Genomic DNA, 56,689 nt, shown 5'->3' with positions numbered 1-56,689 from the left:
AGCAAGGCGTATTTGACCGGCTCATCCTGCCCCAGGACGACACAGCTGAATATGGTTTTAATATCGCTGAGCGCCGCCGCTTGCAACAAATAGTGGTAGAGCGTGGCCTGTCAGATCAAGTGCGCATTTTCCCCGGGGCGGATGAGGTGGTCTATACCCTTTTAGCGCACCAATTGCAACGACTGGGGTGGCTAGAGCCTATTCGCGTAGCGTTGGTGCTGCATCATCCTGAAGCCTTAGGACGCATGGTGGCACGCTATGAAGACCGCCCGGTTTTGGAGTCCATCCATTGCCAGGTGCAAGCTGCCGGTACCGAGTTGGTAGTGGATCCTCAAAGTGCAGACGTTCTCATCGCTGTAAACTGCCGAGGCCCCGTCCAGGGTGACTGGGCTATGCAGTACCCATTGGAAGAAGACCTGGGTATCGATCCGCAGTGGTTGGAAAAAATCCAGATGATTTTGTTGCGGGCTGAAAAGCCACTGGCACTGCTTGATTTAGCCTACGCCAATGGAGGTGATCCCGAGTTGCTCGTTGAATTGGAGAGCGCCGCCGGTTTGCAAAACTTGTGCGCCTATAGCGGCTGGAATACGGCCAGCAATAGCATTGGCAGCCTTGTGGCACAGCTGTGTGCTGTGGCCGGATACTCCGTCGCCGATGCCAAGGGCCGGCACAATCGGCACCTGCTGGCTACTCGTTTACTGGACGACTATCTGTACCAGGCGCGGTTTCGCCAAACACTTCGGGCGCAACAGAGTGAGACGCAGACGAGTGACGGCGACCCGGCTGCACTGGAAACACTCTATCTGCCAATGGCTCAACAATGGTTGCGCGCACACCGGTTTGCGGATGTTTCCCTCGAAAGTGTTTATTTTCCCTGGTCGCGCAGTTTTGAAGTTGGCCTGCACACCGCCCTGAAGCCGTCGGCGGCAGGGAGGCGCGAAAGGTGAAGCAAACTTCTGTCCAAGTCGCAGTGATTGGTGCAAGCCTGGGCGGTGTGATGGCTGCTTGGCAACTGTGTCGGGCCGGCATTCGGACATTGCTGACAAGTGAATTTTCCTGGATAGGGGGGCAGTTGACCAGTCAAGCGGTCCCGCCGGACGAGCATCCGCATATAGAATTTTTTGGTGCTTCCGAGAGTTACCGTGCTTTTCGCGCAGCGGTTCGCCGACACTACTTGACCCAACCGGAATTTGTCGACAACACATCGATGACCGAGGGTTGCAACCCCGGTGATGGTTGGGTGAGTCGTCTATGCTTCGAACCGGCGGTCGCAGAGGAGTATCTGCGCTCCTTATTGCGGCCTTTTATAGACAGTGGTCTTCTTACTTTAATCGAGGCCGCGCGACCGGTGACTGCTGTGCGCAACGGGCGCAGCCTAGAGTCGGTAACAGTGGCACAAGGTCGGCGCAAAGTGCGTCTGTGCGCCGTCTATTTTATCGATGGTACTGACACCGGAGCTCTGTTAAAGCTGGCGGATCTTCCCTACCGGCTGGGCAAAGAGTCCCGAGAAGAGTTTGATGAACCCCAGGCGCCGGAGCATGCAGATAGGATGGATCAGCAGCCGGTGACGTTTGTCTGTGCACTAGGCCGCGCTGACCACCCGTCCGCACCTATTGCCCGCCCAGCAGAGTACGATTTTTGGCACAAATACAAGTTGCCGCATTACGATCACCGAATTTTTTCTAACCAGCTGCCGGGGCATGAAGGATTCGGCTCTATTCAGTTACCGTTTTTTTCTACCGCCGCATTCATGGGTGATTACTCGGACAGGACTCTGGATCTGTGGCGTTATCGGCGCATCGTTGCAGCCCACAATTGGCAGGGGCAGGAGCGCCAAGATATAAGCCTGATCAATTGGGCCCAGAATGACTATGCGTTAAAGCCATTGTTGGACGGCTGTGATTCGGGTGAAGATGAAGTCAGTGCAGCAGCTAAAGCTCTCACGCGCTGCTTTGTGTATTGGTTGCAAACGGAAGCACCCCGGAGCAGCCTGGGCGAAGTTGGCCGCGGATTTCCCGAGTTGGTACTTGCGGAAAAATTTCTGGGGACTGCTGATGGCTTCGCGCAGCAGATATATGTACGCGAATCCCGTCGTATAGTGGGGCTACAGACCCTGTCCCAGCGGGATATCCTGTTGCCATCGGGCGAGAGCGGCTGGCGACCTCTGCGTCAGGGTAATAGTGTTGGCATTGGCCTGTATAACATGGATATTCACCCTACCTGTATGTCCGGTATGGGGTCCAATGCCGCGGTGCGTCCATTTGAGTTGCCACTCGGGGTGTTTATTCCAGTCGATGTGGACAATTTACTGCCGGCGAGCAAAAACATTGGAGTTACTCATTTGGTCAACGCAGCCACTCGAGTACATCCCATCGAGTGGCTGGTGGGCGAAGTGGCTGGACTTTTGGCTTCGCTCTGCCTGGCTAAACAAGTGCTGCCTGCCGATATTTATGGCATCAAGTCACACACTACCGACTTTCAGCAATTGTTGCAGAACAAGGGCGTTCCCTTGCACTGGCCGGAGCATATCTCCAGCCGGTCGGCTCAAGATTAACGAAGTTACCTGAGGGGTTGCCGATGGCAGACTTACAACTCGTATCGGTCAAAAAGCGTTTTGGCACTGCCCAAACTATCCACGGGGTCGATCTTCAGATCCAGCCGGGAGAATTTGTAGTTTTTGTTGGCCCCTCAGGTTGTGGTAAATCCACTTTGCTCCGTATGATCGCCGGACTGGAATCCGTCACTGAGGGAGAGGTGCACATTGGCAGCCGCAACGTCACCGTGCTGCCACCAAGCCAGCGCAAGGTGGCGATGGTGTTTCAGTCCTATGCTCTCTATCCGCATATGACCGCCGAGCAAAACTTAAGTTTTGGTATGCGGATGCGCAGAGTGCCAAAGCGCGAGATAGCGCAAAAGGTGGCGCGCGCCAGTGAGGTGTTGCAACTGGGTCCATACCTCAAGCAAAAACCGGGTCAACTTTCCGGCGGTCAGTGTCAACGCGTTGCCATCGGTCGCGCACTGGTACAGGATCCGGATGTATTTTTGTTCGATGAGCCTTTGTCAAACCTCGATGCAGAGCTACGGGTAAAAATGCGCGCGGAGATTGCCGATTTACACCGGCGTCTGAGTGCGACCATGATTTACGTCACCCACGACCAGACGGAAGCCATGACCCTGGCGGATCGTATTGTCGTTCTGCGGCAGGGGAGGATAGAGCAGGTGGGAACTCCGATGGCGCTCTACACTAATCCGGTTAATCAGTTTGTGGCCGGGTTTATCGGCTCGCCAAAGATGAATTTTATCACAGTGAAGCCCGGCGTTTCGAGAGAGGGAAAGCTTGCGCTACAACTGGGTGACCTAAGTCTGGCGGCGCCGGTGGGCGAAAGACAGCTGAAAAATAGCGAGTCCATTACGCTCGGGTTACGTCCCGAACATCTGCAATTGACCACTGAAGGCCCTCTGATAGGGCGCGTACAGTCTGTAGAGCAATTGGGATCTATCAGTTTTCTCTATTGCGAGGTGGCGGGGCAACGCCTTTGTGTACAGACTCAGGATTTACAGCTGCCCCGTAGTGGAGACACAGTTCGGCTCGGTTTTGATATTTGCGATGCTTATTTGTTTGATAGGGATGGTACAGTAATATCCCGGCAAAAGGCTCAGCGGGGTTTAATAGCCTCTTGAAAACTGCTGTTTAGGACTGAAAAGTAGCCTTGGGGAGGGCAACACAGATGTGTAGGCTGCAACAATAGAGTGAGTCCACTTGGTAGCATAGTGTAGAGGAATGGATGGCAGGAAACTAGGCAGTTGCAGAATATGGATAGGGGCAGTGTATGGATAGGGACAGTTTGCGATGAAAGTCGTTTGTTTTGGCGAGGCTCTGGTCGATATGCTCTCTAACCGGGTATCTGGTGAGGCCGCATTTGACAAACCTGAACAATTCTCAAAATTCGCTGGTGGCGCACCGGCTAATGCTGCGGTGGCTGTGGCCAAACTTGGAGGTGAGGCCTATTTTGCCGGCATGTTGGGTGACGACCTGTTTGGCCACTTCCTGTATGAAGAATTGCAGAGTCAAGGAGTCCATACCGACTACCTGCGTTTTACCAAAAAGGCCAGGACTGCACTGGCGTTTGTGTCACTGGATGCTGGGGGTGAGCGCAGTTTTGAGTTTTATCGCCCGCCAGCGGCAGACCTCCTTTTCTGTCCCGAGGATTTTGCTCCGGGTACTTTCGTCGGGCAAGGTATTTTACATGTCTGTTCCAATAGCCTCACGGAGGAAGCCATCGCTGCTACAACTGTCGCGGCTGTATCCTGTGCGCGGCGAGCGGGATGGCTGGTGAGTTTCGATGCAAACCTGCGTCACAACCTTTGGAGTGGGGGAGAAGCGGATCGCGACCGGGTCAATGCATTGCTCGCACTAGCAGATCTTGTAAAACTCAGCCGGGAGGAGCTGGAGTACCTCGCGTGTGACCAGTCCAACTATCTTTCCCAGCAATTGCAGCACCATCAACCGCAGCTGATACTTGTGAGCGATGGTGCTAAGCCAGTGCAGTGGACGACGAAAATGGGGACCGGGCAGGTGGAGGCACCGGCGGTCGTTGCGGTAGATACAACGGCCGGGGGCGACGCATTTATCGGAGGCTTTATTCATCAACTGGCCTTGCAGGGGGTGACATCCGATAGCCTTCCCAAGTGGTTGGCTCTGGGGAAGCACAGGGATGCGCTGGTCTTCGCCTGTGCTTGTGGTGCTCACACCGTTTCCAGGCAGGGTGCATTTGCCGCATTACCCACGCTGGAGAACTTAAATATTTTTTTAGAGCAAAGATAGCTGGCAATAGTCAGTTCTTACAAAAAATAAAAGGAGACCCTCAGCCGATGCCGGATTTTCGCAGTGAAAAATTTTTGCGTGAGCACATAGACAGCATTCTCGCATTTTATCATCCCCAAGTACTCGATAAGAAACTGGGTGGGTTTCATCAGAATTTTCGCGACGACGGCAGTGTCTTTGCCCCAGGACACAAGCACCTGGTCAGCTCTACCAGGATGATTTTCAACTACTGCAGAGCATTCGACAATTGCATAGTGACTGGCCGGAAAGCCGACTATAAGGCGCTGGCGGAAGTGGGATTGCAATATTTGCGCGAATGCCACTGGGACAATACTCGGCGAGGGTACCACTGGGTACTTGATAACAATCAGCCCGCGGATCAGACCAACCACTGTTACGGGTTGGCGTTTGTCATACTGGCGCTGGCTAGCTGCGTCAAAAGTGGTATAGGAGATGTTCGCGATGAGCTGTATTTTACTTGGAATCTGCTAAACGAAAAATTTTGGCAGTCGCAGCAGGGTCTTTATGCTGATGAGGCCACAGCTGATTGGCGTTCGCTGTCTGACTACCGAGGACAGAATGCCAATATGCATTGCTGCGAAGCCCTGCTCGTCGCCCATTGCGCCACCGGTGATAGTGTATTTCTTAATCGTGCCTACAATTTAACCAAGACTATCGCCGTCAATCTGGCGAATAAGAGCAATGGTCTGATTTGGGAGCATTTCACCGAAGATCTGCAAATCGATTGGGGCTACAACCGTGATGATCCGAAGAATCTATACCGCCCCTGGGGGTTTCAGCCGGGGCATCAAACCGAATGGGCCAAATTATTACTCTTACTGTACCGGGTTCGACCCGAAAGCTGGATGGTGCAACGTGCTATAGAGTTGTTCGACCATGCGTTGAAGCGCTGCTGGGATAGGAATTGGGGCGGTATCCTGTACGGCCATGCACCCGATGGCAGTATTTGTGACGACGACAAATATTTTTGGGTCCAGGCAGAGTCTTTTGCGGCCGCTGCGCTATTGGCTAAGGTCACCGGCGATGAGCAATACTGGCAGTGGTACGACAAAATTTGGCAATACAGTTGGGAACATTTTGTGGACCATAACAATGGTGCCTGGTATCGCCTGCTGAATTGCAGAAATCAAAGATACTCGGAAGAAAAAAGTATTGCCGGGGCAAAGTGTGATTACCATACTCTTGGGGCCTGTTGGGCAGTGCTGGATGTGATTTCTACAGAATGATATATCTTACACGCGTAGTTTGGCCGGACAGTTGCCAGAGTTAAAATTTCCCGGGCAGGCTGTCCCCCCTTGCTTTCCAAGCTTTTGCGCAAGGTACTTAAAAAAACCTGTCAATTAAACTGGATCGGAATTTCTCGAGCACATTTTACTGGCAGGTGCTAAGATGGTCCTATTTTGTTGGTCGAATTAATTTGACATTCAGCGACTTTCCTCCATTTCCGGAAGGGGTTAGCTTTGTGCAGTGCAGCTGACAAGACGGCGACTGTCGAAAGTGGGTTTGTGCACGCAGAAACACTGCAAGCAAATTTCTAACTTCCAGAATTCATACCGGAGTTAAAATGTTGACGCTTTTTCCGATGTGGCGATTGTGGCCGGGATCAAACCCTTGAGCATCATGGTAACTGTGCGTTCCAGCAGCGGTGAATCGATGTCGACGGAACCGCTCAGAATCTGATACTCCAAATGGAGGATGGTACCGTGCACTATCTGCGCAGCGGCTTCCGGGTCCGCGAGCCCCAGCAAATTGAAGAATTCCTGGATCAAAGCTTGTGTGGCCTGGTTGGCCATGCGCATGGCGCGGGTCAATTGGCCGTTGCGCAGTGCTTCATTGCGAAACGCCAGTTCGATCAGGCGAAACTCCCGATGACTGGCCTGGCCCCGCACGTGCGTCAATACAAACCTGGTGAGTTGTTGGGTTAGCAGTTTACGGCCCAGGCCGGAGCCCCGATCCTCATCGGACAGGTTGCGCACAGCATTGAAACTGTCTTCCCGCAGTTGACGGGTATGTTCAAGCCCCTGCTCCACAAAATAGGTGAAGGCGTCACTGATAAGGTCGTTGAGGTCTTTGAAATAATAGGTTGTAGCGGCAAGGGGTACTGAGGCCTCGCGGGCGACGGCGCGATGACGTATGCCGCGGATGCCTTCCTTTACGACCAGCCGCAGGGTCGCTTCGAGAATGGCGCGGCGGCGCTGGCGGCTGTCTGCCCGTTGGGCCCGGCGTCCGCGGTAAATCAGCTGAGACTTTCCTTCATCCACAGTCATGGCTCAATCCTTGTTTTTATTGTTGATCGGTATTTTCAGTGGGCCAGCGGCAGCTCGGTTTACCGTTGGCCTTGTGGTCAGGTGTAGTGTCGGCATGCTTGCACGCAGTTCACCGATTATTGTATGCCCACTGGGTAGGCTTTCGGCATTGCAGAGAGGCGTGCTTCAATTGCCGCGAGCCGGAGTTATTCTAGCGAAACCGATTTAAATGGCTACCGACCGACAAGCTAATAAGCGCCAAATCGATTACAAACTATTACACGTCAACGGCGGTCCTATGTATGGTGGATTTTTGGCTCTGAATCGTCTTACTCAGGTTGTATGAATAACCGGGTTATTCAATAGGGGATCCCTGGTCCATTAAAATTTCGCAGAATCGTTGGGATTTACTGGCCTGTGCAATTCATACTGGCTTTCTACTGCACCGGGTCAAAACCCTATTTTGCCAGGGGTTTTATGGTGGCCAGGTACTTTTCACTTCAAAATGCGCCGCAAAGTCGCCAGATGACAAACGATGCTGTGCCGGTTGGGTGCACGTGGAAAATGAAAATACAGTTGCGAAATGGAGGGTGAAGTGGACTAACTAATTTTACCGGTGGTGCGTACCCGCTTGGCCCCCGGCACTACGTCGATCTGCTGACTCCTATGTCGCTGAGCCCGGTTGTCAATCGCATTTTTTGCCGCTATCAACAGGCCCGCCACCAGAAAGGCGCCCGGAGGCAAGACCGCCACCAGAAAGCCGGGATAGTCGAGGCCGAGTACGGAGATCTGCCAGTTCTCCGCCATGGGACCAAGCAACAGGTTCATATTGGCGAACAGGGTGCCCTGACCCAGAAGTTCGCGGATGGCACCGATAGTGATCAGCACCGCGGTAAAACCGAGCCCCATCATAAAACCGTCCAGCAGCGACGGCAGGGCTGAATTCTTGCTGGCAAAAGCGTCCGCGCGGCCGAGAATTGCACAGTTGGTTACGATTAACGGGATGAAGATGCCCAGGACCAGATAGAGTTCATAGGTGAAAGCTTTCATCAGCAGCTCGACGCAGGTAACGAAAGTGGCGATGATCATCACCGAGGCGGGCAGGCGCACAGTGTCGGGCATTTGCTTGCGCAACAGTGAGACGGCGAGGTTGGAGCAGGTGAGAACACCGATGGTGGCGAGGCCCAGGCCGATGGCGTTGACGACGGAACCGGTTACCGCCAGTAGTGGGCATAACCCCAGTAGCTGCACCAGAGCGGGATTGTTTTTCCAGAGTCCGTTGCGGGTAATTTCGCTATAGGCTGGTGTCGCCATTACTGATTCTCCGGTTGCGCTTCTTGCGTCGCTGGCTGTTCCACTTCCACCGCGCGCTTGGATACGGGTGCGCTGAAGATTTGCTGGTGATGCGCCGCAACAAATTCCAACACCGAGCGCACCTGGTTGACCACTGCGCGGGGGGTGATGGTGGCACCGGTAAACTGGTCAAAACGGCCGCCGTCTTTTTGTACCCGCCACTGATCCCGGGGCGGGTCGCCGAGGGAGAGGCCGTTGAACTGCAGTATCCAGTTGCTCTTGCGCAGCTCGATCTTGTCTCCCAGTCCTGGGGTTTCGCTATGACTGGTGACCCTTACTCCGGCGATGGTACCGTCCCGATTTACCCCTACCAGCATTTTGATGGGTCCGGAGTAGCCGTCTTGCGCCACGGCGGGGATAATCACCGCGGTGATCTGGCCGTTGGTCTCGCGCGCAAGATTGATCTCGCCACCATCATTGAGGCCGAGGGGGCCCCAGTAATCGCGCGGAATGGGATAGGTATCCAGCAACAGGTCATTGCTGTGGCGCTCCAGGGGAATGATTTCCAGCAGGGCCCTCGCGGACGCGGCGCGAATGGCCCGCTCAATGGGTTCGCGAGTGGTGACTTCTGTCACTGCCAGAATACCGGCGGTTGTCAGCGCGAACAGTGCCAGCGCTGCCGCATTACCTGCGATGGAACGCCGCAACATCACAGCTCATCCTCATCCGTCGCGCGGCGCGCAGCTTTGTGGCCATAGGTGCGCGGCAGCGTGTAGTTGTCGATGGTGGGAGCGGCAAAGTTCATCAGCAGCACGGCGAAGGCCACGGCATCCGGATAATTTCCCCAGGCGCGAATCACATAGGTGAGCAGACCGACTCCGGCGCCAAAAATAAGCCGGCCCCTATTGCTGGTGGCGCCGCTCACCGGGTCGGTGATAATAAAAAAGGCTCCGAACATGGTGGCTCCGGAGAATAGGTGCAGGGTTGGTGAGCCCTCACTGAGGGAGCTGCCGCTATCGTAGAAAAGCAGTGACAGCAGCACTATGGTGGCCAGCATGGCCAGGGGTGCATGCCAGGTGATAATGCCGCGGTAGAGCAGGAACAGGCCGCCCAGCAGAAAGCCAAAACTGGCGGTCTCCCAGCCCAGGCCTGCAATGGTGCCGCGGTTAAAGACCGGCTCCATCTCATAGAGTTGCGACAAGAGCACCGACTCGTTCAGCCGCACTATCTCCAGTGGCGTTGCGCGGGTGAATCCGTCCACACTGAAATTGCCGAACACCATTGCCAGGGCTTCGCCGACCCCCGGTGTGCCCTGGATCAGCTCTGCCGGTCCCACCCAGCGCGTCATATCCACCGGAAAGCTGATCAGCAGCACCACATAACCCACCATGGCCGGGTTGAAGGGGTTGTAACCCATACCCCCATACAGATGTTTGGCGAGGACGATGGCGGCGGCGCTGCCGACCATGGGAATCCACCAGGCGCAGTAGGGTGGCAGGGCGATACCCAGCAGCAACGCGGTGACGAAGGCGCTGTAATCGCGCAGATAAAAGCCCACCGGGCGGTTGCGCAGTTTCATTATCGCCGCCTCGCAGGCCAGGGCGGTGATGGTGCAGAGGGCAATATTGATCAGTACCCCGATGCCAAAGTAGATCACCAGTGCGATCACGCCCGGCAGGGTTGCGGCGGCGACCTGCAACATGACCTCACCGGTATTGTCACCAGCGCGGGTGTGTGGTGACGACATTCGCATCAGTGACATGAGTTTTCCCCGTCCGCCAGCCTCTGTTGCGCGCGCACTTTTTCCTCCAGCTTGTCCCGCAGCTTTTGCCTGGCGACTTCAAAAACCTCCAGATCCGGATGGCCCTCGACGCTGGCTTTTTGCAGTCGCCGCTCGGATTTTTCCAGGCGCGCCTGCAGCGCGGCGATTTCGGCGGCGAGTTTGTCCCTGTCGCTCACCTGCGCGGGTGTCGCTGCGGTGGCAGCGGTGATATCGGGCCCGGGCGCCGCGGAGCCTTCACCGGAGTTATCGCCCGGCAGGGCCCTCGCCTGCACCTGGGCGAGCTTCTGCCGGGCCTCGTGCAATTTGATCTGTGCCTCTTTCAGCTGCGCCGCAACCTGGTCGCGCTTGTCTGCTGGCGCCTGGCTCAGTTTCGTCTGCATGCGCTCTACCCGGTGTTCGGCACTGGTCAGTGTGCGCTGGGCGCGGGCGAGTTGCTGTTCGGGCGATGCCTGCCTGGCGGTGACCCGCGCCAGCGCGGCCGCAACCACGTCGGCTTCCCCCTGCGATACTCCAGTACCGGCGCTAGCTGTGCTTTTTTTCTCCTGTTGCCGGCGCGCCAATTCGGCTGCATCCCGCCGGGCCTTGCGTTTTGCCTCGCGCTCTTTTTCCGCTTTTTCCAGGCGCAGTTTGCGAAATTCGAACCGCTCGCGTGCCCGGTCGGACTTTTGTTTTTCCTCTTCCGCGATTCGGATGTCACCCTTGGCGGCCCGATAGTATTGCACCAGGGGAATCTGGCTGGGACAGACGTAGGAGCAGGCACCGCATTCGATGCAATCAAACAGATTGTAGGCCTGCAGTTTTTCGCGGTCGTCGACGCGCGCATACCAGTAGAGTTGCTGGGGCAGCAGAGATGCGGGGCAGGCTTCGGCACAAAAACCGCAGCGGATACAGGCCTGTGCCGGCGGCGGTGGCGGCAGCTCTGCGTCTGTGGGAACCAGCAGGCAGTTGGTTGTTTTGACGATGGGTGCTGTGTCGTCATCGATGGTATGCCCCATCATCGGGCCGCCAACGATAATACGCCGCACCAGTCCTCTGTGCAGACCCTGGTGCTTGAGCAGGTGCCGGATGGGGGTGCCTATGGGGACCTCCACATTGCACTGCCGCTCCAGCGCCCGGCCCACCACAGTGGTAATCCGGTTGATCAGCGGCTCGCCAAAACGCACGGCGCGGTAGACGGCGCGGGCAGTGGCGACGTTTTGACAGATGACGCCGATATTGGCTGGCAGTCCACGATTTGGGACCTCGCGGCCGGTCAGGATCTGGATCAGCTGTTTTTCGCCGCCAGAGGGATATTTACAGGGGTATACCACCACGTCAAAGCGAGTGCCTGCGGCGGCCTGGCGCATGGCTTCGATGGCTTCCGGCTTGTTGTCCTCGATGCCGATCAGAACCCGTTCCGGTTGGTCGAGAATATAGGCCATGATCTCGATTCCGGCGATGATATCGCTGGCGCGTTCCCGCATCAGCATGTCGTCTGCAGTGATATAGGGTTCGCACTCGGTACCGTTGATGATCAGTGTGTCGATGTCGGTACCGCCGTGGGGATCCAGCTTCACCGCGGTCGGGAAGCCGGCGCCGCCCATTCCCGCAACGCCGCAGTCGCGGATTTTTTCCAGCAGGTCCACCGGCTCCATACGGCGGAAATCCTCACAGGGCTGCAGGTTGCACCAGCGCTCCTCGCCGTCGGTCTGGAGGACTATGGCATCCGCTGGCAGGCCCGAGGGGTGCGTCATAGGGTAGGGCTCTATGGCCACCACCTTGCCGGAGCTGGGTGCGTGGACATTGCAGCTGACCAGGCCGTCGGCTTCGGCAAGCTTCTGGCCTTTGAGTACCCGGTCGCCGAGTTTGACCAGTGGAATCGCCTGGGCGCCCACATGCTGGCTGAGAGGCAAAATCAGCTGTGCCGCCAGGGGGACTGTGCCGATGGGCTTGCCGGTGGACTGCAGCTTGTTTTGCGGCGGGTGTATGCCGCCGGGAAAATCATTTGGCTGCAGGGCGCGCTGCTTTTCGCTGGCCGCCAGTTGTGCCGCGCGCTCGGCACGACGCTCCCCGACAAGCTGTCGTTGCCGGTTCCTGCTACCCTTGGTCTCCTGCTCCGGGCTCAAGCGGCATCCCTCTTGTCAGTGGCCGGGTCGCGGGGCCCGGGGCGATCAGTGGCGATCAGTACAACGCCGTCGGCGGGCTTTTCCGGGCGCCAGTTCTGCAGTGGAATCTCCAGCGGCACCATATCGATACAGTCCACCGGGCAGGGCTCTACACACAGGTCGCAGCCGGTACATTCATCCACGATCACCGTGTGCATCTGTTTGGCGGCGCCGACGATGGCATCCACCGGGCAGGCCTGGATGCATTTGGTACAGCCGATACACTCGGCTTCGCGGATAAATGCGACCTTCTTTACTTCTTCCGTGCCGTGTTCCGCGTCCAGTGACATCGGCTCCATATCCAGTAGGTTGGCCAGTTCGTTGATGGTCGCCTGGCCCCCCGGTGGGCACTTGTTGATCCGGTCGCCGTTTACAATGGCTTCGGCGTAGGGGCGACAGCCGGGGTAGCCGCACTGGCCGCACTGGGTCTGTGGCAGCAGGGCGTCCACCTGCTCGACCAATGGGTCGCCCTCGACGCGAAAACGCACCGCGGCAAAACCCAGCAGCGCGCCGAACGCCAGTGCCATGCCGCCGAGGACCAGCAGGGGAGTGGAAATTTCAGTCAGCCACTGCATTGTGCCCCCTCACACCAATCCGCTGAAGCCCATAAACGCCAGCGACATCAGCCCTGCGGTAACCATGCCGATGGCAGCACCGCGAAAGGGTGTGGGCACGTCGGCGGCGAACAGGCGTTCGCGCATGGCGGAAAACAAAATCAACACCAGGGAGAAGCCCACTGCGGCACCGAAGCCAAACAGGGTGGACTGCACAAAGCTGTGGGCTTTCATGGTGTTCTGCAGTGCCACGCCGAGCACGGCGCAATTGGTGGTGATCAGGGGCAGGAACACACCCAGGACCCGGTACATCAGCGGGCTGGTTTTCTCGATAAACATACGCGCAAACTGCACCACGACAGCGATGACGAGAATAAAGGCAATGGTGCGCAGGTATTCGAGCTGCAACGGTTGCAACAGATAGGTATTGACCAGGTAGGAGCAAATCGATGCCAGGGTCAGGACGAATGTGGTGGCACCGGCCATGCCGACGGCGGTCTCCAGCTTGTTGGACACCCCCATAAACGGACAGAGGCCGAGAAACTGCACCAACACATAGTTGTTCACCAGGATGGTGCCGAGCAGAATTACGGCAAATTCGGTCATAGATGTCCCGGTCATGTTCTCGCGGCGTTCTGAGGGGCCGTGCCCCCCGTAAACATCGCCCACTCCCAGCCTAGGGCCTGTTTGAGTCAGTGTGAACAGGCCCTAGCATCGGGGCACCGCATACCGTGGAATGGCGCGCAGCGCGGTATTATGGGTGAGTCCATGGAGGCGTTCAACCGAGCAGAGTCTAATGCTGTTCAGTCGTCGCCGGCGCGACGAGATATACTGCCGGTTCCCCAGCGGCTGTTTGCCCATCCGATGTTCACGAGGAGTTCACTATGTCTGGTATTACTTACACTCCCCCGAAAGTTTGGCAATGGAATATGGAGAGTGGTGGCACCTTTGCCAGTATAAACCGCCCGATTGCCGGTTCGACCCACGACAAGGACTTGCCGGTGGGCCAGCACCCGCTGCAGCTCTACTCTCTGGCCACGCCCAACGGCGTTAAAGTAACCATTATGCTGGAGGAGCTGCTCGCGCTGGGGTTTGACGGGGCGGAATACGATGCCTACCTGATCCAGATCGGCGAGGGCGATCAGTTCGGCAGTGGTTTCGTCGATATTAACCCCAACTCCAAGATCCCCGCACTGGTGGATCACAGTACCACTCCGCCAATCCGGGTGTTTGAATCCGGCTCCATCCTGCTGTATCTGGCGGAGAAATTCAGTGTGTTTCTGCCCCATACGCCGGCCCAGCGCACCGAAACACTGAACTGGCTGTTCTGGCAGATGGGCAGTGCCCCCTATCTGGGCGGCGGCTTTGGCCACTTCTACGCCTATGCGCCGGAAAAATACCAGTATCCCATCGATCGCTACACCATGGAGATCAAGCGCCAGCTGGATGTGCTCGACCGACAGTTGGCAGAACACCAGTATATTTCCGGTCGCGAATATACCATTGCCGATATGGCCATATGGCCCTGGTATGGCGCCCTGGTCAAAAACCGGGTCTACGACGCCGCTGAGTTCCTGGAGGCGCACAGTTACCAACACCTGAACCGCTGGGCGGAGGAAATCGACCGGCGCCCGGCAGTGCAACGGGGCAGAATGGTGAACCGCACCTGGGGAGAGCCGGAGGGGCAGCTGCACGAGCGGCACCACGCCAGTGATTTCGATACCAAAACTGCAGACAAGACCGGGGATAGCGGCGATGGTTGAATTGAATTCTGCACAGTCGATTGCAGGGTGAATCCGGCAGGGCGCCGCGGCCCCTGAAGCGAGCAGATGCCGGGGTCTGGATGGCGCCTTACCCTGCGCGCCAAATCAGGTACAGCCGATAGGCGTGGTGAATATTGGGTGGTGGGAGGCATCGCTGGGCGGTGAATCCAAGTGCAAAGGCGACACCTATGGCGAGCGGCAGCGGTATCCGGCTAGCGCGCCGGTAAATATCGGCTTTTTGTCGGCGCAGCAAGTAGGTGATCTTCCGGCGCTGGCAGTCCATATCCCAGGAGTACTGTTGAATCTGGCTATTCATTTGACGTAAAGACATGGCTTAACGCCTCTGAAGCCCGGCGGATCTGCTGCCGGGTCTGGCCGAAGCCCAGCAGGGCGCGCAGTTTTTGCTGATACAGGACAATGGCCAGGATCACCAGTGCCTGGGTGGTGATAAAGGCGATAAAGCCGATATAAATGGATTGAAAAAAATAGTAGCCCGCCAGCCCGACCCCGCCGCACAGGCTCACAAAAAACACAAACGCCAGTGGGATCAGGGCTACCTGCAGTAGGAGTATGCGCGTCCCCGCCGCCAGGGAGCGACTGAATTCCACTCTGGCGAGGGATTGGAGTTTGGTGAGCCAGTCGGTCATCAGCCTGAGAATGGCCTCAGCGCGGGCCAGGGCCTGCTCCAGATCCGGCTCGGCGCCGCTTTCCGGTGGTGGGGTCCCCCCATCGTTATCTGGTGGTGGGCCCGGCTGGTCATCGGTTGGGGGTGAATTTCCGGAGTTTGTCATGGAGTCACCATTTCCACACAGAGGGGTCAACCGATGTCATTTCCAAATCTAAAATCCGCGCTGTGACTCATTTCATCAGCCGTGCAACTATCCAGCCCACGGCGAAAGCGCAGCCGACACTCAGGAGCGGATGGCTCTGGATAGAGGCTTCCACTTTCTGCTCCAGATCGGTGGCACGCTGTTTGTTGATCTCCACCGAGGATCTGGCCTTCTGCCTCAGGCTTTCCGCCGTTTCCGCCGCTGCTTCACCGGCGAGGTTGTAGGCGCGGTGCAGTTTTTCCCGGCTCGAGGAATTGGAACTCGGTTTTGCAGTTGCCATAGCAAGCCTCCTTTATAAAAAAGCCGACTGTGCCTTTATCCTAGGGTCGTCGAGCGCAAATACCACCTGGGGAACGCCGGGAGAAGTGTATCGGGCTGTTGCAGCGGAGGACCGGAAGGTCAGGCTCTGGCAGGTCGTTGAAAAAGCCCCCTTTGGCTTTCTTGAACCCGGGTTTGCGGCGTATATCCGCAAACCCTCCGCGACAAATCAGGCAGCTACATGCTTGACTTGCGATCCGAGAGTCCCTGTTCGGGGCAATAGATTTGTTGAAAGCTACTTTTTTAACAGGCGCTGGGGGAGGGGCCCTGAGACTGCCACTGGCGGATATTTGTGACCACGCCGTCCAGGAGTCTCTGGCGGCTCTCGCGGCTGATCCAGGCGCAGTGGGGGGTAATAATCAGGTTGGGAATATCGCCTTCCAGCAGGGGATGACCGGCGGGTGGCGGTTCGCTGCTCAATACATCCAGAGCCGCACCACCGATAGTGCCATTGCGCAGCGCCGCGGCCAGCGCCGTCTCATCCACCAGGCCGCCGCGGGCGGTATTGATCAGCAGTGCCCCCGGCTTCATGGCCTCGAGGAAGTCGCGGTCCACTAACTGTCGGGTCCGCTCGGTGAGGGGGCAGTGGAGGCTGACGACGTCAGCCTTTGGCAACAGCTCCGGCAGGGGCAGGCGGTCGCTGCTGCTGTGTCCCTGAAAGGACTCTGCCAACAGGAGATTCATCCCCATTGCGCGGCCGAGTTCGGCAGTCTTACGGCCCAGATCACCGTAGCCGATGATGCCCAGGTTCTTGCCGGCCAGTTCCATCACCGGGTAATCCAGACGACAGAATACCGGCGACTCACTCCAGCGCCCGCACATGACGTCCCGGTGGTACTGGTGCCAGCGTGTAGCCAGGGCGAGCATCAGCGCCAGTGCGTGCTGGGGGACTGACGCGCCTGCGTAGCCCTGCACATTGCGCACCGCTATACCGCGCGCGGCGGCGGCGTCCAGGTCGATGTTGTCGGTACCTGTGGCGCAGACGCAGATCAGTTTCAGTCGCCGCGCGCCCTCGATCAGTTCGCGAGTGAGGGCCACCTTGTTGGTAAGCACCAGGTCTGCATCGCGGATTCTTGCCGCCGTCAGCTGTGGTGTGGTGGTGTTAAAAAAATCCCACCGATCCAGAGTGCTTTCGAGCGCGGACCTATCCAGCTCTTCCAGCTTCATGGTGAGAGCGTCCAGGAAGACTCCGCGCATCAGTTTTATCCCCTCTTATTTTCCCTGCCAGTTCGCCCGGGCCTGCGTAAGAACGGGCGCTTGGCCGTCCCAGTTATACACGCGGGGCTCAAGTCACCCGCATACCCGGTTGGGCACCGGCGTGGGGTTCCAGTATCCACAGATCCTTGCCGCCGGGCCCCGCCGCCAGCACCATCCCTTCGCTGACACCAAAACGCATCTTGCGCGGGGCCAGGTTGGCCACCATTACCGTGTGTTTGCCGACCAGGTCCTGCGGGGCATAGGCGCTCTTGATCCCGGCGAATACCTGTCGCGTTTCACCGCCGAGATCGAGGGTCAGCTTCAGCAGCTTGCCGGCACCTTCAACCTGTTCAGCATTGGCGATCAGGGCGATACGCAGGTCTACCTTGGCGAACTCGTCGAACTGGATTTCACTGGCAATGGGTTCCTCGGCGAGCGGGCCTGTGGGAGTGCTGGTCTCCGCCTGCAACTGGGCCAGGGATTCCTGTGCCGCTTCCAGCACCGCGTCTACCTGCCGCTGCTCCACCCGCAGCATCAGCGGCTTGAATTTGTTGATGGTGTGTCCCGCCAGCGGGGTGGTGGCGGTGTGCCAGTCGAGTCGGGCGCCGAGAAACTCTGCGGCCCTGTCCGCGGTTTGGGGCAGTACTGGCGCCAGCCAGGTGATCAGGGCGCGAAACATATTCACCCCCTGCGAACAGATGGCGACCACTTCCGCTTCGCGGCCCGCCTCCCGGCTCAGCGACCAGGGCGCCTTGTCACTGATCCATGCGTTGGCCGCGTCCGCCAGCTGCATTATCTCGCGCATTGCGCGGGCGTATTCCCGGTTTTCGTAGAAGTCGGCGATTCGCGGCGCGGCCTCTTCAAACCGCGACCAAAGCGTGGGGTCTGCCAGTTCCTCCGCCAGCACGCCGCCGGACTTGCTGACAAACTTGGCGGTGCGCGAAGCGATGTTCACGACCTTGCCCACCAGGTCCGAGTTTATCCGGGCGATGAAATCCTCCAGGTTCAGGTCCAGATCGTCGATCCCCGCGGTGAGTTTCGCCGCAAAGTAGTAGCGCAGATATTCCGGGTTGAGGTGATCCAAATAGTTGCGTGCATTAATAAAGGTGCCGCGGGATTTGGACATCTTCTTGCCGTTCACGGTGAGGAAACCGTGTACACATACTTTTGTCGGCGTGCGGAAACCGGCTGAGTCCAGCATAGCGGGCCAGAAGAGCGCGTGAAAATTGACGATGTCCTTGCCGATAAAATGGTAGACCTGGGCATCGCTGTCTTTGCGCCAGTACTCTCGCCAGTCCAGGGCATTGCGGTCGCAGTAGTTTTTCAGGCTGGCCATGTAGCCGATGGGCGCGTCCAGCCAGACGTAAAAGTACTTGCCCGGCGCGTCGGGAATTTCAAAGCCGAAATAGGGCGCGTCGCGGGAGATGTCCCACTCCTGCAGCCCCTCCTCCAGCCACTCGGACAGTTTGTTGGCCACTTCGTTTTGCAGGGTTCCGGAGCGGGTCCAGGCGGTGAGGAAACCGGTAAACTCCGGCAGTTTAAAAAAGAAGTGTTCGGATTCCTTTTCTATCGGCGTGGCGCCGGAGATGACCGACACCGGATCGATCAGTTCGGTGGGGCTGTAGGTGGCGCCACAGGCTTCACAGTTGTCGCCGTATTGGTCCGGTGTACTGCAGCGCGGACAGGTGCCCTTGATGTAGCGATCGGCCAGGAACAGCTGTTTGTCCGGGTCGAAGGCCTGGGTGATGGTGCGGGAGGCAATATGGCCGTTGGTGCGCAGGCGCCGGTAGATCTCCGCCGAAAGCTCGCGGTTTTCCTCAGAGTGAGTGGAGTGGTAGTTGTCCACCCCAATCAGGAAGTCGGCAAAATCGCGCTGGTGTTCGGCCTGCATATTGGCGATATGCTGTTCCGGGGTGAGACCCAACCGCTCAGCCTTGAGCATCACGGCGGTTCCGTGGGCGTCGTCGGCGCACATGTACAGGCAGCGGTGGCCCAGCGCGCGCTGGAAGCGCGACCAGATATCGGTCTGGATGTATTCCAGAATATGGCCCAGGTGCAGAGAGCCATTGGCGTAGGGCAGTGCGCTGGTAATAAGGATATTGCGCGTTTCGGGCATTGGTCTATCCATCGGCTGAACGGGTTTGCGCGGGCGGCTGGGACCCGCGCTCAAAAGACCGGCGAATATAGCAGATATGCGACTGGCCCTGTAGCTGCCAAGGCCCCCGCTGCGCCCGGCTGAGTGATTCTCTGGCGCCGGCCCCGGCCATGGGACAAAATGTATCTCTTTTGGCGGTAACTGACGGAACAGGGGGGTAGGGTGAGCGCAAACCACCACAATCAAGAGGGCGATCTGCCGGCAGAGGTGCAGACTGAGCTGGAGCGGCTGGCGGAATCAATCGGGCAGCTGCACGACCCGGCCACGGGGCGAATACTGGACCAGCTGGAAGCGGATATCGAGGTGGGCTTTGATGACGACACGGTATTCGCGGGCATTACCCTGGGATATCCCTGTGCCGGCCGGGAAGGCGAATGGCGCTCGCGGGTGCGCGAGGCCTGCCTGCCGACGCTGAAGGGTGGCCCTCTGGGCACCAGTGAACTGCAGTTTGAACTGTCTGCGGAAATTCCTGCCACCCCCTGGCCGGATGCGCCGGAGACGCTGACCGGAGTTAAAAACATTATTGCGGTGGCCTCCGGCAAGGGCGGTGTCGGTAAATCCACCACAGCGGTCAATCTGGCCCTGGCACTCGCTGCAGAGGGGGCGTCGGTGGGTCTGCTGGACGCGGATATCTACGGCCCCAGCCTGCCCACCATGCTGGGTACCGAAGGCCAGCGGCCCCAGGTAAAGGAGCAGAAGTTCTTTGTGCCGGTAGAGGCATTGGGGTTGCAAACCATGTCCCTGGGCTACCTGTTGACGGAAGACACACCGGCGGTGTGGCGCGGCCCCATGGCCAGTGGCGCACTCAACCAGATACTGACCCAGACCCTGTGGAGCGAGGCCAGCGGAGGGCTGGATTACCTGATCGTCGATATGCCTCCGGGCACCGGTGACATCCAGCTGACCTTGGCGCAGAAGGCGACTCTGGCCGGTGCGGTGATCGTGACCACGCCGCAGGATCTGGCCCTGGTGGACGCAACCAAAGGCGTGGAGATGTTCCGCAAGGTCTCTGTGCCGGTACTGGGCATCGTCGAAAATATGTCCCTGCACACCTGCTCCAACTGCGGCCACACTGAGGCGATCTTTGGCTCCGGCGGTGGCGCGCGCATCGCGGCAGACTACCAGACCCGACTGCTGGGGCAGCTGCCACTGGCAATGGCAATCCGCACTGCTGCCGATGGCGGTCTGCCCAGCGTGGCGGCGGATCCGGAGAGCCAGGTGGCGGCCTGTTACCGCGATATTGCGCAGGCCGCTGCGGCGCAGATCTGGCTGGCGGGAGAGGAGGCGTCGGGGCCTGAGATAGAGATTGACTGACCCTGGTTTGATAGACCGCAAAAGCGGGTGATATCACCCGCCAGAGCCTGCCCTTGACTGTTCCCGCTGCTGCCTGCGAAGCGCGAATTTACGGCGGCGGCGTTCGACGGTGGTCTCGCGGGCGTCCTGGCCTATGTGCTCCTCACCGCGCAGTTTTGCCAGCTGGATTTGTTTTTCGCGCTCGCGAAAACGGGCGCGGTCGGCTTCGGAGATGCTGTCGAAGCAGTGGGGGCAGCTGACGCCCTGCTCGAATTGTGGCGACTGCATCTCTTCTCCCGTAACCGGCCTGCGGCAGGCGTTGCACTGCTGATAGCTGCCGCGTTCCAGCTGGTGATCGACGGTCACGCGATCATCAAATACAAAACACTCGCCGCGCCACAGGGTCTGCTCCTCCGGTACTTCCTCCAGGTATTTGAGGATGCCGCCGCGCAGGTGGTAGACCTCTTCGAAACCCTGCTCTTTGAGGTAGGCGGTGGACTTTTCGCAGCGAATGCCGCCGGTGCAGAACATAGCCACCTTCTTGTGCCGGTCCGGGTCCAGGTGTTCCTGCACATACTGTGGAAATTCGCGGAAGCTGTCCGTCTTTGGATTGACGGCATTCGCAAAGCTGCCGACCTGAAACTCGTAGTCATTGCGGGTATCGATCAGCAGTACTTCCGGGTCGCTGATCAGTGCGTTCCAGTCCTGTGGTTGCACATAGGTGCCTACGGCGCGGCGCGGGTCGATACCCTCTACACCCATGGTGACGATTTCGCGCTTCAACTTTACTTTGCTGCGGCGAAAGGGGGCGCTGTCGGTGAAGGATTCCTTGTGCTCCAGGTCCGCCAGGCGCGGATCGCTTTGCAGGTACGCCAGCAGGGCGTCGATGCCCCCAGGGCTGCCGGCCACTGTCCCGTTGATGCCCTCGCGGGCGAGCAACAGTGTTCCGCGCACGCGGTTGTCCAGCATGACATTGAGCAGGGGTTGGCGCAGGGATTCGAAGTCGTCCAGACAGACGAACTTGTACAGCGCACAGACTGTATACGAACTCATGGTGATTCCTTGTTGCGGGTCGGAGCGTAAATCCGAGGCAATAAGTCAGATCCCGGCCGCTAGAATCGGGCGGCGGCGGGGGTGAAACAGTTGCTTATCTTATCCCAACAGGGGTGAATTGTCGCCTTTTTGTCGGGTGATTGACCGGCGGGACACAAGCTGCCAAAGTGCCACCCAATATCCGGGCCACAGAGTGATTATTGCTATGGAAGAAGAGTTTGTCCCCAAAGAGTCGGCACTCTGTCAGTCGTACACAGAGAACGGAATCACTGTTCAGATCGATATTTACGAAGATGGTGAGGGTGCTTGGCTGCTGGAAATTGTCGATGAAAACAATAACACCACTGTCTGGGAGGATACGTTCACTTCCGAGCAGGGTGCGCTGGACGAGGCGCTGGAAGCGCTGAGCGAAGAGGGTATCGCCAGTTTCGTGGGGTCCGTTTCCACTGAGGGCGACGGTTAGGTTCCTGTGCATTCCACCGGCTGGGTGGGGAATCCGGCAGGGCGCGTTTTTGGGGGTTTGACACCACCGGCTGAAGATTTCCCTGCTAGGGTTTAGAAAGAAGGGAATCGCGACAGTGTGACAGCACACAGCCCTATCAGGGCACTGCCGCGGGATCTCAGGGAGCAGCGGTCCGCGGCAGTGCCATTTGGTATCAATCGCCGATGTTGTGACCGTGAAAACTCTGTTTTTGCTATTCCTGTTATTGCCCGGTGCCGCCACCGGGGCAAGTGTTTCGCTCTCCGCACAGCGCATCCTGCAAACGGGCCTGGTGGAGGCGAGACTGGTGGTCGAGCTGGCCGGCTATGCCATAGTCGCAGGGCGCAGCTGCGCAGACTGTGACGAGAACATCTCCATCTATCTCTACCCCATTCTGCGTCTGGACGCGCGCGACAAGCCCGATATCGACCGCTATACCTATCCGGGACATTACAGCGACTATTTGAGTCGGCTGCCGGTGGAACATACGCGCATGTTTTACGGGCGCTGTTATGAAAACGAACCCGCGCTCTTGTGGCTGAGTGAATACCGCCGGGCGGACGGCTGGGTCAAATCCGAGTATCTGATAGTCTTTGGCGAGGAGGGCCTGCAACACCGCTACAACGAGGGCCGCCAGCCGAGTACCCCTTACCTCGATAATCCCCAATGTGTCGAGTTGCCGGGAATTGCCGCGGAAACGGAACCCTGAAGGGGAGCAGGGTGAAGGTCTTCACCCTGCGGTGGTAGATCTTTGCAAGGCATTGATCCGGTAACTGATTGAGTTGCCGGGTTAACAGCGGCAAAAAAAAGCCCCGCTGGGCGGGGCTTTGGTCCACGGGCGGTCCGCGGTTACTGTTGCGATTCGCTGGTGGGCTTACCTTCGTACCGGCTCGAAGACAATTTTCAGTTTCTTTTTGCCCCAGCGGCGGGCTTTTTTGATGTCCTTCTCCATCCACACGTCAATGCGGTTGGTGAACCGCTTGTTCATGCGGTCACGTACGGTGTAGGTGCCGGACAGGCCCTGAATACGCACCTTGGCGCCATTGGTGAGGCCGTGTTTCTCCAGGTCTCTGGATACCGCGATGATCTTGTCACCGGGTCGAAGGCGGTTGTTCCAGGCCGCAACCCAGGGATCATCGTCTGTTTGTCCCGGCACAGAATTGTATGCGGTAGCGTCGACGACCATGGTCTTTTCCACTTTGACGGCAGCCGCGGCAGTTGTACTGACGATCGCTACCAGCATAGCGATAAAGAAATATACCGCGCTGTGCAAAGTCTGTTTGATCATATCCCGTTACCTCCAGGAATTTTGTCGGCCACAGTCCTCAAAAACTTGCGGCATCTCCTAAGACGTTTTAGCAATAACTGGTTAAAAATTAAGCAGCGAGGGTTATGTTACGGGGAGCAGGCGTGAATTCAATTTTTGGCCGGTGGAAAATAAACAGGCATGGAGCGTATTGTTGTTTGCCTTTTTTCTAGGTTGTGGTCGCCCGGTGGGAAGCGATATTGGTCTCAGGTTTCACGGGGTCGAGAATCCGGGGAAATCCGATCAGACAGCGTTGTCAGCTTTGAGCAAATGATTGCGTTGTCATTGTGATTGATGACAGCGATGTCTTTTCTGATTATTTGGCCAATGCGACCAAAATTTGGTCGATTCCCGAAGTGAAAGGCACAGTGTTCTCAAGCGATTATTTGCGACTGGTTGGTCAAAAAATGAAAATTTCCCCGTTTTTACCCCTGAATACCGAGTCGGAAACCGGTTGTCCGGGGCCTATCGGGCGAAGGGCCGGTATAGGGTGGGAGGCTATCCTCCGGGCCGCTCGGCAGTTATGCGGCTGTGGCGCAAGGGGATTCAGAGCGCGGAGGTGGCGGTTTTGGTGTCCGGATAGGCCTTTTGCCGGAGGGCCAACAGGTAGTCGATATCCTCCTCTAGGTCCGCAAAGCCATGGTCTCGGTCCAGTTCCACCGCCTTTTCCACCCAGGTGATGGCCTCCTCCAGGTTGCCCTGCCATTCGCAAACCTGCCCCAGGTTGAAGAAGGTGATCGCCAGGTTGTGCCACTGCCGTTGCCGGGTTAGGCCGCCGATTGCCCCGCGATAGAGGCGGTAGGCATTGCGCAACAGGTGGCTGCGCCGGGCCGCTTGGTCCTCACTGGCGGCCTGCTGATGATAGCTGTAGGCCAGCGCGGAACTGACCTGGGCGGCCGAGTACCGCAGCGGCGCGCCTGAGTCCAAATAGTCCAGTACCGCCTGGAATTGCGCGCGGGCCAGGGGGTGGAGGTCCGGCCGGTGCCGTTTCGCCAGCGCGGTCAGCACCATACCGTAGCGGTAGCGCAATTCCTGCTGTCGGCGGGAATCGGCGGCCAGGGCGGAGATGGCACTCTCGTACCGAGGCAGGGCGGCCTCGTAGTCCCCCTGCCGGGCGGACGCTTCCGCAGAATCAATCAGCGCCCGGACGCCGGCCGGTGCAGTCTCACACCGGGCTGTTGGCGCCAATAGAAAGGCGCAGAAAAAGAGACTGGTGACCGCTTTTAACATGACCTCTGGCTGCCTGCCGGTTGGGCGTGTCGTGCTATCTCCTTACAGTAAACCGCTATTTATGCAGCTGTGCCAGCAGGCCCTGCAAAGGGTGGCGCAACTTAATACCCGCAAAGCGATGGGCCTGGCAGCGGCAGGAAAAACCACTGGCCAGTAACTGGTCCGTCTCGCCGTTGAGGCGCGGTGCCCAGGACTGCTGGAAAATCGCCCGGGAGGTCTCTTTGTGCGCGGTTTCATGGCCGTAGGTGCCGGCCATGCCGCAACAGCCCAGGCGCTCTGTTGTCAGCTCCAGACCGAGCGCGGCAAAGACACTGTGCCAGTCCCCCAGCGAATCCCTGGCATTGGTCTGCTCACTGCAGTGGGGCAGCAGCTGGAAACGGGTCTGCCTCACCCGGTGGCGCTGCTGTACCAGATGCTGGCTGTGGCCCGCCAGCCACTCCTGCAGCAGCTGTACCTTTGGCGCTTGGTCACCCATCACCTTGCGGTATTCGGAGCGGTAGACAATTGTCATGGAGGGGTCGACACCCACTAGTGGTATCCCCGATTCCGCCAGTTTTTTCAGCATGGCACTGTTGGCCAGGGCCACCCGTTCGAACTGGCGTAAAAAGCCGTGCACATGCAGGGGTTTGCCATTGGCGTGAAAAGGCGCGACCAATGGGAAAAAATCCAGTCTCTTCAGCAGGTGCAGCAGATCCGCCACCATTTCGGCATCGAAATAACTGGTGAAAGCGTCCTGCACTATGATGACAGCCCTCTCCCGTTGGGCAGGGCCCAGAGAGTCCAGACAGGCGTGACTGGCCAGGGGTACACCCAGCTCGGACATGGATTTTGTCAGGCGCTTGCGGGCCAGCATCGGGCTGTCCACCAGGCCCAGCCCCCGCTCCAGCAAGCGGCGTACCGGCGCCAGTTTCATTGGCCAGTTGTAGAGCTGCGGCAGCCTGGCCAGTTGTGGCATGGTGAACTCCAGGGCACCGACAAAATAATCCCGCAGCGGCCGCAGGTAGCGGCTGTAGTACAGCTCCAGAAACTTAGCGCGAAATTCGGGTACATCCACTTTGATAGGGCACTGACCGGTACAGGACTTGCAGCCCAGGCAGCCCTGCATGGCCGCGTTTACTTCGTGATTGAAATCGTACTCGCCTCTGGCCCGGGCCAGCGAATGCTTGATACGCCCCGGCAGACCGACAAAGAAGGACTGCTCGCGGAATTTGCGACTCGCCTCGGCCGCATCCACACCCCGGTTACTGAGAAGGCGCAGCCACTCCCGCATTAGAGACGCGCGCCCCTTGGGGGAGTGGATACGCTCTCGGGTGGCTTTGTAGGAGGGACACATTGCTGAGTCCGGGTCCCAATTGAAACAGGCACCGTTGCCGTTGCAGTGCACGCCCTCGCTATAGCCATCCCATACCTGGGCGGGGATCTGGCGGTCCCGTTCACCGCGGGTGGGTACCGCATCGATTTTCAGCAGTCCCGAGGCGATGCTGGGGGTGGCGACCTTGCCTGGATTCAGCTGGTTGCGGGGATCGAAGGCGGCCTTGATTCTCTGCAATTCTGGGTAGAGTTCGCCAAAAAATTCCGGCGCGTATTCCGCGCGCACACCCTTGCCGTGTTCGCCCCACAGCAGACCACCGTATTTTTGTACGAGCGCCACGACTTTGTCGGTGATCGGGCGGATCAGTGCTGCCTGTGCCGGGTCCTTCATGTCGATGGCCGGCCGCACGTGCAGCACCCCGGCGTCCACATGACCGAACATGCCGTAATCGAGTCCCATCTCATCCAGCACAGCGCGAAATTCACCGATAAAGTCCGCCAGATGCTCGGGCGGCACACAGGTATCTTCGACAAACGGGATGGGGCGTTTCTCACCGTGCACATTGCCCAGCAGGCCAACGGCGCGCTTGCGCATGGCCCAGATTTTGTCCACTTCCGCGTGGCCCCTGGCAATGGAGTAGCCGATACTCTTGCCGGCCTGGCCCAGCAGAGCGTCCACGCCGCTGGTGAACTGCTTCAGGGTCAGATCCAGCTCCTCCTCGGAGGCGGCGGTGTACTCCACCAGGTTGATGCCTTTGACCCGGCCTTTATCGCCCGCGAAATACTCGCTTACGCTGGTCCAGACAATGTCCTCCATCGCCAGCTGCAATACTTTGCTGTCCACAGTTTCAATGGAAGTGGGCCCGGCCCGCATCAGCGATTCCGTATCCCGCAGCGCGTCCCGGAAATGGTCGTATTTCAGGTTGACCAGAGCGACGCATTTGGGAATTCGAAGAACCCTGAGCTTGGCCTCGGCGACAAAGCCCAGGCTGCCCTCGGAGCCGCACAGCACACTGTTCAGGTCGAAGTGTTCACCGTCGCGCCCGGTGCCCAGGTGGGCGAGATCGTAGCCGGTGAGGCAGCGGTTCAGTTGAGGGAATTTCCGCGCGATCAGATCGGCTTTGTCCCGGGCGATGGCCGCGCATACCCGGTGCGCCTCCCCCACCCGGTCGCCGCGGGCGCTCGCCCGCTGCAATGTCTCGCCGTCAATGGGTTGCGAGCGCCAGAGTTCACCTCCCAGCAGTACCGTGGCCAGTTCCAGCACATGGTCGCGGGTCTTGCCATAGACACAGGAGCCCTGACCGGAGGCGTCGGTGTTGATCATGCCGCCGATAGTGGCGCGGTCGCTGGTGGACAGCTCCGGCGCGAAGAAGAGCCCGTGGGGCTGTAGGGCCGCGTTGAGCTGGTCTTTCACCACTCCCGCCTGCACTTTTACCCAGCGTTGTTCGGCGTCGATCTCCAGGATGCGGTTCATGTGCCGGGACAGATCCACCACCAGACCATCGGTCAGCGACTGGCCGTTGGTGCCGGTGCCGCCGCCCCGGGGGGACAGGACGACCGTGTGGAATTCCTCGCGGTCCGCCAACTCCGCCAGCAACTGCAGATCGCCGGTGTCCCGCGGGTAGATCACGGCCTGCGGCAGCACCTGGTAAATGGAGTTGTCGGTGGCCAGCACAGTGCGGCTGGCGTAACTGGGACTGGTGTCGCCGCGAAAGCCGGCTTCCGTCAGGGCCCGCAGAAAGGCCAAATAGAGCGCTTGCACCTCGTCTACTTCGCGCAGTGCTGGAATCATGGGTTTGCTCGTGATACTCGGCAGGGTCTGGCATTGTAGCCGCGGCAATTGGGCATGCAAGATGCGGCGGCCGGTAACTGGCGGCTGACCCGGCGGCCATCGTCATTGTTATACAAAAAGAGGCGCTTGTATAAGTGCTGTACTCGCACTATACATGCTGCACAGGGCTTGCAAACTGTCCAATTGATATGAAGATCGAACTTTTGGTGCGCAGGATTCCCGTCGGTATCAGCCAGTGCGCCATGGGGGATCCGGTACGTTACAACGCCGGACACAAACACAGCAAAGTGTGCACTGAACTGCTCAGCCGCTGTTTTGAGTTTGTGCCCCTGTGTCCCGAGGTGGCGATTGGTCTGGGGGTGCCCCGGGATCCGATACGGCTGGTCAAGGACGACTCCTCCCCCGATGCGGCGGTGCGGGCGCTGGGTGTGGTGGACGAATCCCTGGACGTGACCCGACCGCTGCGCGCTTACGCGGACCAGGTGGCGCCCCGGTTGCAGTCGGTGCGCGGTTATATCCTGATGCAGAATTCCCCCAGCTGCGGTCTCGCGGGGGTGCGCCGCTACCTGCCCAATGGACACGGTATCGACAGTGGCGGTACCGGCGTGTTCGCGCAGCGCCTGAGGGAGCTTTTCCCTCACCTGCCCATGGAGGAGGTGGGTCGGCTCAACAACAGCGAAATACGCGAGAATTTCCTCACCCGGGTTTTCGCCTATGACGCCTGGTTTCGCTATGTGGGGGAGCCGGTGGGTCCCGCCCGAGTGATCGAGTTCTTCACCGCCTACAAATACCTGTTGCTGGCCCACCACCAGCACAAGACCCGCGAGCTGGGTCAGCTGCTCGCCAATGTGGGAGCCCTGGAGCCGAACCAGCTGGGCCTATCAGTGCTGGGTCACATTATGGATATCCTGTCCCACCCGGCCAGCCGCAAGGACCGCACCAACGCTCTGATGCATGTGCAGGGCCACCTGAAGCACTACCTGAACCGCAGCGAGAGGGCCGAGCTGACCCGACTGATCGACGACTACCGGCAGGGCCTGAAGCCGGTGTCCGCGGTGTTGACCCTGTTGCGCCACTATCTGCCGCGCAGCCCCCACCAGTTTATTCACAGCCAGTTGTTACTGGCCGCTGAACCGGCGGAGTTGGGGTTGTGCGACTTTCACTGAGGGAGGACGTCGTGAAAACAGCGCTTTTGTTCCGGGCCTCAACCACCGCGTGGGCATTGGGCAATGCCCTGGGCCGATAGCGCCGCTGATGCGGCCGCGAGGCTGCCGATCCGGCAGGTGGCAAGGCGCACCGGGGTCAACCCGGTCACTTTGCGCGCCTGGGAGCGTCGTTACGGTTTGCTGGCACCGCAGAGAACGGCTAAAGGACACCGGCTCTACAGCGAAGCGGAGGTAGCCCGGATTGGTGAAATCCTCTCCTGGTTGGCGCGTGGCGTGGCCATCAGCAGGGTGCGCCCGTTATTGGAGCGGGCGGATGTCAGCGGCCAGCTGGAGACGGCTGAGGACCACTGGGAAAGGCTGGTGGGGCTGGCCGCTGCATCGGTGGCGCAGCTGAATGCCGGCCAATTGCGTGCCTGCCTGGAGCATATCCTGGCCAGATACCCCCCCTCCCTGGTACACGATCACTGGTTGGTACCCCTGCAGCGCCGGTTATCCGGCCAGATGCATTTCGGCGCTGCCCTGGCCAGGGCCTATTTCTGGCAACTGCTTACCCAGCGGCTGGCGGTGATGCCGGATGAGAGCCGGGAGGCGCGGCACCGGAACGGCGGCAAGGGGCCCAGGTTGCTGCTGGTGAGTTTCCCCGGTATGGAACAGCAGGCATTCGCAGCTCTATTCTCCCGGGCCTTGACCTGCGGCGCTTTTGACGTCGTGAATCTTCCCGCTGAAGCCGACCTGGGCGAACTGGCATTTGCGGAGAAACAGCTCGGCGTGCAGGGGATAATCTGTTACAGCCACAATGCGCTGCCGACGGCCATCCTCGGCAACGGCATGGCGCGCACGGCGCGAAGCCTGCAGGTACCACTCTGGTTTGCCGGTGGCCTGGTAAGCCTGCAGCGCCGCGACCTGCAGCCCTTCATTAGCGCCGGCCTCTGCCGGCTGCTGCCGGAGGACTGCGCCGGCGCTGTGCGCAGACTGCGGGAGCCGTGGTAATGACCCCTGCAAGCCGGCTGGAACGGGGCCTGGTCTGGTTTCGCACGGATCTGAGGCTGGATGACAACACAGCACTCTACCGGGCGGTAAAGCAGTGCGCGGCGGTAGCCGGTATTTTTCTCGCCTGCCCGGGGTCCTGGCGCCGCCATAATGAGGGCGACCCGCTGATCGCTTTTCGCCTCGCCTGCCTGCGCGAACTTCAATCCAGTCTGGCGGAGCGCAATATTCCCCTTTATTTCCTGGAACTGCACGATTTCTCCCGGGTGCCGCGGGCACTGCAACAGGTGGTGAAAAAACTGCGTATCGACACACTGTTTGCCAACGCCGAATATCCACTGAACGAACAGCGGCGCGATGCGGCGGTGCGCGAAGCCCTCGAGGGTGTGGGGGTGGGGGTCGAGTACTGCAGTGACCGCACCCTGGCGCCGCCGGGGAGCTTGAAAACCGGAGGTGGGGAAGCCTACAAGGTATTTACGCCGTTCAAACGCGCCTTTATCTCCCAGTGGGACGGCGACGCTTTCAAGCCGCTCCCCGCGCCGGGCAAAACCGGTGTCGCACCCTGGCCGCGGTGGCTGGAGGTGGCGGGGCCGGGCAACCTTGTGCAAACCTTGCCGGATACCGTGTCCGGCTATCCAGCAGTTCCCGTGCACAGGGGCCGGCTGTATGGCTGGCTACCCGGCGAGAAAGCGGCCCGACAGCGTTTGCAGGCGTTTCGCCAAGTGATGGACAGCTATGCGGCACAGCGGGACTTCCCCGCTATCGATGCCACCTCGCGCCTGTCCCCCTATCTCAACTGCGGCGCCATCTCGGTGCGTCGTTGCGCGTATACGGCGCTGACCTGCAACCAGGGGCGCTGGACCGGTGGCAGCGAGGGTGCCAGTTGCTGGCTCAGCGAGCTGTTGTGGCGGGAGTTTTACACCCACCTGATTGTTGCCTATCCGCGCCTGTGCATGGGCAGGCCGTTCAAGCTGGAGACGGATGCGGTGCCCTGGTCTGCAAACAGGGCGCAATTCGCCCGGTGGTGCCGGGGGGCGACAGGTGTGCCCATCGTGGACGCGGCCATGCGGCAGCTGCAGCAAACCGGCTGGATGCACAATCGGCTGCGTATGATAGTGGCGTCGTTTCTCAGCAAGAATTTATTGCTGGACTGGCGCTGGGGTGAACGCTTTTTTATGCAGCACCTGATTGATGGAGATTTCGCCGCCAACAATGGTGGCTGGCAGTGGGCGGCCTCCACCGGCACCGATGCGGCGCCCTATTTTCGTGTTTTCAACCCCTACAGCCAGTCGCAGAAATTTGATCCGAACGGGGAATTTATCCGCCGCTTTGTGCCGGAACTGGCCGGCCTCGGCGATGCGGAAATTCACTGTCCGCCCCGCTTATCCACCTATCCGCAGCCAATTTGTGATGTCCGGGAGACACGCAAAAGGGCGATTCAGGTTTTCGCACAGCTGAAATAACGCATCCATTGCTCCCTTAGATCGCGGCTGCCGGCAGCAGCGCCGAGCGGGTGTCTATACTTGCCCAATCGCAGCCCAGTCAACGGAGTGCAGCATGGCGATATTTCCCCGATCTCTTATTTTTGTTCTGGCACTTGCCATTGTTTCCGTCAGCCACGCAGACGATATCACCTCGGACCTGTATCGCGGTTTCGTCGTGTTTGGAGACAGTCTGTCCGACAGTGGCAATGCGGGTGTGTTTACCAGTGCCGACCCCGACGGGGTGATTCCCCGGCAGCCGGCGATCAGCTTTACCGCGCAAAGGTTTGGCCTGCCGATGCTGATACCCTCCTGTTTCGGTCTCGGCCCCGCCTTCGGTGGCGCTATTCCCTGTGCACCGGCGCCGGGCACACCGGAGCAGCAGGTGGCGCAGATAGTCAACTCGGTGTTGACCAATGGCAGCAACTGGGCGGTGGGCGGAAACCGGTCGGCGGACGTGTTGTTGGCGCTGGTGGGGCCGCAACGCTTCCGGGAGCTGTTCCCCAACACTACAGTGGCGGACCACAATGAGCTCAGTATTATCCTGCCGGACTCCAGCCGCTGTGGCCCGGACGGCATCTGCGACCCCGCCGCAGGTGAGAGCCCCTATCTCAGCCCCGCCGAGACGGCGCAGGTGGTTGCAGCTTTCGGCAACCCGGCGGCGTTACAGGCGCTGGTGGACGACCCCAACAACAATATCACCCTCACCGGTGTCCCCTTCGCCACCGGCCAGGGTTTCCTGCCGCAAAATGCAATAGCGGGCGACCAGCTTTATTATCTGAACGGCGGGGGCAACGATATTATCTCCGGTGTTCTGGCCGGTACCATTTCGCCGGCCAGCATGGAGCGTGCGGCCGGTTTTCTGGCCGGTGCGGCGGCCGAACTCAGGGCCGCTGGTGCCCGCTTTGTGGTGGTATCCAACGTGCCCGGGGTCGGCAGTACACCGCTGATGAACGACCTGGGACCAGCGGCGGTCAGCGCCGCCAGTATCGGCACCCAGCTCTACAATGCCTCCCTGCGGCGCCAGATCAATCTGGTTGGCAATGTGCTCATCCTCGACAGCGAAGGCATAGCTGCCCTGGCGCTGGAGCGGCCGGGCCTGTTCGGTTTTGCCGATATCAATCAGGCCGCCACCTGCTATGCGGCGGGGGCCTGCGCCAATCCGGACCCGGTATACAGTGAGGGTGGCAGCGCGCCCAATGCGAACCAGCTGTATTTCAACGACGGTGTTCACCCAACGCTGGCGGCCCAGCGTGTGCTGGGGGATTACTATTTCTCGGTTCTGAACGCCCCGGTCGGCCTCGGCATGCTGCCGGATCTGGGCTACCAGAATCTGCGTGCGCACCAGTCCAACATCGATCACCACCTGGTGGCGCAGCGTTTTCGCGAACCCGCTACCACGGTCTTTTTGGGCGGCGCCTGGCAGCGCACGGACCTGGGGCAGGGCCCGGCCCCCAATGACGACGACAATGCCTGGGATGGCCTGATCGGTTTCAGTGTGGCCTCCGGGGATCATTTCGAGTGGGCATTGGCCCTTTCTTACGGCACTACCGACTACAAACCCAGGCACCTGTCTCTGGAGGCGGACAACCTGAACCTGAGTTGGATAGCCCGCTGGAACAACCAGCGTTTCTTTATCGATGGCGGCCTTACCTATAGCGATATCGACTACGACGAAGTGGACCGGCGCATCCGCCTCGGCGATACGTTTTCCACCCGCATACAGGGGGATACCGATGGGGATGCCTCGGCCTTGTTTGTGCGTGCGGGCTTTGACTCTGTGCCGGCGCTGCCCTGCCAGATAGGTCCCTTTGTTGCGGTTTCCTTGAGCCAGGTGGATGTGGACGCCTTCAGCGAGGACACCAACCGCGATCTCACTGTAATCGGCAGCAATGGGGAAACCCTGGACCCGGTGGGTCTGCGTGTGCGTCACCAGAGCCGGGATTACTATCGCTATCGCGCCGGCTTTTTCTACAATGCGCCCAAGGATCTCGACTGGCGCTGGTTTGGTGAAGTGTGGCTGGAAGCTGCCGATGGCGACAATACCGATACAGTGGGTATCGGCCTCAAATCGATTCGGGGCAACAGCGCTTTTCTAGCCGGTTACGACAGTCGCAAGGAGGGCTTTTTTCAGAACGGCGTGGGCGCACTGGTGGGGCTCAACCTCACTGACCAGTTCCAGTTGAGTGGCAATATTTTGGTGGGGTCGGAAGATACCGTGGGCGGCCTAAACATCAATTATCGCTTCTGAGAACAGGGCGCCGTTATGGCGCCCTGCTTTTTTAAGGAACCACTCCGGCAGGGGGTGAGTGTGTCGACAGGGCGTCGACGATCACAGAATTTTCTGCGGTGCAGCTGGTGAAATTGACCGGGTAATGCGCAAAGAACCGGTTTTTCGCGCCGTCAATTACCTCTCTGGTTGTTAACGTATGTGTATCAAAGTGACAACCGGACAGCACCAATGTACACCCCCAGATTCAGTAACCAGAGTGACGCTCTCAATCAGGCGGAAGCCGATGTTTGGGCTGTCAGTGACCGGGCTCACGAGCTGGCGGGCAAGGGTGAGGATGTGGTTTTCCTCTGTGTTGGTGATCCCAACTTCGATACCCCGGAACCTATTCTGGATTTCGCCCGGGCGCGGCTGGGGGTAGGGCGGACCCACTATTCCCCCGCGGCTGGTGAGCCGGTACTGCGCCGCGCCATCGCCGATATCGAAACCAGGGTATCTCCCCACCCCTGCAGCCCGGACGACGTGGTAGTATTCCCCGGTGGTACTAATGCCATCTATGGGGTGCTGGCCTGCCTGTTGAACCCAGGCGAGCAGATCGTAATTCCCGAGCCCATGTATATCGGTTATGTGCCCATCTGCAATGCTCTGCGCCTCGACGTGAGGAAGGTGAGTTGCCCGGCGGAAACTAATTTCGCTTTTGACACCGGGGCCATCAAGCGCGCGATTACCGATGAGACCCGTGCGGTGATGATCAATACACCGGTAAACCCGACCGGGGCCATGGCTACCCCCGAACAGCTGCGGGAACTGGCCGCCTACTGCCTGGAGCGGGGTGTGTGGCTGGTGAGTGATGAAATGTACTCCATGATCACATTTGCCCGGCACCATACTTCCCTGCGCACCGCGGCGGAGAATTTGGACAATGTAGTGGTGATCGACGGGTTGAGTAAATCACACGCCATGAGTGGCTGGCGCCTGGGCTGGGCTGTGGCGAAAGGGCCACTGGTGGAGAGGCTGACCCAGTTTGCCGGGGCCACTATTTTCGGGTGTCCACAGTTTGTTCAGGAGGCCGCGGCCTTTGCGTTGGAGTTCGACGCCTATTTCGTCCGCCAGATGCGGGACGCCTACCGCAGCCGTCGCGATATCATCGTGGAGCGGATCTCCCGGATTCCATCCCTGAGCTGTTACTCGCCGGAGGCGGGTATGTTTGTGATGGTGGATGTCTCCGCCGTGGCCGATTCTGGCCAGGCATTTGCCGAATCCTTGCTGGATGCCGAACGCGTATCGGTGTTGCCGGGTGCCCCCTTCGGTGCCAGCGCCGCCAATCACGTGCGCCTGACCCTGGCTGCGGAGGAGAAGGATATCCGCCGCGCGCTGGATCGTATAGAGCGTTTCGTAACCAGCGGCAGCCGCCGGGCTGGCTGAACCCTGCCTTTCTCTACGGCGGGCAGGGCCCCGCCTTTTGCTCTGTGTTTCGGATTGACGCGAATGCCGGTATCCTTGGCGCCCTCTGTGGACACAGAACGACGGTAAAGTGAAAATAGATCGGCACAACCTCAAAATTCTGCAAGCTCTGCAGACCAATGCGCGCATCAGTAATCTCAACCTCAGCGAAAAAATCGGGCTGTCGGAGAGCGCATGCCTGGCGCGGGTAAAACGGCTGACCAGCGAGCGTTATATTCGTGAATTTCAGGCCGAGGTAAATCTGGACAAGGTCCGGCATGCTGAATTTTACGTCAATGTAGCACTGAAGCGGCAGGATGCACGTACCAGTGAAAGCTTTCGCCGTACCATCGACAGCATTCCGCAGATTGTCTCCTGCGTGAAAATGTCCGGCGAGTTCGACTACATGTTGCGGTTTGTATGCCCCGATGCTGCCGATTTCAATCGTGTGTCGGAACAGCTACTGGCGGACGAGGAAGCGGCGATTTCCCGCATGACCTCGCACCTGGTGATCGAGAAAACCAAGCCATTCGCCGGTTATCCACTGGAACTGTTATTCCAGGATTGAATGCAAAGCGTTTTTATCACCAGGGTCGGATTGCGCGCAACCAGTCGCTCTATGGACGGGCCGTAGACCGCACCCGCTGAGTCCCATTACCCCCGGCTGACCATCAGCCCAGGGGTGTGGGGCAATTCCCGGTAAAGGTCCCGCAAGCGAAAGCCCAGCCATTGACCCGAAAGCGAGGTCGTGGCACTAACCCCACTTGAGTCGCAGTGACAAGGAGGAAGACAACGTGAAGCAAAGTGGACCTATTTATCTCGGCCTGAATGCCCTGGTGTTCGCCACCATCAGCGCTATGGCATTCGTCAATCCCGAAGCATTTGCCCGCACTATCGACTTTGCCCTGTTGACACCTTCGGCGGTACCGGAACTGCTGGCCACCTATGGCGGGCTGATGCTGGTGATCGCCTGCCTGATCGCGCTGTCACTGTTTCTCCACCGCCGCAGGGCCATGGCATATTTCCTGATCACTCTGTCCTATGTGGGTTTCAGCGGTGGTCGCCTTGTGGGCATACTGGCCCACAGCGGTTTCGACTGGCGCAACTTCTTCTTCCTGGCCGCGGAATTGGTGCTGCTTGTCTGGGGTGCTGCCTGCTATTGGCAAGAGCGAGGCCGCGGGCTGGCAGGTTGCTGAAAAAGCCTTCCCCAGCAGGTTGTTGAAAAAGGCATCCTGCCTGTTTCAAAACGCGAAAAGCGAAAAATGTAATTTTCATTTTTCTCCCAAAATCAACGACTTGGGCATCGCCGATTTTGCCGGAACATCCATGTTCCGGTACCAGGCGTCGAAATTCTTCGAATTTCAACAGCCTGCTAGCGAAATGAAAAAAAAGCGCGGAGCCGTTGCCGGACCGCGCAAGGTGTTGCGGATTTCTGCCGATCAGCCGCAATTCAGATACTGGCACTGACCTCGCCGGCCTGGCGAGAGGGTTGTGCTCCAGCGGTGGCGCGCCTGAACTCGTCCTTGTAGTGCTTGAATTCTGTGCCCATCAGCCGGTCCCAGAAAGTGAAGTAAAAGCCGTAGTTGCCTTGGAACTTCTGGTGATGCAGATCGTGATGGGTGGTTGTGGTGAGGATATCCAGCGGCCCATCGACCCAGCCGCGGGGATGGAATTCACAGCCGGCGTGCAGCATGGCATTGCGGAAGATCATAATGAATATAAACGCCAGCCAGATCAGCGGGTGCAGGGGTATCAGCATCATAATCAAGGGCGAGAATACAGCCATCAGGGCCGCTTCGCCGACGGAAAAGCTATAGGCGGCCCAGGGTGTTGGTGTGCGGGACAGGTGGTGCAGCCGGTGAAAATGCCGGAACAGCTTTGGGTGGTGCATGGCCCGGTGGGTCCAGTAAAAATAGGCATCGTGCACCACTATCACTACCGGCAGGCTGAGCAGATTCCACCACATGGGAACTGTGCTCCAGTCGTGATACAGCTTCACCACGCCCCAGTCGGCCAGAATTCCCGTAATCAGGCCGACAGTGGCGAAGACAACCAGGGTCAGCATTGAAAAGCTGATTTCCCGCCGGATATCGTTCCAGCCGGCGCGGCGATTTTGCAGTCGGCGGCTATCCATCCAACGTCGAAACAGGAAACCCACCGCGAGACTGACAGTGGTCGTGGCGAGCAGATAGCGAAACAGGCCATTCTTATAGTAGAAGGCCCAGTCGCCCCCCAGTCCCGATAGAAATTCCATAGATTTACCTTTTGCGGGTTGCCGCATCCGTTCATTGTCGGTCAATGGTGTCGCCGGTACCGAATCAATGCGACCCCCTGGTGCACTTTGGCCAACTGAGTGTGCGGGAGAGGGGTGTGCTTCGCTTGCGGAAAGCAAAAAAACGGCTGACGAATTCCGAAAACAGGTATAAATAGGAGCGAAAAGCCCGCTACTCCGGTCAGTCAGTCAACTGCTGGCGGCGGAATTCCGTCGGGGTCAGGTCGTGGCGGCGCTTGAAGGCCGCGTTGAACGGGCTCAGTGACCGGTAACCGGTATCCAGGGCGATGGTGAGCACCGGCAGGTGTGCCTGGTCAGGGTCCGCCAGGCGGGTGCTGGCCTCGTCGATACGGAACTGGTTCAGGTACTCGTTGAAATTTCGATAACCCAGGTGCCGGTTGATCAGAGCGCGCAGCACATGCTCGCGGGCATCCAGCAGTTCCGCCAGCTCGCGGATAGTGAGTCCGGTACGCCTATAGCCGCCGTCACTCATGTGGCTCTGCAGGCGCTGCAGCAGCTGGGTCTGCTGCGGGTCCAATGGCTCGCTGGCCACGGGTATCTCCCGCTTGGTGTTGGCGGAATTTTCATTGTTGGGCAGCGACTCCGTCAGTGCGGCCGGGGACAGTGCCAACAGCCACAGGCAGGCGGCAAAGCACAATAGGCTGGCGAGCACCGCGTGCAGAATTGGAACTTCCGCGGGCATGGGCTGGTAGGAAAACAAAAACTCGGCACAGATCACGATCAGCATATAACTGCCGATGGCCGTCAGCAGCGCCGCACGCAGGTTTCTGCGGGCCTCCACCAGGTCGGACTGAAAGTGCCGTAACAGGGTCACCAGGCCCGCGGCCACCAATCCCAGCTTCATCGGCTGGGACAGGATATACAGAGTGTCCTGTAGTGGGGATAACGCCTGCAGTGGCATATGGCCGGCGGGGACGTCGACCGCCACCGACAGCGCGACCAGCAGCCAACCCCAGTGGGGGAATCCCTCGCTGTCACTGCACAAGTGGTGCGCGAACAGCCAGAAGGCCGCCGGTACCAGCGTGATGGGTAAATCCAACAGCAGTGCCATAACGCCCTGCTGCGGGGGCAGCAGTGGGCGCAACAGGTAGCAGAAGGTCCCGGTGAGCACTACGATCAGCCAGCGGCCGGCGGACTGCTGGCGATTCGAAATGGTCAGTTTGGCAGCGGCCAGAAGAAGGAGGCCGCAGGCCGTTCCAGTAAAAAACACATAACTGTCGTGCAAACCTCACCTCCAGCGGGTCGCCCAGGCATCGAGTACTTTACGGCTGTAGGTGTGGCGGCCATAGCTGCCGTTGTAGTAGGCCAGCGCATTGGCGAGGTTGCCTTTGGCCTTGCCGATATAGTGTTTGAGGATGGTGCAGCCGTAGCGCAGGTTGGTATCCATATCGATCAGATTGTCACTGGGGCTACCGATCTCGTTTTTCCAGAACGGCATCACCTGCATCATGCCCTGGGCCCCCACGCGGGATACGGCGTAGGGATTGAAGGCACTTTCGATCTGGATGACCGCCAGTACGATTTCCGGTTGCAGCCCCGCCAGAGTGGCTTCGCGATGTACCGCCTTGAGGATCTGCATGCGCTCGTCCGGGTCCTTGATATAGCGGGTGAGGGGCTGTGACTTGGCCAGCAGCCAGACCTCGGCATCGAAGCGATCGGTAAAGCTGTTGGCCTGGGAGATGGCCGCCCGCAAAGCGCGCCGCTGCTCCGGATCGATATCCGGTATCTGCATCTGCGCCAGGCTGTGAGTGCAGAAAAAAACCAGCACCATGGACAGGCAGTTTCTAATCATTATCAGTCCAGGTTAGTAACCAATCCAATTGATGGCGCTCCACCAAAAGGTCGTCGTCCCCAAAATCCTGCGCGACCATGTGAGACCGTTTGCGCTTGAACGGCTCGGATTGACCTCCGCCCGGCGCGCCCGGCGTCAATCCATTAGCAGGTAGTTGAAAAAAACCTCCCCGACTTTCCGCAAACCCGCCACGACAAATCAAGCAGTTGCGCCCTTGTTGCGCCAGACGGTCCCCGTTGCCCTTTGGGTACTGGGGTTATTGGTCGCCGAGTATTTTTTCCACCAGTATCTGCTCCAGCTGCGACTCGGCAAAATCCTGGCTCTCCGCATCCCGGCGGCCCTTGTATTCAACCACACCTTTTTCCAGTCCGCGATCACCGACCACGATTCGGTGAGGTATGCCCAGCAGCTCCACGTCCGCCAGCATAGCGCCCAGACGCGCCCGGGGCTCGTCCATAAACAGCACATCGATACCCCTGTCCCGCAGCGACTGGTAGAGGTGTTCGCATTTTTCCCGTACCAGGTCACTCTTGTGCATATTGATCGGTACAATCGCCAGTTGGAAGGGGGCTATGGCTTGCGGCCAGAGAATCCCGGAGTCGTCGTGGTTCTGTTCGATGGCGGCGGCCACTATACGGGAGATCCCGATGCCGTAGCAGCCCATAGTCATCACCTGTTCCTTGCCATTTTCGTCCAGCACAGTGGCGTTCATGGCCCGGCTGTACTTTTCGCCCAGCTGGAAAATGTGGCCCACTTCGATACCCCGCTTGATCTCCAGGGTGCCGCTGCCATCCGGGCTGGTATCGCCGGCTACCACATTGCGGAGATCCTCCACCCGCTGCAGCTTGACGTCGCGGTCCCAGTTGACCCCGGTCAGGTGGTAGTCATCCCGGTTGGCACCACAGATAAAGTCTCCCAGGTGGGCGGCAGACCGGTCGACGATGGTTTCAATTTGCAGTTCCACCGGTCCCAGGGAACCGATACCACAACCCAGCTCGGCGACGATGCGCTCCTCCGCGGCAAATTGCAGCGGGCTGGCGATGCCGGCCAGCTTTTCCGCCTTCAGTTCGTTGAGTTCGTGATCGCCGCGCAGCACTAGGGCCACTAGGGGCGGTGTCTGTCCCTCCTCCGTTGCACCCAGCACAATCAGTGTCTTCACCGACTGCGCGGGGTCGGCGTGCAGGAATTCGCTCACAGCGGCGATAGTTTTCTGCCCCGGAGTATGTACCTCCTGCATGTCCCTGCTCGCTTGCGGGCGCTCGCCCTGTGGCGCCAGGGCTTCCGCCAGCTCCACGTTGGCGGCGTAGCGGGACTCGCTGGAGAAGGCGATATCGTCTTCCCCACTCGCTGCCAGGACCTGGAACTCGTGTGACCGGGAGCCGCCAATGGAACCGGTATCGGCCAGTACCGGGCGATAGTCCAGGCCGATGCGGTCGAAGATGCGGCAATAGGCCTGGTGCATCGCATCGTAGGTTTCCTGTAGCGAGTCGCCGCCCAAGTGGAAGGAGTAGGCGTCCTTCATGGTGAACTCCCGTGCGCGCATAACACCGAAGCGGGGACGGATCTCGTCGCGGAACTTGGTTTGGATCTGGTAGAAGTTCACCGGCAGCTGCTTGTAGCTGCTGATTTCGTTGCGGATCAGGTCGGTGATCACTTCCTCGTGGGTCGGTCCTAGGCAGAAGGGGTTGTGATGCCGGTCCTGCAGCCGCAGCAATTCCGGGCCGTACTCCTGCCAGCGGCCGGACTCCTCCCACAGTTCCGCCGGCTGCACCACCGGCATCAGTACTTCCAGTGCACCGGCCCGATCCATCTCTTCCCGGACTATACGTTCAACTTTGCGCAAGACCCGCAAACCTGTGGGCAGCCAGGTATAGAGACCGGAAGCCAGGCGGCGGATCATGCCCGCGCGCAGCATCAACTGGTGGCTGATGACCTTGGCGTCATTAGGGGTTTCTTTCTGGGTGGCGACCAGATAGCGGGATGCGCGCATAGAGGGTTTCTGCTTATATTGCTTTGTGGGGGCGACATTTTACGTCGATGACGCGGCTTGTTGGTAGGGCTGGCGCCCGCCATTGATATACGGTGGCGGCCCGGGGGTGTCGCAGCATGAAAAACCCCGCCGGAGCGGGGTCGGTGGAGGCTGGCGGAGGGATCAGGACTCGGCCATCTCCTTCATTTTCTTCAGCGGACGAATCTTCACTTGAATGCTGGCCGGCTTGGCCTTGAACATGGTCTCCTCGCCGGTGAAGGGGTTGATGCCCTTGCGCGCCTTCTTGGCTGGCTTTTTGACAGTGGTGATTTTCATCAGACCGGGCAGGGCGAACTCCCCCACAGCACGCTTCTTGATGTGGCCCTCAATGATGTCGGTCAATTCGTCCATCACGGACTGGACCTGTTTGCGGCTGAGGTCGGTATTCGTGGCTATCTGGTTCAGTATCTGGGTCTTGGTATATTTCTCTCTGACTGCGGTCACTTTCTTGACCTTTGCCGGAGCGGCTTTCTTTGCTGCTTTCTTTGCCGGAGCCTTCTTCGCAGCGGTCTTTCTGGTCTTTTTGGCGGTAGCTTTCTTAGCTGCAGTTTTACGTGCGTTCATGGTAGCTTCCTTCTAATGATGTTGTTCCAATGAAAGTGAGTTCGTACGCTTGCGGTGTTGTCCGCCAAGAAGCGGGGCAGGCACCCGGTACTGAGGGGAAGTATATATAGTTTTTTTTCTCCCGCACGCGAAAAAACAGGAAAAATAGTGCTTTTTGAACCGTATCTCAGCCGGTGGCCCCTCCCGGGCCGGCGGGCCGGGTTTCCCCGGTGCTGGCGCGGCTTCTTCCCGGGGGGGCGCTCATGTATAATCTGCGCCCCCCAAGAAGTACCAGGTGTTGCTTCATGCCGATCTACGAATACCAGTGCGAAGCCTGCGGTCACCAGATGGAGGCATTGCAGCGAATGAGTGATGCTCCATTGACCAGCTGTCCCTCCTGTGAACAGCCGCGGCTGCGCAAGAAGATTTCCGCAGTGGGCTTTCGCCTCAAGGGCAGTGGTTGGTACGAGACCGACTTCAAGGCCGGAAACAAGAAAAATCTGGCTGGGGACACGGCTAAGCCGGCGGCCAAGTCGGAAGCCAGTTCCGGCTCCGCGACGGAAACGGGCTGAACTGGACAAAAATTGGACGGCTGGCGCCGATCCGGAAGAATGACTATCGGCAACGGGGATTGTATTCATGCGCAGTGACTACTGTGGCACCCTTCGAGCTGCGGACATAGACCGCGAAGTTACCCTGTGTGGTTGGGTGGACCGCCGCCGCGACCACGGCGGAGTGATTTTTATCGATCTGCGCGACCGCGACGGGATTGTCCAGGTGGTGTTCGATCCGGATGTGGGCGAACACTTCGAGCGCGCCGACCGGGTGCGTGCCGAGTATGTGCTCAAGGTCAGTGGCCGTGTGCGTGCGCGCTCGGAGGCCACCGTCAATCCGGGCATGGCGACCGGCGAGGTGGAGGTCTATGGTACCCAGCTGGAAATTCTCAGTCTCGCTGAACCGGTACCTTTCCAGCTGGACGAATACACGGCGGTGGGCGAGGACGTGCGGCTCAAGTACCGCTACCTGGATCTGCGCCGCAATGAGATGCAGCACAACCTGCGCTTTCGCTCCCGGCTCACCACCGCCATTCGCAATTACCTCGATGGCGAAGGCTTCCTGGATATCGAAACCCCGATTCTGACCCGGGCCACGCCCGAGGGTGCGCGGGATTACCTGGTACCCAGCCGTACCCACGAGGGCAAATTTTTCGCCCTGCCGCAGTCGCCACAACTGTTTAAGCAGCTGCTGATGGTGTCCGGCTTCGATCGCTACTACCAGATAGCAAAGTGCTTCCGCGACGAGGACCTGCGTGCGGACCGCCAGCCTGAGTTCACGCAGATCGATATAGAGACCTCGTTTCTGGAAGAGGGCGATATCATGTCCATTACGGAGGGCATGGTGCGCCAGCTGTTTCAGGAGCTGAAGGGCGTGGAGCTCGGGGATTTTCCGCGCATGTCTTATGGCGAAGCCATGGAGCGTTTCGGCTCCGACAAGCCGGATCTGCGTATCCCGCTGGAGATGGTGGAAATCAAGGACCTGATGCGGGAGGTGGACTTCAAGGTGTTCTCCGGCCCGGCCAACGATCCCAAGGGGCGTGTCGCCGCGCTGAAAGTGCCGGGGGGCAACCACAAACTGACCCGCAAGCAGATAGACGACTACGGCAAGTTTGTCGGCATCTACGGTGCCAAAGGCCTGGCTTATATCAAGGTCAATGACAAGTCCGACCTGGAGAATGGCCTGCAGTCGCCCATCGTCAAGTTCCTGCCCAACCGGACCCGTGCGGCGATTGTCGAGCGGGTGGCGGCGGAAAACGGCGACCTGATTTTTTTCGGCGCCGACAAGGGCAGGATAGTCGCCGAGGCGCTGGGTGCATTGCGCTGCAAGCTGGGTGCGGACCTGAACCTGTACACCTGTGACTGGGCGCCGCTGTGGGTGGTGGACTTCCCCATGTTCGAAGAGGCCGACGACGGCAGTCTCACCTCGCTGCACCACCCTTTCACGGCGCCGTCCTGTGCACCGGAGGCGCTGGAGCAAAACCCGCTCGCGGCACTGTCCCGGGCTTACGATATGGTGCTCAACGGCACCGAATTGGGTGGGGGCTCCATCCGTATCCACGATCAGGTCATGCAGCAGACGGTGTTCCGTATTCTCGGGATAGACGCGGGGGAGCAGAGGGAAAAATTCGGTTTCCTGCTGGACGCGCTCAAATATGGTGCGCCGCCCCACGGCGGCCTGGCTTTTGGCCTCGATCGCCTGGTGATGCTGATGACCGGCAGCGACTCCATTCGCGACGTGATCGCCTTCCCCAAAACCCAGAGTGCCGCCTGTGTCATGACCGATGCCCCCGGTGCGGTGGACGCGAAGCAGCTGCGCGAGCTGAATATCCGCCTGCGCCAGCAGGAAAAGCAGATCAGTTAGATACCCCGGCCGGTTTCGGTGGCAAAGGCGATAGAGCGGAGAGATAGAGATGGCGGGACACAGCAAATGGGCCAACATCAAGCACCGCAAGGCGGCTCAGGACGCCAAGCGGGGCAAGGTCTTCACCAAGATTATTCGCGAACTGACGGTAGCCGCCAAAGCCGGTGCCAACCCGGATGACAATCCGGCTCTGCGGGCCACTATCGACAAGGCGCTGGGCGCCAATATGAAACGCGATACCATCGACAAAGCCATAGCCCGCGGCGCTGGCAACAGCGATGGTGAAAACTATGAGGCGGTCACCTATGAGGGGTATGGCGTCGGTGGCGTGGCGGTACTGGTGGAGTGCCTGACCGACAACCGCAAGCGCACCGTGGCGGAAGTGCGCCATGCCTTCAGCAAGCGCGGCGGCAACCTGGGCACCGATGGTTCGGTTGCCTATCTCTTTTCCCGCAAGGGGCAGATTTACTACCAGCCGGGCGTCGATGAGGATGCCCTGATGGAAGCCGCCCTGGAGGCGGGCGCCGACGACATAGTTGCCAACGACGACAACAGTGTGGAGGTGACCACCGAATTCCAGGACTATTTGTCGGTCAAGGATGCGCTGACAGCGGCTGGTTTTACCCCCGCCGGAGCCGAAATCGCCATGGTCCCCTCCACTACAGTGCCACTGGACCGGGAAGGTGCCGAGAAGGTGCTGGCGCTGGTGGATATGCTGGAAGACCTGGACGATGTGCAGAATGTCTACACTAACGCCGATATCCCCGACGAGGTGATGGCACAGCTGGCCTGATACCGGCTGCTTCCTCTCCCCCCTGCCGTCCCTGCCGGGGTAGTGCCCGTGTCCCGCAGTTGTGCACAATTGCCTTGACGGTATTGCTTTGCCTTGGGACACTCGGGCCCACTATTTGTATAAATGTACAGGGGATAGTCTGCGGTGACTCGGATTCTGGGAATAGATCCCGGCTCGCGCAAGACCGGCTACGGCCTGATTGATGTTGGGCGGGGCAAGGCCCGCTATGTCGCCAGCGGTGTGATTCGCATCCCGGATGCGGCCCTGCCGGAGCGCCTCAAACTTATTTTTGATGCCGTGAGCCAGATCGCCGGCCAGTATCGGCCCACCCAGATGGCAATCGAAAACGTATTCATGTCCAAGAGCGCCGCTTCGGCGCTGAAACTTGGGCAGGCCCGCGGCGCAGCCATCGTTGCCGCCGTCCAGGCGGACCTGGAGGTGGCGGAATACGAAGCGCGCAAGGTCAAGCAGGCGGTGGTCGGCAGTGGCGCGGCGGACAAGCTGCAGGTGCAGCATATGGTCAAAACCCTGCTGCAGCTGCCTGCCAGCCCGCAGGAAGATGCGGCGGATGCCCTCGCTGTGGCCCTGTGCCATCTGCACACCATACAGACACTGGTGCAAACCGCTACCGGCAGTACAAGCCGGTTTCGCCGCGGCCGCCTGAGTGTCTCTTGACGGAAAACGGACAATAAGATGATAGGAAGACTGAATGGCAGCCTGGCGGTGGTGCAGCCGCCCCTGTTGCTGCTGGACGTGCAAGGTGTGGGTTACGAACTGCTCGCGCCCATGACCACCATATTCGAGCTGCCACCGCTGGGGCAGAGGGTGCAACTGTACACCCACCTAGCGGTTTCCGAGACCGCACAACAACTCTATGGTTTTATCCACGAGGCGGACCGCCAACTCTTCCGCACTTTGATCAAAGTCAACGGCGTCGGGCCGAAAATGGCGCTGGCGATTCTCTCCGGCCTCGATGCCGCCTCCCTGTCCCGCTGTGTGGCGGAGGACAATGTAGCCGCGCTGGTGAAGCTGCCGGGTGTGGGCAGGAAAACCGCCGAGCGCCTTATCATCGAGCTGCGCGACAAACTGGCGCCCCAATCCGGCGATGGCGACAATATCGCTGTGGCCAGCGCCGAAAGAGTCCGGGCCGATAGTGCCGGTGAGGCGGAGATCGCCCTGACCGCGCTGGGCTACAAGCCGGTCGACGCGGCCAAAATGGTCGCGCGCGCCAATAAACAGGCACCGGATGCCGACAGCGCCACGCTGATCCGGCTGGCCCTGAAAAGCATGGCCCCTGCCTAGCAGGCTGTCGAAATTCGCAGAATTTCGACAGCCTGGTACCGGAATATGGATGTTCCGGCAAAATCGACGACGCCTAAGTCGTTGATTTTGGAAGAAAAGTGAAAATCACATTTTTCGCTTTTCGTGTTTTGAAACAGGCAGGATGCCTTTTTCAACAACCTGCTAGGTCCCGTTGTGACATAAAAAGTGCCAATCGAGGCACGAGGAGAGCGGTTTGGTTGCTCCAAATAGAAGGCGATTAACGAAGAGTGGCGTCTGGTCCGCCACAACTCGAAGGGCAGTCACTGGTTCTGTACCCTGCGGCGCTAGAAACTGTTTATGTGGGTCCGCCACACCGCACAATTCCCGCCTTGCAGATCAAAACCAGTGGCAGCAGGGCTCACTCAGTGACTGTCAACGGGCCCTGACCGGGAGATAGTGCCGTGATTGAAGCCGACCGTCTCATCGCCCCCCAACCGCTCGGGCCCGAGGGCCAGGAAGAGCAGCACGACCGCGCCGTGCGACCGAAGTCCCTGGCCGACTATGTGGGCCAGCCGGTGGTGCGCGAGCAGATGGAAATCTTTATCCAGGCCGCCAGGCTCAGGGGCGAGGCACTGGATCACACACTGGTATTCGGGCCGCCGGGTCTCGGCAAAACAACCCTGGCCAATATCATCGCGGCCGAGATGGGGGTTGCCATCAAAACCACGTCCGGTCCGGTCTTGGAGAAGGCTGGGGACCTGGCCGCCCTGATGACAAATTTGGAGCCGGGCGATGTGCTTTTCATCGATGAGATCCACCGCCTGAGTCCCCATGTGGAAGAGGTCCTCTATCCGGCCATGGAGGACTACCAGCTGGATATCATGATCGGCGAGGGCCCGGCCGCGCGTTCCATCAAACTGGACCTGCCGCCGTTTACTCTGGTGGGGGCCACCACCCGCGCAGGTCTGCTGACCTCGCCCCTGCGGGACCGTTTCGGGATAGTCCAGCGCCTGGAGTTTTACAGCGTGGAGGACTTGACCAGCATAGTGCGCCGCTCCGCGGGCCTGATGGGAGTGGAGATGGACGCGGGTGGCGCGGTGGAAGTGGCCCGGCGCGCTCGCGGTACCCCCCGCATCGCCAACCGGCTGTTGCGCCGCGTGAGGGACTTCGCCGACGTGCGGGGGGACGGCAGCGTGGATACCGACACCGCGGATGCCGCGCTGAATATGCTCAACGTGGACGCGCGGGGCTTTGACCAGTTGGACCGGCGCATGCTGCTGGCGATGATCGAGAAGTTCGACGGTGGTCCGGTGGGGGTGGACAGCCTCGCCGCGGCGGTGAGTGAAGAGCGGGGCACCATTGAGGATGTGCTGGAACCCTATCTGATTCAGCAGGGCTATATCACGCGCACACCGCGCGGCCGGGTGGTAACCGCCATCGCCTATGAACACTTTGGCCTGCCGCACCCCGGCGGCAGCTAGCGGCTCCGGTGCCGCGACTCCACAAGCAACCAAAACGGGGCAGCCAAGAGGAGCAGTGGTGAGCGAGCCTTTCAGTATTCCGATGCGTGTCTATATAGAGGATACGGACGCGGGCGGGATTGTCTATTACGTTAATTATTTGAAGTATATGGAGCGCGCGCGCACAGAATTGGTCCGCTCACTCGGCTATGATAAGCCAGCTATGCCTCGCGAGGGCCTGTTGCTGGTGGTGCATTCGGCGCAAATACAGTACCGTCGTTCCGCTCGCCTAGACGATACGTTGCGGGCAACCGCGGCGATTGGCAAACTGGGGCGCGCGGGGATCACCTTCGAGCAAAAAATCTGGCGCGACGGTGAAATAATTTGCCAGGGCGTGGTCAAAGTCGCCTGCGTTGCAGAGAATAATCGCAAGCCCTGTGCGCTACCCGCATCCATTTACTCAGCATTGAAGGCAGCTTGTAAAGAATGAACGCCGGTGAACAAATCTCCCTCTGGAGTCTGATACAGAGTGCCAGTCTGCTGGTACAACTGGTTATGTTGCTGTTGTTGATAGCCTCGGTGACTTCATGGGTCATGATTGTGCAGCGTGGACTCTATCTGTCCCGCGCCAAGAGTGCCCTGTCCGGCTTTGAGCGCCGCTTCTGGTCGGGGGCGGACCTCAATCAGCTGTTCCGCGAAGGCAACACCCGCGCCGAGAAGGGGCGGGTGCACGGTCTGGAATCCATTTTTCGCGCCGGCCTGACGGAGTTCACCCGCCTGCGTCAGCAGGGCCACAGCAGTCCCGAAGCGGTGATGGAAGGGGTGGAGCGCGCCATGCGCGTGGCCCTCAACCGGGAGCAGGAACGCTTGGAAATGAATCTGCCGTTTCTCGCCAGCGTGGGCTCCGTGAGCCCCTATATCGGCCTGTTCGGCACCGTGTGGGGCATCATGAACTCCTTCCGCGGTCTGGCCACAATGCACCAGGCCACTATCGCCACGGTGGCGCCGGGCATCAGTGAGGCCCTGGTGGCCACTGCAATGGGGTTGTTCGCTGCTATTCCCGCTGTGCTGGCCTACAACCGCTACGCCGCCAGGGCGGAATGGCTGTTGTCCAGCTACGAGACTTTTGCCGAGGAGTTCTCCTCCATACTGCACCGCAAGGTGCACTCCAGCTGAACCGGATGCATCTATGAGCATTTCCCGCAAGGCACCCAAAAAGAAACTGGTCTCGGAGATCAACGTCGTACCCTACATCGACGTAATGTTGGTACTGCTGGTGGTTTTCATGGTGACGGCGCCGCTGCTGATGCAGGGGGTCAAGGTGGACCTGCCCGACGCCCCCTCGGCACCCATCGACAACACCGATGACGAACCACTGATCGTTTCGGTGCGCGCCGACGGCACCTATTACCTAAATCTCGGCAAGGACGAAAAAGTGGCCAAGCCCCTTGAGGAAATTAGCGCAACAGTGGCCAAGGTACTGCGGCAGAAGCCCGCCACCCCGGTGCTGGTGTGGGGTGACACCGAGGCCCGCTACGGCCTCATTGTGGGCGCCATGACCCAGTTACAACAGGCCGGTGCCCCGAGCGTCGGACTGGTCACTGAACCCCCGCAGGAGTAGCGTAGGCTATGCGTGGCTCCTACCCACTGGCGATCGCCGTCAGCCTTTTGCTGCACGGGGCGCTGATTGTCCTGCTGGTCTACGGCTGGGAGGCGACCAGTGAGCGGGAGCTGAAACCAATGCCGCAAGTGGTGCAGGCGAAACTGGTAACCCTTGAGCCCAAGGTGACCAAAAAGAAGACGCCTCCCCCCAAGGTGGACCTTGAGCAGAAGCGTCGCCAGCGCGAGCTGGACCGTCAGCGCCGCGCGCAGGAGGTGAAAAAACCCCGTGCGGTAGAAAAAAAGCCCGAGCGTGACGAGGCGAAGAAGACCGAGGACGAGCTTAAGAAACAGGAAGACCAGGCGCGCGCGGAGAAAGAACGCCAGGAACAATTGGACCGCGAACGCCAGAGCGCCTTCGAGGAGGCGCTGGAGGAAGAGGAGGAGCTGTTGGATGCCAGCGAGGACACGCAGGCAGTCATGTCCGTGGCCCAGGCTATCCGGACGCGCATCGAATCCGTCTGGAGCCGCCCTCCCAGTGCCCGCAACGGCATGCTTACGGTGGCACAAATCAACTTTGTACCCACCGGCCGCGTGGTGGCAGCCAATATTGTCGAGGGCAGTGGCAATGCCGCATTGGATCGCTCAGTGCTCACCGCCATTCGCAAAGTGGAGGTGTTTCCCGAAGTGGCGGAGCTGGCCCGCCGGGAGCCCGCCCTGTTCGAGCGCGAAGTGCGCACAACCCTGTTGAACTTTAGAGTCGAAGACCTGCGCCAATGATCAGAAAACTCGCCATACTCGTTTCCCTTGCCATTACCCTGTCGGTGAGCGGGATTGCCCGGGCCCAACTGGTGGTGGATATCACCAGTGGCATAGACGACCCCACGCCGATCGCAGTGTCACCGTTTGGCTGGTCCGGTACCGGCGTGCTGCCGGAGGATGTGTCCGGGATCGTCGCCGCCGACCTGCGTCGCAGTGGCCTGTTTGCCCCGGTGCCCAAAGAAGATATGTTGTCTTTCCCAAAATCCCCGGACGAAATAGTGTTCCGGGACTGGCGCATCCTCGGCGCTGAATATGTGGTGACAGGCCGTATTGAGCCCCAGGCAGATGGCTATCTGCTGACCTTTGACCTGGTGAATATTTTTGGCCAGCAGAAAATGTTCACCCGGCAGGTGAGTGGGGGGCGCGATCAATTGCGGGATATCGCCCACCGCGCGGCGGACGAGATCTTTCAGGCCATCACCGGTATCCGCGGGGCCTTCTCCACCCAGATGGTTTACGTGTTGGAACAGACCCGTGGCGGTCGCCCCAGCTATGTACTGATGCGGGCGGATATCGACGGCGCGCGACCGCGGGAGATCCGCCGTTTCAGCGCGCCGGTGATGTCACCCAGCTGGTCGCCGAACGGGCAGCAGGTGGCCTACGTATCCTTTGAAACCGGGCGCCCGGCTATCTTTGTCGAAAACCTGAATACCGGTGCACGCCGGCAGCTGACCAACTTCAAGGGGCTGAACAGTTCACCGGCCTGGTCCCCGGACGGAACCAAACTGGCCATGGTGCTCTCCAAGGACGGCAATCCGGAGATCTATGTGTTGGATTTGAATTCCGGACGCTTTACGCGCATGACCCGTCACTTCTCCATCGATACCGAGCCGAACTGGATGCCTGACGGCAAATCGCTGATTTTCACCTCCGATAGGGGAGGTAAGCCACAAATTTATCAATTGACGCTTGCCACCGGTCAAGTAGACCGCTTAACCTTCGATGGTGACTATAACGCTAGGCCGCGGGTGTCACCGGATGGCAAGACGCTGGTAATGGTCCATCGCAGCAGGGGGGTTTTCACCATTGCGACAATGGATATCAATTCCGGCCGAATGCGTGTGCTCACGGAGACGTCGCTGGACGAATCCCCCAGTATCGCCCCCAACGGAGCCATGTTGATGTATGCCACCAAGCGGGGGGGCAAGGGTATTCTGGCGGCGGTTTCGCTGGATGCGGGAGTGAAGTACAACCTGCCCTCCCAGCGGGGGGATGTTCGCGAACCGGCATGGTCGCCTTACTTTGACTGAATTGGGGATGCCTGTTGAATAGCGGGCCGAGGTTTCAGCAAACAATACAAGTATCTTAGTAAGAATCTTACAGAATAGAGTTTTCGATAACACAAAAAGCGGAGTAGCTTATGTTTAAATCAGTAAAAACTGGCCTGGGTCTGGCTGCTGTATTTGCGGTATTGGCCGGTTGTTCTACTACCGATACAGTGGATGGTGGCCAGGAGGCGCAGGTGGTGGGCACTACTACCCCTCCACCGGTTGTTGAGACCCCGGTCGAGGAAACCGTAGTGCCGTTGGACAATACGGTTTACTTTGACTTCGACAAATCCCTGTTGAAGCCGGAAACCCGCGAACTGCTGATACAGCACGCCGACCGCCTGCGCGGTTCCGCGCTCAGCGTGCGCCTGGAAGGCCATGCTGACGAGCTGGGCACCCGGGAGTACAACCTGGCCCTGGGTGAGCGCCGCGCCAATGCGGTTCGCGATTTCCTGGTCCTGCAGGGCGTCGACTCCGGCAGCCTCGAAGTTATCAGCTATGGTGAAGAGCGTCCGGCTGTTCCTGGTGACAGCGAAAGCGCCCGCGCCATGAACCGCCGCGTCGTAATCGTCGAGTAACCCAACAGGCTGCCCATGGCACTCTTGATAAGACAAGCCGCAGTCACCGTAGTCACACTGGCTGCGGTATCCTCGGTTCTCGCGCAGGCCCCGGTGGTGGACCTGTCCGAGAACCGGGATTCCCGGCCGGTCCCCGTCTATGGTGACGGCTCTGCCGGGGAATCCCGTTATTCCAGCGCTGTGCCGGTGGCTGCGCAGCAGCCCCGTGCCCAGACCAACCCACAGGCGGAAGCCTACTACCAGATGCAGGTGCTGCAGCAGGAAGTGCGGGAATTGCGCGGCGTTGTGGAAGAGCTGCGACATGAGATAAAACGCCTCAAGCAGCAGCGCACCGATGACTATATGGACCTGGACCGGCGCATCTCCCGGCTTTCGGGTGAGCAGCCATCGCCCCTCCCCGAAGACGGCGGTGATGCCCCCGCTGACCCGGGTGGCGATGCCAGTGAAGCCCCCCAGTCCGTACCTGGTGCCCAGGGCGGTGACGAGCGCGAGCGCTATCAGGCCAGTTTTGGTATGGCCCGTGAAGGCGACTATGTGGGCGCCAGTACCGCATTCAAACGCCTGTTGGCCGACTTTCCCAACGGCAAATATGCCCCCAACGCCAACTATTGGCTGGGTGAGATAGCATTGGTCCAGGGCGATCTCGAAGGAGCCCGCCAGTGGTTTGTGGCCTTACTGGACGGTTATCCCAACTCCACCAAAGTGTGGGACGGGCGTTACAAGCTGGGTACTGTCTATCATCAGTTGGGTGACGACAGCCGCGCCCGCGAGTTGCTGGAGCAGGTGGCCGCCAGTGATGCCCGCGCCGCTGGCCTCGCCAAGCAGTATCTGCAGGAGAATCTGCAGCAATAAATCCCAGTTTTGCGACCAAGCGGTCGATGCCCGTCGCTGGTTTTTTAACCGCAATGCCACTATGATTTCGCGCCCGGACGGCATCGGCCGCCCGGGCGTTTTACTTTGTCTGGTGACTATGACCGAATTGCATACTGGGTCGCAGAGTTTGCACAGGGAAACACTGCGTATCAGTGAGATCTTTTACTCCCTGCAGGGGGAGGCGCGGGACTCGGGGCTGCCGACGACATTCGTGCGCCTCACAGGCTGCCCGCTGCGCTGCACCTACTGCGATTCCGAATATGCCTTTTACGGCGGCGAGCGCTTGTCGCTGGCCGAAATACTGGGGAGAGTGCGCAGCTACCCGGCGCGCAACCTGTGTGTGACCGGTGGTGAACCGCTGGCCCAGCCAAACTGCCTGCCGCTTCTCACTGCCCTGTGTGATGCCGGCTACCAGGTGTCGCTTGAAACCAGCGGGGCCCTGTCTGTCGAAGAGGTGGACAGGCGCGTGTCGCGGGTGGTCGATCTGAAGACCCCGGCCTCTGGAGAGCAGCATCGCAACCGGATGGAAAACATCGCCCTGCTCAATCAACGCGACCAGGTAAAATTCGTTATCTGTGACCGGACAGACTTCGATTGGGCGATCTTTACCCTGGACAGCTACCGCCTGTCCGAGCGGGTCGGCGAAGTACTGTTTTCCCCGAGTCATGATCAGCTCGCACCCCGCCAACTGGCCGAGTGGATACTGGAAACCGGAGTACCGGTGCGCATGCAGATCCAGTTGCATAAATTGCTGTGGGGCGACGTCCCGGGAGTATAAATGACTGAAAGAAGAGCTGTGGTCCTGCTAAGCGGAGGGCTGGATTCCGCCACCGTGCTGGCCATGGCCCGTGCAGAGGGTTACCTGTGTTACGCCCTGGGGTTTGATTATGGCCAGCGCCACCAGGCTGAGTTGCGCGCCGCTCAGAGGGTCGCGACAAGCCTTGGCGCCCGCCAATACAAGGTAGTAAGGCTGGACCTGCGCACTATCGGCGGTTCCGCACTCACGGACGACAGTATTCAGGTGCCGGAAACCGAGACCGATGGTATCCCGGTTACCTATGTGCCGGCGCGAAACACTGTGTTTCTATCAATCGCCCTCGGTTGGGCGGAGGTACTGGGTGCGCGGGATATTTTTGTCGGCGTGAATGCAGTGGACTATTCCGGCTACCCGGACTGCCGCCCCGACTATATCGAGGCGTTTGAGCGTATGGCGAATCTGGCCACCCGAGCCGGAGTCGAAGGCTGTGGGTTGCGTATTCGGGCGCCGCTGATGCAGATGGGCAAAGCGGACATAGTCCGCCGCGGCAGCGCATTGGGCGTCGATTACAGCCTGACCGTATCCTGCTATCAGGCGGATACAGACGGTATCGCCTGCGGTCGCTGTGATAGCTGCCGCCTGCGTGCCGCAGGATTTGCCGAAGCGGGCCTGGCCGACCCCACGCCCTATGCCAGCACTTGATGTGTGAGCCGGACTTTGGCTCTAAGCTCTTCAAATCTTTAAGATTTTTTACCATCAGGTATTGTTTTTCGGAAATAGATCCGTAAGATACGCAACTCCTCACGTTGAGGCATCGAAGGGTCGTTAGCTCAGTTGGTAGAGCAGTTGGCTTTTAACCAATTGGTCGCTGGTTCGAATCCAGCACGACCCACCATATTCCGGGGCCTGTAGAGCATTCGCTACCTCCACTCTGTCCCACAAAGAGCCAATTGTCCCACAAGATCACTTTTATTTAGTCAGCTTCTTCAGGCTTGCGATGATAATGCCGCCTAGTCGTTGAGGCGCTCGTGTGAGACAACCGGCGCCTCGCCTGTTCCATATCTTCACTGTCAGAAGCGACTTTGGCTCGTAGGTCATTTTCGGTAAACCGCTCTTGAATTGCTCCCATCTTGAGCGCTTTGTCTATCCAGCGCCGAAAGATGCTATCGAAGCCACTGGTATTGCCTTCCTCATCAATGTATGGGTCACCCTTGCGGGTGCAAAAGAGGTAGTTGGTACTGGATACGCGCTGCGGACGTGCCGCAAGAGCAGCTGCCCAGGCAGCCTCACGCTCTGGTGTAAGTTTGTACACAGTTACTTTCCCTGATGAATCGGCTGTCTTAGCCGGTTGCACCTTAATTCCCTCATTGGTCTTAGTCCGCAGCTCAAGGCGAAGCATGTCGGCTTTGCGTGCTCCTAGTGTCATTTTCAGCCCTACATAAGCTTGAAGGAAGTTACTGGCATAGGACAAAGCAGCATGCAGTTCCTCGTCGGTGACATATCGCTTGCGGACGCGCCCTGGATTTTTTATACGGAGACCGCGCATGGGGTGTTGATTATTACGCAGTACCCCCCATTCAATTGCTTTGCTAAATAAGTGTGAGAGTACCTCTAAATCACGATTGGCAGATGTAGGGGTTTCTCGACGTAAGTCGCGATACTTGAAAATTTGGTGGCTCTCTATTTCACTAGGGGGCATATGTCCAAATACGGCACGTAATCGCTTCAAACTGATGAGATTGTTACGCCGTGTTGCTGGCGCTTTTAGAGGTGCCACTTCCGAAATGTAGCGATCCATCAGCTCACTCATAATACTGATATTGGATGTTTCGCTGTCTAACTCCTGCATTATCTCGGAATATCGTTGAGCCGCGTCGGCTATGGTGTAGCCGAGCGTATATTCCGCCTTGCCATCGAAGAGTCGATGACGAGTGGTAGCGTCAAGCCAGCGGGGCACTCGATAACGCCAAGCTCCGTTTTTCCAGCGCACACCTTTAGCAAAGGGCTTTTTGGTCAGTTTGCCAGTTCCCATTTTGGTTCCGTCTTATTTTGATTCAGTCGGACTTCCGGGCGCAGATCCTCATAAAGTACTTTCGGCCGCCCTGTCCGCGGGCAACGAAGGAAACGAACACCCATGGCAACCAGGGCCTTGCACTGCTTATCCGGGTGCCGGTAATCCGTTAGCTCTCGGATTTCCTCAATGGTTAATAGGCGCACGCGCTTTCTCCTTAATCCAACTCAAACCGCCAGGACCTTTCCAATAACAGGGCCCCTACATTGGCTACAGGTTTCTTTCACTATTGCGGCTATTGCTTAGCTTCCTGTTTCAAAGTACTGTCAGTCCTATGGCCGCTTCGATACCACTGCATACGCTGCCGTATCTCATGCCGCACTTTTGGACTGCATATACGTACTAATAAATGCAGCAGCTAACTTCGCATTGATTGCATTGCCATAACCGCGCAATCGTCCCACTCTTGCGGGAGCCCCATCAGCCAGCGGGAATGTGCCGGGTTCAACTGGCCTGAACTTTCCATCTTTGCAGCCGAGCCAGTCAGGGTTTCGCCAGAAGCCGCCAGTCGGACCGGGCCCGCTGGATCTCTCAGCAAGGCAACCGTCTCCGGTAAAGCCATTCCTACAGATCGAGGACTGACCCGACCCCCTTTGCTTGAATCCGAGGCAATGGGAGTTGGCCAACCCGCTAATGTCGCCTGATATGGCAGCTGACGTCCTCTCGCTCGAGGTGTGGTAGGGTCGCCCTTGTGGTCTCGACTTGTAGGAGTTATCCATCCGCTCTTGAGCAACGAAGTAGAGGCGCTGCCGGATGTTCGGAGCACCGACGCCCGCAGCGCATAAATCGAGCGCCCCGCTGGTGTAGTTCGCTCCTTCCAGGTCAGCCTGTACAAGGTCGAGCCAACCGAGCGCAGATTTACTCGAAGACTGCTCGCCAAAGATTGTTCCAGGGCGGCACTGCTCAATGAGATGGAACCACGCGGGCCATAGGTGCCGCTCGTCAGCTTCCCCTTCTCCCTTGCCTGCCGGGCTGTAAGGTTGGCATGGGCAGCTCCCGGTCCATCCTGGTTTGTTATCGGGCCAGCCTGCCTCTCTGAGTGCGTAGCTCCAGACCCCAATTCCGGCGAAGAAGTGGCATTGTGTGTATCCCACAAGCTCATTTGGTCGAACATCCTCAATGCTCCTCTCGTCGACATCGCCTGGCGCTATGTGACCGGCTGAAATCAGTTCTCTTAACCACTGGGCCGCAAATGGATCAATCTCGTTGTAATAAGCTGCCATCACTC

55 protein-coding genes and 1 tRNA gene (1 of these 56 cut by a window edge) are annotated in these 56,689 nt (G+C 59.1%); 33 read left to right on the top strand and 23 right to left on the bottom strand.

Annotation, left to right across the window (positions count from 1 at the left end):
- The 5 genes from ABVT36_RS07655 to ABVT36_RS07635 all read left to right on the top strand — a co-directional run.
- Positions 1–947, top strand: the 3' portion of a protein-coding gene (locus ABVT36_RS07655) for a DUF4127 family protein (RefSeq protein WP_368456025.1). 583 nt of this gene lie to the left of the window's left edge; the window shows 947 of its 1,530 coding nt (coding positions 584–1,530); the start codon falls outside the window, past its left edge; the stop codon is at positions 945–947.
- Entirely contained in the window at positions 944–2,554 is a 1,611-nt protein-coding gene (locus ABVT36_RS07650; RefSeq protein WP_368456024.1) for an FAD-dependent oxidoreductase, read from the top strand. Before ABVT36_RS07655 ends, ABVT36_RS07650 begins: the two co-directional genes overlap by 4 nt.
- Before the next feature lie 23 nt (positions 2,555–2,577).
- Positions 2,578–3,681: an ABC transporter ATP-binding protein gene (locus tag ABVT36_RS07645; protein ID WP_368456023.1), complete on the top strand. Its 1,104-nt coding sequence runs from the start codon at positions 2,578–2,580 to the stop codon at positions 3,679–3,681.
- Positions 3,682–3,850: 169 nt separating this feature from the next.
- Complete coding sequence (locus tag ABVT36_RS07640) at positions 3,851–4,825, top strand: carbohydrate kinase (RefSeq protein WP_368456022.1); 975 nt, start codon at positions 3,851–3,853, stop codon at positions 4,823–4,825.
- Between the two features lie 47 nt (positions 4,826–4,872).
- Entirely contained in the window at positions 4,873–6,072 is a 1,200-nt protein-coding gene (locus tag ABVT36_RS07635; RefSeq protein ID WP_368456021.1) for an AGE family epimerase/isomerase, read from the top strand.
- Positions 6,073–6,405: 333 nt separating this feature from the next.
- Here the strand turns inward: ABVT36_RS07635 and ABVT36_RS07630 are convergent, their stop codons facing one another.
- From ABVT36_RS07630 to rsxA, 7 genes are all read right to left on the bottom strand, one after another.
- Positions 6,406–7,113 carry a TetR/AcrR family transcriptional regulator gene (locus ABVT36_RS07630; protein ID WP_368456020.1) on the bottom strand — a complete coding sequence of 236 codons (708 nt, stop codon included), beginning with the start codon at positions 7,111–7,113 and terminating at the stop codon, positions 6,406–6,408.
- A 579-nt stretch (positions 7,114–7,692) separates the two neighbouring features.
- Positions 7,693–8,406, bottom strand: a complete 714-nt coding sequence (locus ABVT36_RS07625; RefSeq protein WP_368456019.1) for an electron transport complex subunit E — start codon at positions 8,404–8,406, stop codon at positions 7,693–7,695.
- Positions 8,406–9,095: an electron transport complex subunit RsxG gene (rsxG, locus tag ABVT36_RS07620; protein ID WP_368456018.1), complete on the bottom strand. Its 690-nt coding sequence runs from the start codon at positions 9,093–9,095 to the stop codon at positions 8,406–8,408. Before rsxG ends, ABVT36_RS07625 begins: the two co-directional genes overlap by 1 nt.
- Positions 9,095–10,147 (bottom strand): electron transport complex subunit RsxD, encoded by a 1,053-nt coding sequence (gene rsxD, locus ABVT36_RS07615; RefSeq protein ID WP_368456016.1) that lies wholly within the window; start codon positions 10,145–10,147, stop codon positions 9,095–9,097. Before rsxD ends, rsxG begins: the two co-directional genes overlap by 1 nt.
- Positions 10,138–12,273: an electron transport complex subunit RsxC gene (rsxC, locus tag ABVT36_RS07610; protein ID WP_368456015.1), complete on the bottom strand. Its 2,136-nt coding sequence runs from the start codon at positions 12,271–12,273 to the stop codon at positions 10,138–10,140. Before rsxC ends, rsxD begins: the two co-directional genes overlap by 10 nt.
- A complete protein-coding gene (gene rsxB, locus ABVT36_RS07605) occupies positions 12,270–12,887 on the bottom strand; it encodes an electron transport complex subunit RsxB (protein ID WP_368456014.1) in 618 nt (205 codons plus the stop codon). The genes rsxC and rsxB overlap by 4 nt, the downstream gene beginning before the upstream one ends.
- 9 nt (positions 12,888–12,896) lie before the next feature.
- Complete coding sequence (gene rsxA / locus ABVT36_RS07600; RefSeq protein WP_367149190.1) at positions 12,897–13,472, bottom strand: electron transport complex subunit RsxA; 576 nt, start codon at positions 13,470–13,472, stop codon at positions 12,897–12,899.
- Between the two features lie 278 nt (positions 13,473–13,750).
- On the opposite strand from rsxA, the gene yghU reads away from it, so the two are divergent.
- Positions 13,751–14,629 carry a glutathione-dependent disulfide-bond oxidoreductase gene (gene yghU / locus ABVT36_RS07595; protein WP_368456013.1) on the top strand — a complete coding sequence of 293 codons (879 nt, stop codon included), beginning with the start codon at positions 13,751–13,753 and terminating at the stop codon, positions 14,627–14,629.
- A gap of 308 nt (positions 14,630–14,937) precedes the next feature.
- Here the strand turns inward: yghU and ABVT36_RS07590 are convergent, their stop codons facing one another.
- The 4 genes from ABVT36_RS07590 to metG all read right to left on the bottom strand — a co-directional run bounded on the left by ABVT36_RS07590 (position 14,938) and on the right by metG (position 19,090).
- A complete protein-coding gene (locus ABVT36_RS07590) occupies positions 14,938–15,420 on the bottom strand; it encodes a hypothetical protein (protein WP_368456012.1) in 483 nt (160 codons plus the stop codon).
- 67 nt (positions 15,421–15,487) lie between these two features.
- Positions 15,488–15,739, bottom strand: coding sequence for a hypothetical protein (locus ABVT36_RS07585; RefSeq protein WP_367149195.1), 252 nt, complete (start codon positions 15,737–15,739; stop codon positions 15,488–15,490).
- A 281-nt stretch (positions 15,740–16,020) separates the two neighbouring features.
- Positions 16,021–16,974 (bottom strand): D-2-hydroxyacid dehydrogenase, encoded by a 954-nt coding sequence (locus ABVT36_RS07580; RefSeq protein ID WP_368456011.1) that lies wholly within the window; start codon positions 16,972–16,974, stop codon positions 16,021–16,023.
- 88 nt (positions 16,975–17,062) lie between these two features.
- A complete protein-coding gene (gene metG, locus ABVT36_RS07575) occupies positions 17,063–19,090 on the bottom strand; it encodes a methionine--tRNA ligase (RefSeq protein WP_368456010.1) in 2,028 nt (675 codons plus the stop codon).
- A 201-nt stretch (positions 19,091–19,291) separates the two neighbouring features.
- Here metG and apbC point away from each other — a divergent pair, with 201 nt between their 5' ends.
- Positions 19,292–20,443: an iron-sulfur cluster carrier protein ApbC gene (gene apbC, locus ABVT36_RS07570; RefSeq protein WP_368456009.1), complete on the top strand. Its 1,152-nt coding sequence runs from the start codon at positions 19,292–19,294 to the stop codon at positions 20,441–20,443.
- A gap of 33 nt (positions 20,444–20,476) precedes the next feature.
- Here apbC and ABVT36_RS07565 read toward each other — a convergent pair whose 3' ends face one another.
- On the bottom strand, positions 20,477–21,475 hold the full coding sequence (locus ABVT36_RS07565; protein WP_368456008.1) for a rhodanese-related sulfurtransferase: 999 nt from the start codon (positions 21,473–21,475) through the stop codon (positions 20,477–20,479).
- 205 nt (positions 21,476–21,680) lie between these two features.
- Between ABVT36_RS07565 and ABVT36_RS07560 the strand changes: the two genes are divergently transcribed.
- Both ABVT36_RS07560 and ABVT36_RS07555 read left to right on the top strand, forming a co-directional pair.
- Complete coding sequence (locus ABVT36_RS07560; RefSeq protein ID WP_367149201.1) at positions 21,681–21,938, top strand: hypothetical protein; 258 nt, start codon at positions 21,681–21,683, stop codon at positions 21,936–21,938.
- A gap of 214 nt (positions 21,939–22,152) precedes the next feature.
- Complete coding sequence (locus tag ABVT36_RS07555) at positions 22,153–22,665, top strand: hypothetical protein (protein WP_367149203.1); 513 nt, start codon at positions 22,153–22,155, stop codon at positions 22,663–22,665.
- A 165-nt stretch (positions 22,666–22,830) separates the two neighbouring features.
- Here ABVT36_RS07555 and ABVT36_RS07550 read toward each other — a convergent pair whose 3' ends face one another.
- From ABVT36_RS07550 to ABVT36_RS07540, 3 genes are all read right to left on the bottom strand, one after another.
- Complete coding sequence (locus ABVT36_RS07550) at positions 22,831–23,244, bottom strand: 3D domain-containing protein (protein WP_367149204.1); 414 nt, start codon at positions 23,242–23,244, stop codon at positions 22,831–22,833.
- A gap of 564 nt (positions 23,245–23,808) precedes the next feature.
- Positions 23,809–24,492, bottom strand: a complete 684-nt coding sequence (locus ABVT36_RS07545; RefSeq protein ID WP_368456007.1) for a tetratricopeptide repeat protein — start codon at positions 24,490–24,492, stop codon at positions 23,809–23,811.
- Between the two features lie 55 nt (positions 24,493–24,547).
- On the bottom strand, positions 24,548–27,595 hold the full coding sequence (locus ABVT36_RS07540) for an FAD-binding and (Fe-S)-binding domain-containing protein (RefSeq protein ID WP_368456006.1): 3,048 nt from the start codon (positions 27,593–27,595) through the stop codon (positions 24,548–24,550).
- A 188-nt stretch (positions 27,596–27,783) separates the two neighbouring features.
- Here ABVT36_RS07540 and ABVT36_RS07535 point away from each other — a divergent pair, with 188 nt between their 5' ends.
- The 8 genes from ABVT36_RS07535 (at position 27,784) to ABVT36_RS07500 (ending at position 36,369) form a co-directional block, all read left to right on the top strand.
- On the top strand, positions 27,784–28,761 hold the full coding sequence (locus ABVT36_RS07535) for a YbgA family protein (protein ID WP_368456005.1): 978 nt from the start codon (positions 27,784–27,786) through the stop codon (positions 28,759–28,761).
- A gap of 63 nt (positions 28,762–28,824) precedes the next feature.
- Complete coding sequence (locus tag ABVT36_RS07530; protein ID WP_368456004.1) at positions 28,825–29,751, top strand: MerR family transcriptional regulator; 927 nt, start codon at positions 28,825–28,827, stop codon at positions 29,749–29,751.
- Positions 29,751–31,211 (top strand): deoxyribodipyrimidine photo-lyase, encoded by a 1,461-nt coding sequence (gene phrB, locus ABVT36_RS07525; RefSeq protein ID WP_368456003.1) that lies wholly within the window; start codon positions 29,751–29,753, stop codon positions 31,209–31,211. The genes ABVT36_RS07530 and phrB overlap by 1 nt, the downstream gene beginning before the upstream one ends.
- 94 nt (positions 31,212–31,305) lie before the next feature.
- A complete protein-coding gene (locus tag ABVT36_RS07520) occupies positions 31,306–33,480 on the top strand; it encodes an autotransporter outer membrane beta-barrel domain-containing protein (protein ID WP_368456002.1) in 2,175 nt (724 codons plus the stop codon).
- A 210-nt stretch (positions 33,481–33,690) separates the two neighbouring features.
- Positions 33,691–34,884 carry a pyridoxal phosphate-dependent aminotransferase gene (locus ABVT36_RS07515; RefSeq protein ID WP_368456001.1) on the top strand — a complete coding sequence of 398 codons (1,194 nt, stop codon included), beginning with the start codon at positions 33,691–33,693 and terminating at the stop codon, positions 34,882–34,884.
- Positions 34,885–34,993: 109 nt separating this feature from the next.
- Positions 34,994–35,470 carry an Lrp/AsnC family transcriptional regulator gene (locus ABVT36_RS07510; protein WP_367149212.1) on the top strand — a complete coding sequence of 159 codons (477 nt, stop codon included), beginning with the start codon at positions 34,994–34,996 and terminating at the stop codon, positions 35,468–35,470.
- A gap of 226 nt (positions 35,471–35,696) precedes the next feature.
- A complete protein-coding gene (locus ABVT36_RS07505) occupies positions 35,697–36,098 on the top strand; it encodes a DUF4345 family protein (RefSeq protein WP_368456000.1) in 402 nt (133 codons plus the stop codon).
- Entirely contained in the window at positions 36,040–36,369 is a 330-nt protein-coding gene (locus ABVT36_RS07500) for a hypothetical protein (protein WP_368455999.1), read from the top strand. The genes ABVT36_RS07505 and ABVT36_RS07500 overlap by 59 nt, the downstream gene beginning before the upstream one ends.
- Here the strand turns inward: ABVT36_RS07500 and ABVT36_RS07495 are convergent.
- The 5 genes from ABVT36_RS07495 to ABVT36_RS07475 all read right to left on the bottom strand — a co-directional run bounded on the left by ABVT36_RS07495 (position 36,353) and on the right by ABVT36_RS07475 (position 41,580).
- Entirely contained in the window at positions 36,353–37,156 is an 804-nt protein-coding gene (locus ABVT36_RS07495) for a sterol desaturase family protein (RefSeq protein WP_368455998.1), read from the bottom strand. The two genes, ABVT36_RS07500 and ABVT36_RS07495, sit on opposite strands and share 17 nt — an antisense overlap.
- Positions 37,157–37,355: 199 nt before the next feature.
- Positions 37,356–38,420: a helix-turn-helix domain-containing protein gene (locus tag ABVT36_RS07490; RefSeq protein ID WP_368455997.1), complete on the bottom strand. Its 1,065-nt coding sequence runs from the start codon at positions 38,418–38,420 to the stop codon at positions 37,356–37,358.
- A gap of 3 nt (positions 38,421–38,423) precedes the next feature.
- Positions 38,424–38,927 (bottom strand): lytic transglycosylase domain-containing protein, encoded by a 504-nt coding sequence (locus tag ABVT36_RS07485; protein ID WP_367149279.1) that lies wholly within the window; start codon positions 38,925–38,927, stop codon positions 38,424–38,426.
- 316 nt (positions 38,928–39,243) lie between these two features.
- Positions 39,244–40,977 carry a proline--tRNA ligase gene (locus ABVT36_RS07480; protein WP_368455996.1) on the bottom strand — a complete coding sequence of 578 codons (1,734 nt, stop codon included), beginning with the start codon at positions 40,975–40,977 and terminating at the stop codon, positions 39,244–39,246.
- A gap of 162 nt (positions 40,978–41,139) precedes the next feature.
- Positions 41,140–41,580, bottom strand: coding sequence for an HU family DNA-binding protein (locus tag ABVT36_RS07475; RefSeq protein WP_367149218.1), 441 nt, complete (start codon positions 41,578–41,580; stop codon positions 41,140–41,142).
- Positions 41,581–41,864: 284 nt separating this feature from the next.
- On the opposite strand from ABVT36_RS07475, the gene ABVT36_RS07470 reads away from it, so the two are divergent.
- The 16 genes from ABVT36_RS07470 (at position 41,865) to ABVT36_RS07395 (ending at position 54,285) form a co-directional block, all read left to right on the top strand.
- Positions 41,865–42,131: an FmdB family zinc ribbon protein gene (locus ABVT36_RS07470; RefSeq protein ID WP_368455995.1), complete on the top strand. Its 267-nt coding sequence runs from the start codon at positions 41,865–41,867 to the stop codon at positions 42,129–42,131.
- 67 nt (positions 42,132–42,198) lie between these two features.
- On the top strand, positions 42,199–43,977 hold the full coding sequence (gene aspS, locus ABVT36_RS07465) for an aspartate--tRNA ligase (protein ID WP_368455994.1): 1,779 nt from the start codon (positions 42,199–42,201) through the stop codon (positions 43,975–43,977).
- 49 nt (positions 43,978–44,026) lie between these two features.
- Positions 44,027–44,770, top strand: coding sequence for a YebC/PmpR family DNA-binding transcriptional regulator (locus ABVT36_RS07460; protein WP_368455993.1), 744 nt, complete (start codon positions 44,027–44,029; stop codon positions 44,768–44,770).
- Positions 44,771–44,914: 144 nt separating this feature from the next.
- A complete protein-coding gene (ruvC, locus tag ABVT36_RS07455) occupies positions 44,915–45,445 on the top strand; it encodes a crossover junction endodeoxyribonuclease RuvC (protein WP_368455992.1) in 531 nt (176 codons plus the stop codon).
- 18 nt (positions 45,446–45,463) lie between these two features.
- Positions 45,464–46,072 carry a Holliday junction branch migration protein RuvA gene (ruvA, locus tag ABVT36_RS07450; RefSeq protein ID WP_368455991.1) on the top strand — a complete coding sequence of 203 codons (609 nt, stop codon included), beginning with the start codon at positions 45,464–45,466 and terminating at the stop codon, positions 46,070–46,072.
- Positions 46,073–46,494: 422 nt separating this feature from the next.
- Positions 46,495–47,514 (top strand): Holliday junction branch migration DNA helicase RuvB, encoded by a 1,020-nt coding sequence (ruvB, locus tag ABVT36_RS07445; protein ID WP_367149225.1) that lies wholly within the window; start codon positions 46,495–46,497, stop codon positions 47,512–47,514.
- 82 nt (positions 47,515–47,596) lie between these two features.
- Positions 47,597–47,983 carry a YbgC/FadM family acyl-CoA thioesterase gene (locus tag ABVT36_RS07440; protein ID WP_368456096.1) on the top strand — a complete coding sequence of 129 codons (387 nt, stop codon included), beginning with the start codon at positions 47,597–47,599 and terminating at the stop codon, positions 47,981–47,983.
- The gene (gene tolQ / locus ABVT36_RS07435) at positions 47,980–48,669 is read left to right on the top strand and encodes a protein TolQ (RefSeq protein ID WP_367149228.1); all 690 of its coding nucleotides are present in this window, start codon (positions 47,980–47,982) and stop codon (positions 48,667–48,669) included. Before ABVT36_RS07440 ends, tolQ begins: the two co-directional genes overlap by 4 nt.
- Before the next feature lie 13 nt (positions 48,670–48,682).
- Entirely contained in the window at positions 48,683–49,114 is a 432-nt protein-coding gene (gene tolR, locus ABVT36_RS07430; RefSeq protein WP_367149229.1) for a protein TolR, read from the top strand.
- An 8-nt stretch (positions 49,115–49,122) separates the two neighbouring features.
- On the top strand, positions 49,123–49,872 hold the full coding sequence (locus tag ABVT36_RS07425) for a TonB family protein (protein ID WP_368455990.1): 750 nt from the start codon (positions 49,123–49,125) through the stop codon (positions 49,870–49,872).
- Positions 49,869–51,164, top strand: coding sequence for a Tol-Pal system beta propeller repeat protein TolB (tolB, locus tag ABVT36_RS07420; RefSeq protein ID WP_368455989.1), 1,296 nt, complete (start codon positions 49,869–49,871; stop codon positions 51,162–51,164). Before ABVT36_RS07425 ends, tolB begins: the two co-directional genes overlap by 4 nt.
- 110 nt (positions 51,165–51,274) lie before the next feature.
- Positions 51,275–51,760 (top strand): OmpA family protein, encoded by a 486-nt coding sequence (locus ABVT36_RS07415; protein ID WP_368455988.1) that lies wholly within the window; start codon positions 51,275–51,277, stop codon positions 51,758–51,760.
- A gap of 15 nt (positions 51,761–51,775) precedes the next feature.
- The gene (locus ABVT36_RS07410; protein WP_368455987.1) at positions 51,776–52,612 is read left to right on the top strand and encodes a YbgF trimerization domain-containing protein; all 837 of its coding nucleotides are present in this window, start codon (positions 51,776–51,778) and stop codon (positions 52,610–52,612) included.
- Positions 52,613–52,730: 118 nt separating this feature from the next.
- A complete protein-coding gene (queE, locus tag ABVT36_RS07405) occupies positions 52,731–53,411 on the top strand; it encodes a 7-carboxy-7-deazaguanine synthase QueE (protein ID WP_367149234.1) in 681 nt (226 codons plus the stop codon).
- The gene (gene queC, locus ABVT36_RS07400; protein WP_367149235.1) at positions 53,412–54,092 is read left to right on the top strand and encodes a 7-cyano-7-deazaguanine synthase QueC; all 681 of its coding nucleotides are present in this window, start codon (positions 53,412–53,414) and stop codon (positions 54,090–54,092) included. It abuts the gene before it with no gap.
- Between the two features lie 117 nt (positions 54,093–54,209).
- Positions 54,210–54,285: transfer RNA gene (locus ABVT36_RS07395), tRNA-Lys, on the top strand.
- A gap of 78 nt (positions 54,286–54,363) precedes the next feature.
- Here ABVT36_RS07395 and ABVT36_RS07390 read toward each other — a convergent pair.
- From ABVT36_RS07390 to ABVT36_RS07380, 3 genes are all read right to left on the bottom strand, one after another.
- Positions 54,364–55,422: a tyrosine-type recombinase/integrase gene (locus ABVT36_RS07390; RefSeq protein ID WP_367149237.1), complete on the bottom strand. Its 1,059-nt coding sequence runs from the start codon at positions 55,420–55,422 to the stop codon at positions 54,364–54,366.
- Entirely contained in the window at positions 55,404–55,607 is a 204-nt protein-coding gene (locus ABVT36_RS07385; protein ID WP_367149238.1) for a DUF4224 domain-containing protein, read from the bottom strand. Before ABVT36_RS07385 ends, ABVT36_RS07390 begins: the two co-directional genes overlap by 19 nt.
- 165 nt (positions 55,608–55,772) lie before the next feature.
- The coding region (locus tag ABVT36_RS07380; RefSeq protein WP_368455986.1) for a DNA cytosine methyltransferase at positions 55,773–56,689 on the bottom strand (917 nt) is incomplete at its 5' end.

This window comes from Microbulbifer sp. TYP-18, from assembly GCF_040932045.1.
In the GTDB taxonomy this organism is placed as follows: domain Bacteria; phylum Pseudomonadota; class Gammaproteobacteria; order Pseudomonadales; family Cellvibrionaceae; genus Microbulbifer.
Note: the sequence above shows the minus strand (reverse complement) of the source record. Positions and strands in the feature narration are given on the sequence as shown.

What these genes read in the sequence shown, in the direction of transcription:
- ABVT36_RS07560 (WP_367149201.1), top strand. Translation starts at nt 21,681, where the DNA reads ATGGAAGAAGAGTTTGTCCCCAAAGAGTCGGCACTCTGTCAGTCGTAC.
- ABVT36_RS07440 (WP_368456096.1), top strand. Translation starts at nt 47,597, where the DNA reads ATGCGTGTCTATATAGAGGATACGGACGCGGGCGGGATTGTCTATTAC.
- ABVT36_RS07565 (WP_368456008.1), bottom strand. Translation starts at nt 21,475, where the DNA reads ATGAGTTCGTATACAGTCTGTGCGCTGTACAAGTTCGTCTGTCTGGAC.
- tolQ (WP_367149228.1), top strand. Translation starts at nt 47,980, where the DNA reads ATGAACGCCGGTGAACAAATCTCCCTCTGGAGTCTGATACAGAGTGCC.
- ruvA (WP_368455991.1), top strand. Translation starts at nt 45,464, where the DNA reads ATGATAGGAAGACTGAATGGCAGCCTGGCGGTGGTGCAGCCGCCCCTG.
- ABVT36_RS07410 (WP_368455987.1), top strand. Translation starts at nt 51,776, where the DNA reads ATGGCACTCTTGATAAGACAAGCCGCAGTCACCGTAGTCACACTGGCT.
- rsxB (WP_368456014.1), bottom strand. Translation starts at nt 12,887, where the DNA reads ATGCAGTGGCTGACTGAAATTTCCACTCCCCTGCTGGTCCTCGGCGGC.
- yghU (WP_368456013.1), top strand. Translation starts at nt 13,751, where the DNA reads ATGTCTGGTATTACTTACACTCCCCCGAAAGTTTGGCAATGGAATATG.
- ABVT36_RS07495 (WP_368455998.1), bottom strand. Translation starts at nt 37,156, where the DNA reads ATGGAATTTCTATCGGGACTGGGGGGCGACTGGGCCTTCTACTATAAG.
- queE (WP_367149234.1), top strand. Translation starts at nt 52,731, where the DNA reads ATGACCGAATTGCATACTGGGTCGCAGAGTTTGCACAGGGAAACACTG.
- tolB (WP_368455989.1), top strand. Translation starts at nt 49,869, where the DNA reads ATGATCAGAAAACTCGCCATACTCGTTTCCCTTGCCATTACCCTGTCG.
- ABVT36_RS07460 (WP_368455993.1), top strand. Translation starts at nt 44,027, where the DNA reads ATGGCGGGACACAGCAAATGGGCCAACATCAAGCACCGCAAGGCGGCT.
- ABVT36_RS07580 (WP_368456011.1), bottom strand. Translation starts at nt 16,974, where the DNA reads ATGCGCGGAGTCTTCCTGGACGCTCTCACCATGAAGCTGGAAGAGCTG.
- ABVT36_RS07480 (WP_368455996.1), bottom strand. Translation starts at nt 40,977, where the DNA reads ATGCGCGCATCCCGCTATCTGGTCGCCACCCAGAAAGAAACCCCTAAT.
- rsxD (WP_368456016.1), bottom strand. Translation starts at nt 10,147, where the DNA reads ATGTCACTGATGCGAATGTCGTCACCACACACCCGCGCTGGTGACAAT.
- ABVT36_RS07625 (WP_368456019.1), bottom strand. Translation starts at nt 8,406, where the DNA reads ATGGCGACACCAGCCTATAGCGAAATTACCCGCAACGGACTCTGGAAA.
- ABVT36_RS07470 (WP_368455995.1), top strand. Translation starts at nt 41,865, where the DNA reads ATGCCGATCTACGAATACCAGTGCGAAGCCTGCGGTCACCAGATGGAG.
- rsxG (WP_368456018.1), bottom strand. Translation starts at nt 9,095, where the DNA reads ATGTTGCGGCGTTCCATCGCAGGTAATGCGGCAGCGCTGGCACTGTTC.
- ABVT36_RS07630 (WP_368456020.1), bottom strand. Translation starts at nt 7,113, where the DNA reads ATGACTGTGGATGAAGGAAAGTCTCAGCTGATTTACCGCGGACGCCGG.
- tolR (WP_367149229.1), top strand. Translation starts at nt 48,683, where the DNA reads ATGAGCATTTCCCGCAAGGCACCCAAAAAGAAACTGGTCTCGGAGATC.
- ABVT36_RS07520 (WP_368456002.1), top strand. Translation starts at nt 31,306, where the DNA reads ATGGCGATATTTCCCCGATCTCTTATTTTTGTTCTGGCACTTGCCATT.
- ABVT36_RS07635 (WP_368456021.1), top strand. Translation starts at nt 4,873, where the DNA reads ATGCCGGATTTTCGCAGTGAAAAATTTTTGCGTGAGCACATAGACAGC.
- ABVT36_RS07415 (WP_368455988.1), top strand. Translation starts at nt 51,275, where the DNA reads ATGTTTAAATCAGTAAAAACTGGCCTGGGTCTGGCTGCTGTATTTGCG.
- aspS (WP_368455994.1), top strand. Translation starts at nt 42,199, where the DNA reads ATGCGCAGTGACTACTGTGGCACCCTTCGAGCTGCGGACATAGACCGC.
- ABVT36_RS07390 (WP_367149237.1), bottom strand. Translation starts at nt 55,422, where the DNA reads ATGGGAACTGGCAAACTGACCAAAAAGCCCTTTGCTAAAGGTGTGCGC.
- ABVT36_RS07425 (WP_368455990.1), top strand. Translation starts at nt 49,123, where the DNA reads ATGCGTGGCTCCTACCCACTGGCGATCGCCGTCAGCCTTTTGCTGCAC.
- ABVT36_RS07645 (WP_368456023.1), top strand. Translation starts at nt 2,578, where the DNA reads ATGGCAGACTTACAACTCGTATCGGTCAAAAAGCGTTTTGGCACTGCC.
- ABVT36_RS07515 (WP_368456001.1), top strand. Translation starts at nt 33,691, where the DNA reads ATGTACACCCCCAGATTCAGTAACCAGAGTGACGCTCTCAATCAGGCG.
- ABVT36_RS07540 (WP_368456006.1), bottom strand. Translation starts at nt 27,595, where the DNA reads ATGATTCCAGCACTGCGCGAAGTAGACGAGGTGCAAGCGCTCTATTTG.
- ABVT36_RS07535 (WP_368456005.1), top strand. Translation starts at nt 27,784, where the DNA reads ATGAAGATCGAACTTTTGGTGCGCAGGATTCCCGTCGGTATCAGCCAG.
- ABVT36_RS07585 (WP_367149195.1), bottom strand. Translation starts at nt 15,739, where the DNA reads ATGGCAACTGCAAAACCGAGTTCCAATTCCTCGAGCCGGGAAAAACTG.
- ABVT36_RS07530 (WP_368456004.1), top strand. Translation starts at nt 28,825, where the DNA reads ATGCCCTGGGCCGATAGCGCCGCTGATGCGGCCGCGAGGCTGCCGATC.
- metG (WP_368456010.1), bottom strand. Translation starts at nt 19,090, where the DNA reads ATGCCCGAAACGCGCAATATCCTTATTACCAGCGCACTGCCCTACGCC.
- rsxA (WP_367149190.1), bottom strand. Translation starts at nt 13,472, where the DNA reads ATGACCGAATTTGCCGTAATTCTGCTCGGCACCATCCTGGTGAACAAC.
- ABVT36_RS07485 (WP_367149279.1), bottom strand. Translation starts at nt 38,927, where the DNA reads ATGCAGATACCGGATATCGATCCGGAGCAGCGGCGCGCTTTGCGGGCG.
- queC (WP_367149235.1), top strand. Translation starts at nt 53,412, where the DNA reads ATGACTGAAAGAAGAGCTGTGGTCCTGCTAAGCGGAGGGCTGGATTCC.
- phrB (WP_368456003.1), top strand. Translation starts at nt 29,751, where the DNA reads ATGACCCCTGCAAGCCGGCTGGAACGGGGCCTGGTCTGGTTTCGCACG.
- ABVT36_RS07545 (WP_368456007.1), bottom strand. Translation starts at nt 24,492, where the DNA reads ATGTTAAAAGCGGTCACCAGTCTCTTTTTCTGCGCCTTTCTATTGGCG.
- ABVT36_RS07590 (WP_368456012.1), bottom strand. Translation starts at nt 15,420, where the DNA reads ATGACAAACTCCGGAAATTCACCCCCAACCGATGACCAGCCGGGCCCA.
- ABVT36_RS07640 (WP_368456022.1), top strand. Translation starts at nt 3,851, where the DNA reads ATGAAAGTCGTTTGTTTTGGCGAGGCTCTGGTCGATATGCTCTCTAAC.
- ABVT36_RS07550 (WP_367149204.1), bottom strand. Translation starts at nt 23,244, where the DNA reads ATGATCAAACAGACTTTGCACAGCGCGGTATATTTCTTTATCGCTATG.
- ABVT36_RS07475 (WP_367149218.1), bottom strand. Translation starts at nt 41,580, where the DNA reads ATGAACGCACGTAAAACTGCAGCTAAGAAAGCTACCGCCAAAAAGACC.